Source organism: Mesorhizobium sp. BR115XR7A (genome assembly GCF_020165315.1).
Taxonomy (GTDB): domain Bacteria; phylum Pseudomonadota; class Alphaproteobacteria; order Rhizobiales; family Rhizobiaceae; genus Mesorhizobium; species Mesorhizobium australicum.
This window is the reverse complement of sequence record NZ_JAIUHW010000013.1, coordinates 1-56,437: the sequence shown is the minus strand read 5'-3', so window position 1 is coordinate 56,437 and position 56,437 is coordinate 1. Positions and strand designations below refer to the sequence as shown.

50 protein-coding genes, 1 tRNA gene and 1 pseudogene are annotated in these 56,437 nt (G+C 63.3%); 27 read left to right on the top strand and 25 right to left on the bottom strand.

Going from position 1 to position 56,437, the window contains the following annotated elements:
- Positions 1-445 precede the first annotated feature (445 nt).
- The 5 genes from LB557_RS24970 to LB557_RS24950 form a co-directional block, all read right to left on the bottom strand.
- Positions 446-1,015: a DUF1254 domain-containing protein gene (locus tag LB557_RS24970; RefSeq protein WP_224641851.1), complete on the bottom strand. Its 570-nt coding sequence runs from the start codon at positions 1,013-1,015 to the stop codon at positions 446-448.
- Positions 1,008-1,592 carry a DUF1214 domain-containing protein gene (locus tag LB557_RS24965; protein ID WP_015318639.1) on the bottom strand — a complete coding sequence of 195 codons (585 nt, stop codon included), beginning with the start codon at positions 1,590-1,592 and terminating at the stop codon, positions 1,008-1,010. Before LB557_RS24965 ends, LB557_RS24970 begins: the two co-directional genes overlap by 8 nt.
- 109 nt (positions 1,593-1,701) lie before the next feature.
- On the bottom strand, positions 1,702-3,855 hold the full coding sequence (locus LB557_RS24960; protein ID WP_015318638.1) for a transglycosylase domain-containing protein: 2,154 nt from the start codon (positions 3,853-3,855) through the stop codon (positions 1,702-1,704).
- A 223-nt stretch (positions 3,856-4,078) separates the two neighbouring features.
- Positions 4,079-5,011 (bottom strand): dimethylarginine dimethylaminohydrolase family protein, encoded by a 933-nt coding sequence (locus LB557_RS24955; RefSeq protein WP_015318637.1) that lies wholly within the window; start codon positions 5,009-5,011, stop codon positions 4,079-4,081.
- Positions 5,012-5,052: 41 nt separating this feature from the next.
- Positions 5,053-6,639 carry an amidohydrolase gene (locus LB557_RS24950; protein WP_224641853.1) on the bottom strand — a complete coding sequence of 529 codons (1,587 nt, stop codon included), beginning with the start codon at positions 6,637-6,639 and terminating at the stop codon, positions 5,053-5,055.
- A 76-nt stretch (positions 6,640-6,715) separates the two neighbouring features.
- Between LB557_RS24950 and LB557_RS24945 the strand changes: the two genes are divergently transcribed.
- From LB557_RS24945 to LB557_RS24925, 5 genes are all read left to right on the top strand, one after another.
- A complete protein-coding gene (locus tag LB557_RS24945) occupies positions 6,716-7,612 on the top strand; it encodes a LysR substrate-binding domain-containing protein (protein WP_224641856.1) in 897 nt (298 codons plus the stop codon).
- Positions 7,613-7,734: 122 nt separating this feature from the next.
- Entirely contained in the window at positions 7,735-8,829 is a 1,095-nt protein-coding gene (locus tag LB557_RS24940; protein WP_224641858.1) for an ABC transporter ATP-binding protein, read from the top strand.
- A 70-nt stretch (positions 8,830-8,899) separates the two neighbouring features.
- Positions 8,900-10,012, top strand: coding sequence for an ABC transporter substrate-binding protein (locus tag LB557_RS24935; protein ID WP_140663157.1), 1,113 nt, complete (start codon positions 8,900-8,902; stop codon positions 10,010-10,012).
- Between the two features lie 22 nt (positions 10,013-10,034).
- Complete coding sequence (locus LB557_RS24930; protein WP_224641860.1) at positions 10,035-10,868, top strand: ABC transporter permease; 834 nt, start codon at positions 10,035-10,037, stop codon at positions 10,866-10,868.
- The gene (locus LB557_RS24925; protein WP_140618554.1) at positions 10,868-11,683 is read left to right on the top strand and encodes an ABC transporter permease; all 816 of its coding nucleotides are present in this window, start codon (positions 10,868-10,870) and stop codon (positions 11,681-11,683) included. The genes LB557_RS24930 and LB557_RS24925 overlap by 1 nt, the downstream gene beginning before the upstream one ends.
- Here LB557_RS24925 and LB557_RS24920 read toward each other — a convergent pair.
- Entirely contained in the window at positions 11,680-12,468 is a 789-nt protein-coding gene (locus LB557_RS24920; RefSeq protein ID WP_140878514.1) for a 2-keto-4-pentenoate hydratase, read from the bottom strand. The genes LB557_RS24925 and LB557_RS24920 overlap by 4 nt on opposite strands.
- Before the next feature lie 322 nt (positions 12,469-12,790).
- Here LB557_RS24920 and LB557_RS24915 point away from each other — a divergent pair, with 322 nt between their 5' ends.
- The 14 genes from LB557_RS24915 to LB557_RS24850 all read left to right on the top strand — a co-directional run bounded on the left by LB557_RS24915 (position 12,791) and on the right by LB557_RS24850 (position 28,326).
- Positions 12,791-13,198, top strand: a complete 408-nt coding sequence (locus tag LB557_RS24915) for a DUF3168 domain-containing protein (protein ID WP_015318629.1) — start codon at positions 12,791-12,793, stop codon at positions 13,196-13,198.
- 170 nt (positions 13,199-13,368) lie between these two features.
- The gene (locus tag LB557_RS24910; RefSeq protein ID WP_015318628.1) at positions 13,369-13,668 is read left to right on the top strand and encodes a hypothetical protein; all 300 of its coding nucleotides are present in this window, start codon (positions 13,369-13,371) and stop codon (positions 13,666-13,668) included.
- Positions 13,669-13,746: 78 nt separating this feature from the next.
- Positions 13,747-14,412: a response regulator transcription factor gene (locus LB557_RS24905; protein ID WP_015318627.1), complete on the top strand. Its 666-nt coding sequence runs from the start codon at positions 13,747-13,749 to the stop codon at positions 14,410-14,412.
- A 28-nt stretch (positions 14,413-14,440) separates the two neighbouring features.
- Positions 14,441-15,829 (top strand): ATP-binding protein, encoded by a 1,389-nt coding sequence (locus LB557_RS24900; protein WP_224641863.1) that lies wholly within the window; start codon positions 14,441-14,443, stop codon positions 15,827-15,829.
- 185 nt (positions 15,830-16,014) lie between these two features.
- A complete protein-coding gene (locus LB557_RS24895) occupies positions 16,015-16,455 on the top strand; it encodes a hypothetical protein (RefSeq protein WP_041163489.1) in 441 nt (146 codons plus the stop codon).
- A 121-nt stretch (positions 16,456-16,576) separates the two neighbouring features.
- A complete protein-coding gene (ccmI, locus tag LB557_RS24890; RefSeq protein WP_224641865.1) occupies positions 16,577-17,713 on the top strand; it encodes a c-type cytochrome biogenesis protein CcmI in 1,137 nt (378 codons plus the stop codon).
- An 8-nt stretch (positions 17,714-17,721) separates the two neighbouring features.
- A complete protein-coding gene (gene ccmE, locus LB557_RS24885) occupies positions 17,722-18,165 on the top strand; it encodes a cytochrome c maturation protein CcmE (RefSeq protein ID WP_015318623.1) in 444 nt (147 codons plus the stop codon).
- A 32-nt stretch (positions 18,166-18,197) separates the two neighbouring features.
- On the top strand, positions 18,198-20,183 hold the full coding sequence (locus LB557_RS24880; protein WP_224641867.1) for a heme lyase CcmF/NrfE family subunit: 1,986 nt from the start codon (positions 18,198-18,200) through the stop codon (positions 20,181-20,183).
- Complete coding sequence (locus tag LB557_RS24875) at positions 20,180-20,647, top strand: cytochrome c-type biogenesis protein (protein WP_224525828.1); 468 nt, start codon at positions 20,180-20,182, stop codon at positions 20,645-20,647. The genes LB557_RS24880 and LB557_RS24875 overlap by 4 nt, the downstream gene beginning before the upstream one ends.
- A 132-nt stretch (positions 20,648-20,779) precedes the next feature.
- The gene (locus LB557_RS24870; protein WP_140618544.1) at positions 20,780-22,330 is read left to right on the top strand and encodes a Do family serine endopeptidase; all 1,551 of its coding nucleotides are present in this window, start codon (positions 20,780-20,782) and stop codon (positions 22,328-22,330) included.
- 354 nt (positions 22,331-22,684) lie between these two features.
- On the top strand, positions 22,685-23,359 hold the full coding sequence (locus tag LB557_RS24865) for a response regulator transcription factor (RefSeq protein WP_041163488.1): 675 nt from the start codon (positions 22,685-22,687) through the stop codon (positions 23,357-23,359).
- A 7-nt stretch (positions 23,360-23,366) separates the two neighbouring features.
- A complete protein-coding gene (locus LB557_RS24860; RefSeq protein WP_140718131.1) occupies positions 23,367-24,842 on the top strand; it encodes an ATP-binding protein in 1,476 nt (491 codons plus the stop codon).
- Entirely contained in the window at positions 24,842-27,802 is a 2,961-nt protein-coding gene (locus LB557_RS24855; RefSeq protein WP_224641869.1) for a bifunctional [glutamine synthetase] adenylyltransferase/[glutamine synthetase]-adenylyl-L-tyrosine phosphorylase, read from the top strand. The genes LB557_RS24860 and LB557_RS24855 overlap by 1 nt, the downstream gene beginning before the upstream one ends.
- Before the next feature lie 50 nt (positions 27,803-27,852).
- Complete coding sequence (locus tag LB557_RS24850) at positions 27,853-28,326, top strand: hypothetical protein (protein ID WP_140726696.1); 474 nt, start codon at positions 27,853-27,855, stop codon at positions 28,324-28,326.
- 45 nt (positions 28,327-28,371) lie between these two features.
- Here the strand turns inward: LB557_RS24850 and LB557_RS24845 are convergent, their stop codons facing one another.
- Positions 28,372-30,693 (bottom strand): PAS domain-containing sensor histidine kinase, encoded by a 2,322-nt coding sequence (locus tag LB557_RS24845; protein WP_224525819.1) that lies wholly within the window; start codon positions 30,691-30,693, stop codon positions 28,372-28,374.
- Positions 30,694-30,889: 196 nt separating this feature from the next.
- Positions 30,890-33,535 carry an aminopeptidase N gene (pepN, locus tag LB557_RS24840; protein WP_224641872.1) on the bottom strand — a complete coding sequence of 882 codons (2,646 nt, stop codon included), beginning with the start codon at positions 33,533-33,535 and terminating at the stop codon, positions 30,890-30,892.
- 269 nt (positions 33,536-33,804) lie between these two features.
- Here pepN and LB557_RS24835 point away from each other — a divergent pair.
- Positions 33,805-34,754, top strand: a pseudogene (locus LB557_RS24835) (DMT family transporter).
- Here LB557_RS24835 and LB557_RS24830 read toward each other — a convergent pair.
- The 3 genes from LB557_RS24830 to LB557_RS24820 all read right to left on the bottom strand — a co-directional run bounded on the left by LB557_RS24830 (position 34,755) and on the right by LB557_RS24820 (position 37,216).
- Positions 34,755-35,558, bottom strand: coding sequence for a helix-turn-helix domain-containing protein (locus tag LB557_RS24830; protein ID WP_224641874.1), 804 nt, complete (start codon positions 35,556-35,558; stop codon positions 34,755-34,757).
- 53 nt (positions 35,559-35,611) lie between these two features.
- Positions 35,612-36,481, bottom strand: coding sequence for a uracil-DNA glycosylase family protein (locus tag LB557_RS24825; RefSeq protein WP_224641876.1), 870 nt, complete (start codon positions 36,479-36,481; stop codon positions 35,612-35,614).
- 90 nt (positions 36,482-36,571) lie between these two features.
- Entirely contained in the window at positions 36,572-37,216 is a 645-nt protein-coding gene (locus tag LB557_RS24820) for a hypothetical protein (protein WP_140726705.1), read from the bottom strand.
- A gap of 220 nt (positions 37,217-37,436) precedes the next feature.
- On the opposite strand from LB557_RS24820, the gene LB557_RS24815 reads away from it, so the two are divergent.
- Positions 37,437-39,116, top strand: coding sequence for an electron transfer flavoprotein-ubiquinone oxidoreductase (locus LB557_RS24815; RefSeq protein WP_140788155.1), 1,680 nt, complete (start codon positions 37,437-37,439; stop codon positions 39,114-39,116).
- Positions 39,117-39,254: 138 nt separating this feature from the next.
- Positions 39,255-39,851 (top strand): DUF922 domain-containing Zn-dependent protease, encoded by a 597-nt coding sequence (locus LB557_RS24810; protein WP_224641878.1) that lies wholly within the window; start codon positions 39,255-39,257, stop codon positions 39,849-39,851.
- 65 nt (positions 39,852-39,916) lie between these two features.
- On the opposite strand, the gene LB557_RS24805 is transcribed toward LB557_RS24810, so the two are convergent.
- The 5 genes from LB557_RS24805 to LB557_RS24785 form a co-directional block, all read right to left on the bottom strand.
- A complete protein-coding gene (locus tag LB557_RS24805; protein ID WP_224641889.1) occupies positions 39,917-40,927 on the bottom strand; it encodes an endonuclease/exonuclease/phosphatase family protein in 1,011 nt (336 codons plus the stop codon).
- A gap of 146 nt (positions 40,928-41,073) precedes the next feature.
- On the bottom strand, positions 41,074-42,534 hold the full coding sequence (locus LB557_RS24800; protein WP_224641891.1) for an AMP nucleosidase: 1,461 nt from the start codon (positions 42,532-42,534) through the stop codon (positions 41,074-41,076).
- A gap of 117 nt (positions 42,535-42,651) precedes the next feature.
- Complete coding sequence (locus LB557_RS24795; RefSeq protein ID WP_140788148.1) at positions 42,652-42,846, bottom strand: hypothetical protein; 195 nt, start codon at positions 42,844-42,846, stop codon at positions 42,652-42,654.
- A gap of 40 nt (positions 42,847-42,886) precedes the next feature.
- On the bottom strand, positions 42,887-43,042 hold the full coding sequence (locus LB557_RS24790) for a hypothetical protein (RefSeq protein WP_181174103.1): 156 nt from the start codon (positions 43,040-43,042) through the stop codon (positions 42,887-42,889).
- 208 nt (positions 43,043-43,250) lie between these two features.
- On the bottom strand, positions 43,251-43,592 hold the full coding sequence (locus LB557_RS24785) for a DUF2147 domain-containing protein (protein ID WP_140618524.1): 342 nt from the start codon (positions 43,590-43,592) through the stop codon (positions 43,251-43,253).
- A 439-nt stretch (positions 43,593-44,031) separates the two neighbouring features.
- Between LB557_RS24785 and LB557_RS24780 the strand changes: the two genes are divergently transcribed.
- Positions 44,032-44,298 (top strand): sel1 repeat family protein, encoded by a 267-nt coding sequence (locus tag LB557_RS24780; protein ID WP_010915070.1) that lies wholly within the window; start codon positions 44,032-44,034, stop codon positions 44,296-44,298.
- 427 nt (positions 44,299-44,725) lie between these two features.
- Entirely contained in the window at positions 44,726-45,847 is a 1,122-nt protein-coding gene (locus LB557_RS24775; RefSeq protein ID WP_015318602.1) for a branched-chain amino acid ABC transporter substrate-binding protein, read from the top strand.
- A 73-nt stretch (positions 45,848-45,920) separates the two neighbouring features.
- Here LB557_RS24775 and LB557_RS24770 read toward each other — a convergent pair whose 3' ends face one another.
- From LB557_RS24770 to LB557_RS24740, 7 genes are all read right to left on the bottom strand, one after another.
- Positions 45,921-47,906 carry an acetyl/propionyl/methylcrotonyl-CoA carboxylase subunit alpha gene (locus tag LB557_RS24770; protein ID WP_224713118.1) on the bottom strand — a complete coding sequence of 662 codons (1,986 nt, stop codon included), beginning with the start codon at positions 47,904-47,906 and terminating at the stop codon, positions 45,921-45,923.
- A gap of 49 nt (positions 47,907-47,955) precedes the next feature.
- A complete protein-coding gene (locus tag LB557_RS24765) occupies positions 47,956-48,330 on the bottom strand; it encodes a hypothetical protein (protein ID WP_015318600.1) in 375 nt (124 codons plus the stop codon).
- A gap of 120 nt (positions 48,331-48,450) precedes the next feature.
- Positions 48,451-48,981, bottom strand: coding sequence for an O-acetyl-ADP-ribose deacetylase (locus LB557_RS24760; RefSeq protein WP_015318599.1), 531 nt, complete (start codon positions 48,979-48,981; stop codon positions 48,451-48,453).
- A 1-nt stretch (position 48,982) separates the two neighbouring features.
- Positions 48,983-50,590 (bottom strand): carboxyl transferase domain-containing protein, encoded by a 1,608-nt coding sequence (locus LB557_RS24755; RefSeq protein WP_224641881.1) that lies wholly within the window; start codon positions 50,588-50,590, stop codon positions 48,983-48,985.
- A gap of 1 nt (position 50,591) precedes the next feature.
- A complete protein-coding gene (locus LB557_RS24750) occupies positions 50,592-51,755 on the bottom strand; it encodes an isovaleryl-CoA dehydrogenase (RefSeq protein ID WP_140726725.1) in 1,164 nt (387 codons plus the stop codon).
- Positions 51,724-52,374, bottom strand: a complete 651-nt coding sequence (locus LB557_RS24745; protein WP_140726728.1) for a TetR/AcrR family transcriptional regulator — start codon at positions 52,372-52,374, stop codon at positions 51,724-51,726. The genes LB557_RS24750 and LB557_RS24745 overlap by 32 nt, the downstream gene beginning before the upstream one ends.
- A 66-nt stretch (positions 52,375-52,440) precedes the next feature.
- Positions 52,441-52,725, bottom strand: a complete 285-nt coding sequence (locus LB557_RS24740) for an acylphosphatase (RefSeq protein WP_140788136.1) — start codon at positions 52,723-52,725, stop codon at positions 52,441-52,443.
- Between the two features lie 68 nt (positions 52,726-52,793).
- On the opposite strand from LB557_RS24740, the gene LB557_RS24735 reads away from it, so the two are divergent.
- Positions 52,794-53,063, top strand: coding sequence for a hypothetical protein (locus LB557_RS24735; RefSeq protein WP_181171092.1), 270 nt, complete (start codon positions 52,794-52,796; stop codon positions 53,061-53,063).
- On the opposite strand, the gene LB557_RS24730 is transcribed toward LB557_RS24735, so the two are convergent.
- On the bottom strand, positions 53,060-54,172 hold the full coding sequence (locus LB557_RS24730; RefSeq protein WP_224641883.1) for a pyridoxal phosphate-dependent aminotransferase: 1,113 nt from the start codon (positions 54,170-54,172) through the stop codon (positions 53,060-53,062). The genes LB557_RS24735 and LB557_RS24730 overlap by 4 nt on opposite strands.
- Positions 54,173-54,309: 137 nt before the next feature.
- Entirely contained in the window at positions 54,310-55,413 is a 1,104-nt protein-coding gene (locus tag LB557_RS24725) for a porin (protein ID WP_224713117.1), read from the bottom strand.
- Between the two features lie 451 nt (positions 55,414-55,864).
- Between LB557_RS24725 and LB557_RS24720 the strand changes: the two genes are divergently transcribed.
- Together LB557_RS24720 and LB557_RS24715 are read left to right on the top strand one after the other, a co-directional pair.
- A tRNA-Ser gene (locus LB557_RS24720) sits at positions 55,865-55,955 on the top strand.
- A gap of 88 nt (positions 55,956-56,043) precedes the next feature.
- Positions 56,044-56,253 carry a GIY-YIG nuclease family protein gene (locus LB557_RS24715; protein WP_224641885.1) on the top strand — a complete coding sequence of 70 codons (210 nt, stop codon included), beginning with the start codon at positions 56,044-56,046 and terminating at the stop codon, positions 56,251-56,253.
- Positions 56,254-56,437 lie beyond the last annotated feature (184 nt).

Below are 56,437 nucleotides of genomic sequence, written 5' to 3'. Positions count from 1 at the left end.
TCGCGCACCGGGACTATGTCGGTTTCGCGATTGCCTCGGTCAGAACTCACTGACCCGGGAACAAAGATCAATTTAGCCGCGATCCGTTAGCGCTCCGTTAACCCTCTGCCGGCCTTAATGATATTTGGAGGCGTTGCGTTGTGCTCCGGGGAAACCGAGAGGAATGCGCGAATCATGGGCATGGTACTGTCTTTCGTGCCGCGTGCGGCACCGGCCAATCGAGCCAAGCAAACCACCGAAATACCGGCGGCTGTGATCATATTTCCCGGCATCCGTTATGAGCGGTCCAGCACCGGCGAAGCCCGGCCTGCAGGGCCGGACAAGCCGGGATCGCCACGGACGCCAGTCCCCCATCACTGAGCAGTCCCCCACCACTGAGCTTTGCTGAAGCCATGGTTTGGTCCGTCAGTCCCTCTGCTCCGGATCCGCGATCGAGGATCGCGGCTTAGAAATCCTGCAACTCGCAGGAACTCTGATCGAGAAAGCGCGACACGATCGGCTTCCAGCTCTCGTCGGGTACGAAGCTGCGGATGACGAAGATGCCTTCATCGATGGGCGCCTCGACGAAGATCGCTCCCTGAAGATCCTCGGGCAGGTCCTTGCGCACATCGATCATCTGCGCCGGCGTCAGCACGACGGCATCCAGCTTGCCGCCCGCCGCCGTGTGGTCGTTGAAGGAATAGATGTTGTGACCGCTGCGGTCATAGACCGACACCGACCAGAACGGGACGTCCCCCGGCGCCTTGATCCGGACCATTCCTTCCTCGAGGTCGAAGCGGCAGGCCGTTGCGTAGAACAGCGGGTCAACCGATTTCACCACCGGTGCGCCGCCCGCTTCGGCATCGAGCCGGTTCATCTTGTAGAGATCCGAAGCCATGGAGAGACGCGACCAGGCGTCGCGTTCCGAAAATTCCGGCACCAGAAGCAGGACGACAATGTGGACGATGCCGGCGCCGACGAGGCCGAGCAGGATGGCATGCAGAAGCCTGCGCAATGCGGCACGCAAACTATGCATCGCAGCCCGCCTTGACGATCCTGGGCAGCGAAACGTCTGACAGGCCGGTGCTGCTGGCGATCGGCGTGTCGTAGAGGGTCAGGACGAAATACATCCGTCCAGAACCGTCGGTCAGCAGCCAGTTGCCCGGCATCGGGTGATGGCCCACGGATATAATCACGGAATTGTCCGGTTGGCGTAGCACCTCGTAGGACTGAAGAGCCGCAAGCCGCGATTTACCGGTCTCGACGACGCCGAGCGACTGATCGGCGGCATAAAGCGTCCAGAACCGCGCTGTCGGAAATCCGCCCTCGATCCTGTAGGTGCATTCCCGCTTGAGCTGGTCGCCGGCGGCATCCTTTTCCGCCACGAAGGACAGGCCCTCGGCGCGACCAAGCGCCAGCACGCCCTCGCGCGCCACGCGGGCCTTGGAATAGGGGTCCGCGGCCGGTGTGCCGATGTCGGGGAAGGCAGTCCACTGGCCGATCCTGATTGCGCCGACACCGTCCTGGATCTTCAGCGCATACCAGACGCTGGCACCGCCTCCGCCAATGGCTATGGCAAGCGAAATCAGCATCAGGAAGGCGTTCTTGAGCATGAAGGGCCAGGTGCGCGCAGAATTGCCGTTCGGGGATATCGCGGCGCGGGGCCTTGTGGCAAGCAGGCGTGATGGATTTGCCAGTCGGTCTTGTCTCAGCGGGCGGATATCACAGTGCCGACAACGTTTCGGGTGAAGCGGGGGCGTCGAGTTTGGGGGCCGCCTGGAACATCTGGCTCATGTCCCGCAACGTCTGTGTGGTCCGACTGGACAGCACCGGCGGCCGCTCGGCGGCGGCATCGGCCGCTGCCTGCTCCTCGCTCTTCTTCTGTGCCTCGGCGGCTTTGGCCGCGACCTCCTCGTCGACAAAGGGCTTGTCGATCCCCGGGATCGGCTTCAGGTCGATGTTCTGGTGCGCGTAGACCATCAACCGCTGCCACACCATCGCCGGCAGCGAGCCGCCGGTCATGTTCTTGGTCGGGGTGAAATCGTCATTGCCCAGCCACACGGCGGCCGTGTAGTTGCCGGTAAAGCCGACGAACCAGGCATCGCGGTAGGATTGCGTGGTGCCGGTCTTGCCGGCGACGACAATGTTGGGAATTTGCGCCCGCCGCGCCGTGCCCATCACCGGCACGGCCGCCAGCATGGTGTTCATGGATTTCAGGGCCTGCTCGGACAGGACGCGATGCGGCGGCGGCGCGTCCTTGGTCCAGTCATACACCACGTCGCCGGTGCGGGTTACGAGCTGGGTGATGCCGTGCCGGGAACCGACGAAGCCGTTCTGGGCGAACACGCTGTAGCCCGTCGCCTGGTCCATCACCGTCATGCCCGAGGTGCCGAGCACCATCGTCTTGTGCCCTTCGAGCGGCGATTCCACCCCAAACGATTCCGCCAATGCCTTGATCGGCGCGATGCCGAGATGGTCCTTGGCCAGCCGCACCGGCACGGTGTTGATCGACTTGGCCATCGCCATGATCAGCGTGATGTTGCCCGCCGACTCGCCGCTGTAATTGTGCGGCGACCAGTTGCCCCAGCTGATCGGCCCGCCAGAAATGATCGAGTTCGGCGTGAAGCCGTGTTCCATCGCCGTGGCGTAGACATAGGGCTTGAACGATGAGCCGGTCTGGCGCAGTGCCTTGGTGGCGCGGTTGAACTGGCTGGCGCCGTAGTCGCGGCCGCCGACGATCGCCCGCACCGCGCCGTTGGTCTCGATCACCACCACGGCCCCTTCGGTGACGTTGTACTCCTTGCCGAACTGGCGCAGGTGGAACTCGACGGACTCCTCCGCCGCCTTCTGGATGTTGGCGTCGAAGGTGGTGTGGGCAACCAGCGAGTGCTGGCCGGGCTTGGCGATCTTCTTGACCTCGTCGAAGGCCCAGTCGAGGTAGTAGTCGGGGCTCTTCTGTTCGCCGCGGTCGACGACGTCGGCCGGATGCAGTCTGGCCTGCAGCACCTGGCCTTCGGTCATGAAACCGGAATCGACGAGGTTGGACAGCACCACGTTGGCCCGCGCGCGCGCCGCCGGCAGGTTGATATGCGGCGCGTATTTGGTCGGCGCCTTGAACAGGCCGGCCAGCATCGCCGCCTCGGCAAGGTTCAGGTCCTTGACGCTCTTGCCGAAATAGAAGTCCGCCGCCGCCTCGATGCCGAACGTGCCACCGCCCATATAGGCGCGGTCCAGATAGAGCTGCAGGATTTCCTTCTTCGACAGATTGGCCTCCAGCCACAGCGACAGGAACGCCTCCTTGATCTTGCGCTCGAACGTGCGCTCATTGGTCAGGAACAGGTTCTTGGCCAGCTGCTGGGTGATGCTCGAGCCACCTTGGACGACCGAATTCGCCCGCACGTTCTCGAAGATCGCGCGCGACAGGCCGAGCACATCGATACCGTAATGGTCGAAAAACCGGCGGTCCTCGGTGGCGAGGACCGCCTTGATGACATGGTCCGGCATCTCGTCGACCGGCACGGAATCGCGCTGGATGATGCCGCGCTGGCCGATCTCGTTGCCATAGCGGTCCAGGAAGGTGACGGCGAAGTCGCCCTGGGCACGCCAGTCGCCGGTGGTGTCCTGGAAAGCGGGTATCGCCAGCGCCAGCATCACCACCATGCCGCCGGCGCCGAGTGTAAAACCTTCGCTCAAAAGTTCGATGAAGCCGCGGCGCCAACCCTTGAGACGGAAGCGCCGCGAGAAGATCGTCGCGGCCTCCCAGAACTGGCGTGCCTTGAACCCGATCTCATAGAGCGAGGAATCGAGCCACGCGTCCAGCGCCAGCAACCAGGCGGCGATCGGACCTCTTCTCTTGCGTGGTTCAGGGCTGACCATTCAAAAAACCCGGCTCGGTTCTGGCGCGACCTGAAAACCGCAAGCGGGCAATTTCAGGGCGGCGCCCTGTCCGACTATTCATCCATTTACGGACACTCACAAGGGCGGCGAGGACACAGGGGCACGGTTTGTTGATGGAAGAGCCAGGTACCCGGCGGCCGGTCCCTCGCCCGCCAGGTGCTCGAGCCGGCGAGCGGGAGCTGTTTTGCCGTTTTCCCGACTATCAGGCCGCCTCGCGTTTCAGCGCCTGTGCCATGCAATGGATACCGCCGCCGGTCTTGGAGATTTCGCTCATGTCGACGGCCGCGACCTCGAAGCCGCGCGCCTTGAGTTTTTCGATCAGCGTCTTGCTGGACGTCGGCGCGATCACCCGGTCCTTGCCCAGCGACATGAAGTTGCAGCCGAGCGCCATCGTGTCCTGGAAGGGAACGTCGATGATCTCGTGCCCCTTGCCCTTCAGCCAGTCGACGATGCCAGGCTCGGTGCAGGCGAGGCAGACGGCAGTGAGCTTTTCGGCGATCGGCACCACCATCAGGTCGATATGGACGTAATATTCGTCGATGAAGGCAATGCGTGTCTCCCAGCCTTCCTTCTCGAACCAGGCCTGCACCTGCCGGGCGCCTTCCTCCTGCGTGCGGGCGCCGCCGCAGCCGATCAGCACCACGCCGTCCTCGATGACATTGAAGTCGCCGCCCTCGAAAGTGCCGGCCGTCACCATGTCGTAGATCGGGATGCCGAGCTTTTCATAGGTGCGGATGGCGGCGTAGTTCTCGCCGCGCCGCCACCAGTTGGCCATGGCGGTGATAATGGCGCCATAAGGCGTCATGACGCTGGAATCGCGGGAATAGACCTGCATCGGCAGTTCCGGCGTCGGCTCGTGCCAGTGAATGTTGACGCCGAAATGCTCGTAGGCCGCGACAAGATCCTTGTGCTGGGCCTGCGCGATCTGAACGTTGCAAGGGGCTTCGCGCAGGTGCTTGCGCGACAGCGAGCTGGTCGACAGGTGGCGCAGGAAATTCGGCGATCCGAGCAGCACGTCGGTCAACACGTCGGTTTCGTTGGCGAAGCCCCAGACGGTCAGTGGCTTGGTACCGCCGGCGGGGTTGCGGCGTTGCAGCGAAAACGGCTCGGCGATGATGCGGTCATGGACGGTCATGCGGGTTCTCCTCGTGGGCTCGTTCTAAAGGGTTGGTCAGGTCATGCGTTGCTGGGGATCCACCAGTCGCGGCCGCGCGCGGTGGTGACATATTCCGGCCAGCGGAAGTTGATCGGCGGTTCGTAGTCGCAGAGCGGCGCGATCCAGTTGGAGCCGCCGACGCCGCCGTCGGTACGGGTGGTGAACTCGTCCATTGCCGCATCGCGGGCGGTCTCGTCCTCGAGTAGGCGCAGCGCCGCCAGCGCGACCGTCTTGGCGGCGCAGATGACCATCGGGTCGATCGTCGCCGGAATGCCACCCAGCGCATTCATCACCCAGGAGGGATAGGCGCTGCCATTCGCCGAGCGGAGCGCTGGGCGGGCGACATAGAAGCGGGCGGTCGGCGCGTGCCAGCTCATGTCGGTGTAGTCGTCGGACGTCGAGTTCACCTGGGACGGCGGCAGGTCGCGGCGCAGGATCGCCTCGGCCTCTTGTGGCGAAATCAGCCGCTCAAGCTCCTCGATAAAGGGGTTTCCGGTAGCAGTGCCGCCGGTATTGACCTGGATTTCCCGCGCGATCGTTCTGGCGGCCTCGTCCCAGCGTGGCGGCCCGACTGTCGACAGGGCTTCATAGGCAATCCCGGCCATGGCGTGGTTCGCGAGCCCCGGCCGTGACTTCGACACCCAGTGCCGCTCGTAGCGGCAGCCGCTGATCGCAGCCGCGGCCGCGGCATTGCGGTCGAGCACCGCCGTTACCTGCTCGGCCATGCCGATGGTGGGCACGCGGATCATGTACTGGATCTCGGCCAGTCCCGCCGGCAGATTGTCGGCCGTGGCCTGGCCGGCCGTCAGGATCGCCTCGCTGATCGACCAGCCGCCCTGGTGTGGCAGCATGGAATCGCGCAACGCCTTGGAAGCCATGTACATGGTCATCAGTGCATCGTTGGCGCCCGGTGCCCTGACCGCCGAATGCGCCTGCGGGATCGGTGCGCCGTCGCTTGCGCGAACCCAATTTTCGGGTTCGTCGCAGACGAAGCGATAGATCATCGCGTAGGCCGCGCCGCAATGCGTGTCCCAGCGCGCGGTATTGCAGAGCGGCAGCATGTAGAAGGGATGGAAGGAGATCATGCCGGCAAGGCCGTCATAGTAGCCTTTCGCCGCATGGATCGGCTTCGAACCGCGCACTTTCTCAGCCGGCTCGCCGGTAAAGCGCAGCGTGCCTTGAATGTCGTGGCGCTGCATGGCGGCTTTGGTGGCGAGCAGGCCGCCGAGACTTGCTATGCCGAGCCCCGAATGCGGGTCGGTATGGCCGCCGGCCTCGGCGCCAAGGCCAGGTCGCGGCTGCCTCACCGTCACGGCGTCCTGGCAATTGCCGGGCACGGCATCATATTCGGCATACATGCCCACTGTCGGTCCGGCACCGTTTATCCAATGGGCGCAAAAGGCGGTCGGCATGCCGCCCGAGCCTTCCTCGACCGAAAATCCCTCGCGCTTGAGTCGATCGACATACCAGGCGGCCGACTGGTACTCGCGCCAGGCGGTCTCGCCGAAATCGAAAATGGTGCGTGTCCATGCCGACAGCAGGGGCTGGATGCCGTCGAGGCAGGCAAGCGCGGTCTCTTGCGCGGATGTCGTCACCGGTTTGTCCATGCTCTAGAAGAAAGCAGTGAAGCGGCTCGCCAAAAAGTGATATGTTTTCCTGGTTCATGCAAATTCGGTTCACCTCTTGAGAATTCCATCGACACAGGCGCTACGCGCGCTCGACAGTTTTGCCAGACATGGCAGCGTCTGGCGCGCCGCCGACGAACTGCACCTGACCCGCAGCGCGGTGAGCCACCAATTGCGGCTGCTCGAGCGCGATCTCGGCTTCGATCTGCTGGAGCGGATCGGCAAGGGGGTGGCGCTCACCCCGCGTGGGCAGCGCTATGCCAGCGACGTGCGCAAGGCGCTGACCGTGCTGGGTGACGCGGTGACGCGCGATGCCGGCACTGGCGTCGGCGGCTCGTTCGCCGTCTCCTGTACGCCGGGTTTCGCCTCGCTGTTCCTGTGCACCCATATCGGCGAGTTCCGGCAGATGTACCCTGATGTCGCGCTGCGCGTCCTGACGCCCCGGCGGCTCGACGATGTCAGCAATGCCGACGCAGACGCCTTCATCGCATTTGGCGTGGGCAACTGGCCGAACCGCATGGCCGATCTGTTGTGCGAAATCTCGTTCACGCCGCTCTGCAGCCCGACGCTGCTCAACAAGGTCGGAGGCCTTTCCAGGCCGGCGGACGTACTGCGCGCCAATCTGCTTCATCTCGACGACACCGAGGATTGGGCACGCTGGCTGGCGCTGTCCAAGGTCGAAAACCCGGACACCGAAGGCGGCATCTTCTTTTCCGACATGAACCTCGTCTTCTCGGCGGCGATTGCCGGGCAGGGGATCGCCATGGGTGACGAACTGACCAGCCGCCGTGCGCTGAGCGAAGGCCGTCTGGTCAGGCCTTTCGACATCGCGATCAAATCGCCGCGCTCCTATTTTCTGGTCTCCGAACACGCAAAGGCCTCGCACCCGGTCCTGGAAGCGTTCGCGGGATGGCTGAGGTCGACTCTCTCCGAGAATCGCATTCAGCCTTATTGAGGGGCAGGGTGGCGTCAGCCCGCCATAGATGAATGAAATTTGCCGATCAGGCGAAAACTATTCGGTTGCGGTGAGCTTCCGCCCTGCCTACGATTTGGCTCAACGGTAAGGATAGAGGCAGGATGCAGCAACCCGGCCGGGCCGCAGAGATCAAGGCAATCGGGATCGGCAAGAGCTTCGGCTCGTTCCGTGCGCTGGACAATCTGGCGCTCGACATAGGCCGCGGCGAATTCCTGACGCTGCTTGGGCCCTCCGGCTCCGGCAAGACCACCTTCCTGATGATCCTGGCCGGCTTCGTGCAGCCGAGCGAGGGCAAGCTTTTCAGCGACGGCGCCGATATCACCGACCGCCCGGCCGAGCAGCGTGCAGCCGGCATGGTGTTCCAGGGCTATGCGCTCTTTCCGCATATGAGCGTCGAGGCCAACATCGCCTTCCCGCTCAAGGTCCGCAAGAGATCGGCCGCCGAGATCAAGAAGCGTGTCGGCGAGATGATCGAGCGCGTCGGTCTGGTCGGCCACGAGAGGAAATTGCCCTCGCAGCTTTCCGGTGGCCAGCAGCAGCGCGTCGCGCTGGCCCGGGCGCTGGTGTTCGAGCCGGGCGTGCTCCTGCTCGACGAGCCGTTTTCGGCGCTGGACAAGAGCTTGCGCGGCCAGATGCAGGCAGAGATGAAGCGCCTGCACCAGGAGACCGGCACCACCTTCGTCTTCGTTACCCACGACCAGAGCGAGGCGCTGGCGCTGTCTTCGCGCGTCGCCATCTTCAATCATGGCAAACTGCTGCAGATCGGCGCGCCGGACGAGGTCTACGACCGGCCGGACAATCGCTTCGTCGCCGAGTTCCTCGGCGAGATCAACATGCTGCCGCTGAAGGGGGTTAAGGCCGTCGACAACGGCTCGACGGGCCTTTGTGAGGACCGCGCGGTCAGCATGCACTGCAAGGCTGAGAAGGTCCGTGGCGACGCCATCCTGGCGATCCGGCCCGAACACATGTCGATAGCGCGCGAGGCCGCCGCCGGAGAGAACGGCATTGCCGCGACGGCAATCGCCTCGACCTATCTGGGGGCGGCGACCAAGCTCGACCTCACCACGCGCCAAGGTGCCAAAGTCACCGTCTCGGTGCCCAACGAGGTCGCGGCGGCGGCGCTCAGCAAGGGCAATTCCGTGTGGCTGACATGGCCGGCGGAAAAGGGTTTCCTCCTTCCAGACGGAGGACAATGAGCGCCGGCGCGGCCTGATCAGCCGCACCGGCTTCCGGAATCAAAATCAACGAAAACAAAGGGGAACTGACATGAACGACACCAAGAAACAGGCCATCGAAACGCTGTCCGAAAGGACGAGACGCGGCGAGATCTCGCGTCGGCAGTTCACGCAACTCGCTGCCCTCGTGCTCGCCGGCACGCCGATGCTGCTGCGCTCGACCGGTGCCTTTGCCGCAGCGAAGGAACTTGTGCTGGTCAACTGGGGCGGCGATGCCATCACGGCCTACGACGCGGCCTATGGCCAGGCCTTCACCAAGGATACCGGCATCACCGTCAAGATGGACGGGTCGGGCCCGACCGAAGGCGCGATCGCCGCGCAGTCCAAGAGCGGCGCCCCGACCTGGGACCTGGTCGACGTGGACCCGTTCTCGGCCATTACGCTCGGCGCCCAAGGCATGCTCGAGCCGATCGACTACAACATCGTCGACAAAAAGAAGATGCGGCCGGGCTTCGGCTGGGACTATGCCGCCTCGACCTATTTCTTCTCCTATGTCATCGCCTACGATTCCGAGAAATACGGCAAGGATGCACCGACCGGCATGGCCGACTTCTTCGATGTGAAGAAATTTCCGGGCAAGCGTTCGCTCTACAAATGGGGCGTGTCGAGCTGGGAAGCGGCCCTTTTGGCCGACGGCATCGCGCCGGCTTCGCTCTACCCGCTCGACCTAAAACGTGCGCATGACAAGATATCAGCCTTCAAGGAAAACGTCGTCGCCTATTGGGGCGGCGGCGCCGAGAGCCAGAGCGTGCTGCTCAATGGCGAGGCCTCCATGGCGATCGTCTGGTCGACGCGTGCCTCGCTGATCGAGCAGGATTCCGGCGGCAAGATCAAGTTCATCTGGGACCAGGGCCTGATCTCGCCCGGCGCGCTGGCCGTGCTCAAGAACAACCCAGGCGGCAAGGATGCGGCGATGAAGTTCATCGCCAGCGCCCAGGATCCGGAAAAGCAGCTCGTCATGTTCGACAAGCTTGGCCAAGGTCCGGCCAATCCGGCGGCCGACGCGCTGATCCCCGCCGACAAGAAGCGCATCAACCCCGTCGATCCCGAGAACATGAAGAAGCAGATCCCGCTCGACATGGACTGGTACGCCAAGAACTATGGGCCGGCGCTCGACGAATACACCAAGATCATCTCCGCCTGACCGGCGGCGATGCTGATCTGACATGAGAGGCGTTCTCTCCGACAGGATGGGCGCGGCGCTGTTGATGGCGCCGCTGCTCCTTTTTCTCGGCCTTGCCTATGCCTGGCCATTTCTCGGCGTGGTGAAATGGAGTTTCACCTTGCCGACGCCCGGGCTTGGCCAGTACGAGGCGTTGCTCACCGACAATCTGGTCCAGTCGGTGTTCATCCGCACGCTGCGCATCGCCGCGATCGTCACTATAGTGTCGGTCGCCGCCGCCTATGCTATTACGGTCGTCTGGGTTCGCGGCAGCCCGGCGCAGCGCCTCATCGCCGAATTCTGCATCCTGGTGCCGTTCTGGATCTCGGTGCTGACACGCGCCTTCGGCTGGGTGGCGCTGCTGTCCAATCGCGGCCTGATCAACACCTGGCTGCAGTCGATCGGTTTTATCTCCGAACCGCTGACTTTGGTACGCAACGAATTCGGCGTCATTGTCGGCATGACGCATTTCCTCATTCCTTTCGCCGTCTTTCCGCTGGCTTCGGCCATGCGCAGCCTTGACGAGCGTGTTCTGCTCGCCGCGCGCGGCCTCGGCTCCAGCCGCATGCGCACCTTCTGGACGGTGTTCGTGCCGATGACGCGCTCCGGCATTATCGGCTCCGCGATGATCGTGTTCGTCTTCTCGCTCGGTTTCTTCGTCACGCCGGCGATTCTCGGTGGCGGGCGCAGCGTCATGATCGCCGAACTGATCTATCTCAGGATATTCCAGAGCCCGGACTGGGGGCTGGGGGCTGCGATCAGCGTCGTGCTGGTACTGTTCGTCGGCGCGCTGATGGCGCTCTTGTTCCGTTATGTCAGACCGAAGCAGCTGATCTGATGCCGACTTATCGCCCCGGTCCTGTCTCCCTGGTTATTGCCGCCCTGGTGGCGTTGTTCCTGCTGTTGCCGCTGTTGGCCGTCATCCCCGTGTCGCTGACGCCGAGCCGCATGCTGGCGATGCCGACGGGCGAATTGTCGTTGCGCCACTACCGATCGTTGATCGAGGATCCGCGCTGGCTCCAGTCGATCCTGCTTTCGATCCGCATCGGCATCGTCAGCAGCGCCATTTCAACTGTGCTGGCGCTCTGCTTCAGCCTCGGCGTCTGGATGTTCCAGCCGCGCTTCACCGCGACCCTCGTCGGCTTCGTGCTGTTGCCGATGGTGGTGCCACCGGTGGTTTCGGCGGTCACGCTCTACTTCCTGCTCACCTCCATCTCGGGCGTCAGTTCCTTCTTCGGCTACGATACCTGGCTCGGCGTTGCCATGGCGCATTCGGTGATGACGGTGCCGTTCGCGACGGTGCTGATCCTGGTCTCGCTCAGCCAGCTAGACCGACGCATCGACCTTGCCGCGCGGGGGCTTGGCGCAAGTGTCTGGGCGCGCGCCACGCGCGTCATCATGCCCAACGTCAAATTCGGCATCGTCACCGCGGCGCTGCTGTCCTTCGTGCTGTCCTGGGAAGAGATCGGCGTCACTTTGTTCATCACCTCGGTCAACGCCATCACGCTGCCGCGCCTGATGTGGATGGGACTACGTGACAACATCGACCCGGCGATCGCCGCCCTGTCGGTGATTTTGATCATCATCACCGTGCTGGTTCTGGCGGTGAGGAGCGTCGTGGTCAGGCTGAACCGGGGGAGCAAGCCGGTCTAGACGAATCGCACCGAGACTTTGCCGAACCTGCCCAAATCGCCAATGACTTCGTCACCGGCGGCGACGCTGATCGGTGTCACGCAAGTTCCGGTGATCACCACCTGTCCCGGTTGGGGCGCTATGCCAAGCCGCGACAGCTCATTGACCAGCCATGTCAGCGCGATACGCGGGTCGCCGAGGACAGCCGCGCCCGTTCCGTCGTGCCGCGACTTACCCGAAACGAGACCGGTCACCGGGTACTCCGCCAGGTTCACGTCGCGCCAATCGTCTTCGGCAGGCTGGCCGATGACAAACAGATTGGCGCAGGCATTGTCCGCGATCAGCTGCGGCGCGCCGACAGCGCAGAAATCATCATATCGTGAGTCCGGTATTTCGATCGCCGGATGCAGGGTCGCCACGGCGTCCATCACGTCAGCGATTTCATAAGGTGCGGCGCGAGGTGGGATCTGGCGGCCGAAACGGAACGCGAATTCGACCTCGGCGACCCGCATCTTGCTCGTCGCCAGCGAGACGATCCCGCCGACCTCGACCGCTTTTTCGGCGAGCAGACGCCCGGCCATCGGGCCGTCGACGTTGATATGCCTTTGACCGGCCAGGCTGGTTGCCGCGATCTTCCAGCCGAAAAGCGGGGCCGCCGAATGCTCCATGACATGCGACTGGATGGCGTAACCTTCGGTGCGCGTTTTCGGCCGCAGTTCCTCGGGTATGGCGTCGACATGGGTGCCATTGTCCCAATGGCCTACCAGCAGACGTGACGCGGCCCTGGCCTTTTCTGGATCGAGCATGGTCAGCTCCGGAAATCGGGAACATGCTCCTCTGTCCGGCCAAGCCGGCAAGGAACATTCCGTCGTATGGACCAGCCTATATGGGGCAAGATCGCGTGACCAGACAAGCAGAGGCAAGCTCATGGTCAATTTGCCAGGCCCTATCGCGCCGACTGACGAGATTGTCGGCAAGTCGTATTTTCGAGATCATCGGCGTTCATGATTCCGATGACGAATCGCCATCGTCTTCGCGTGGCGAACCGCTATATCTGAGAAGGGATGCGGACATGGGCAGGCTTTGGAAAAGCATTGTCGGTGGCGCAACGGCTTGAGGAAATGGACGATGACCGCGCCCGGCGATTTGCAGCAGGCCCTGTTTCTAAGACTGAAAAGCGATGCGTCGCTGTCGGCGCTGCTGGGCGGCGCCGGACTGCTCGAGCGGGCAACCGACAACGTCGCCTTTCCCTATGTGACTTCAGGCCAGACTTCTGCCTTTGACTGGGACACCGGCGCCGAGAACAACGACGACCAGCTGATCACGCTGCATGTCTGGTCGAAGGCGCATGGCGAGGCCGAGACCCGGGCGATCATGGATGCCATCAAGGCGCGGCTTGCCGGAGCGGTGTTGGTTATAGGCCCGCGTGGCCAGACGCGGCTGTCGCTGGAATTCAGCGAGGCGCGTTACGATGAGGAACTCCTTGTCCACCATGGCCTGCTGCGATTCCGTGCGCTGACGCAGGAAAACGCCTGACGCACTTTCAATATCACCAAAACGGAGTCTAGACTGAGCTTTCGCGGGTTTCACTGGGGGGCGGTGAAATCCAAGATGTCTGTCTCGCGTTGCAGGGGTGTGGCGAGCATGGTTTCAGGGCCGTTCACTGTTCATTTCACGTTCAGCACCGATGCGTTACAACGCGGGTCATGAAAACGCTTCGCTCCCATTTCCGAACCGCGACCCTGGCGCTTAGTGCCGCCGGGCTGTTTGCGTCGCAGGCAATGGCGATACCGGTCATCGAGCCCGACCAGGCCAGCCCAATCGTCCTGGCTGCATCCGACTGCTATGCGATCGGTCAGCAGGTGGCTCAGCAGAATGGCGGAACGCTCGCCAAGGCTTCGGCATCGACGCGTGGCGGCCAGCCGGTCTGCGTCATCGTCGTGCTCGTGCCCGGCAAGGACGGACAACGTCCGCGCCGCTCCGAAATCGTCGTTCCGCAGAACTGACCGGTCTTCCCTCCGTTTCCCAGGCCAGCGGAATCGGCCTATATCTGAAATCTTCAATCAACAGGCATTGGTCCCCGTATGCGCGTACTCGTCGTCGAGGATGACAAGGATCTCAACCGGCAGATCTCGGATGCGCTGGTCGATGCCGGCTATGTCGTCGATCGTGCCTTCGACGGCGAGGAGGGCCATTTCCTCGGCGACACAGAGCCTTACGATGCCGTTGTGCTCGACATCGGCCTGCCGCAGATGGACGGCATCAGCGTGGTCGAGCGCTGGCGTCGCGGCGGCCGCAAGATGCCGGTGCTGATCCTGACCGCGCGTGACCGCTGGAGCGACAAGGTCTCCGGCATCGACGCCGGCGCCGACGACTACGTCACCAAGCCGTTCCACATCGAGGAGGTGCTGGCGCGCGTCAGGGCCCTGATCCGCCGCGCGGCCGGCCACGCCTCGTCGGAACTGACCTGCGGGCCGCTGCGTCTCGACACCAAGGCTTCGAAGGCCGATGTCAACGGCGTGCCGCTGAAATTGACCTCGCACGAATTCCGGCTGCTTGCCTATCTGATGCACCACATGGGCGAGGTCGTTTCGCGCACCGAACTGGTTGAGCATCTCTACGACCAGGACTTCGACCGCGATTCCAACACCATCGAGGTCTTTGTCGGACGATTGCGCAAGAAGATGGGCATCGACATGATCGAAACCGTACGCGGCATGGGCTACCGCATGCGCGAGCCGGAGGCGTAAGGCGGAACCGCTCCCCACCAACCCGGCCGTGGGCAGACGGCTCTCGCTGCGCGCGTGGCCGCGCTCGCTGACGTTCCGCGTCATCGCCTTCTCCACCGTGTGGGCGATCCTGACCCTGGTCGTCATCTTCACCCTGATCACAACGCTCTACCGACAGGCCAGCGAGCGGGGCTTCGACAGCCTGTTGTCGGCGCATCTGTTCAACCTGATCGGCTCCATCGGCATCTCCGACAGCGGCGCGTTGACCGGCTCCCCCGATCTTGGCGATCTCCGTTTCTCGGAACCGAATTCGGGCTGGTACTGGTCCGTCGAGCCCGCCTCGGAAGGCGTGCATGGCGATCTTCACTCGTCGTCCATGACCCGGACCATCCCGTCGCCGGACGTGGCGGATGTTCCCTTCAACGCCAATTTCCAGCGCAGCTATGCCGCGCAAGGCATCAATGGCGAGGAGCTGGTCGTGTTCGAGAGCGAATTCGTTCTCGACGCGAAGAACCGCGCCGCGCGCTTCCGCGTCATGGGCAACAAGACCGAGTTGGAGCAGGAAATAGGAACGTTCCAGCGCCGCCTGCTGACCTATCTCAGCCTGTTCGGCATCGGCATGATCGCCATCAACGCCATCGCCATCCTGCTCGGGCTGCAGCCGTTGCGCAGGGTCCGGAACGCACTCGCCATGGTGCGCGAGGGCACCGCACAGAGGCTCGACGGCCGTTTCCCGGCCGAGATCGAACCGTTAGCCAACGAAACCAACGCCTTGATAGAAAATAACAAACGCATCGTCGAGCGCTCGCGCACCCAGGTCGGCAACCTCGCCCATTCCCTGAAGACACCGCTTGCCGTTCTGCTCAACGAGGGCCGGGCGCTTGGCGGCGCCAAGGGACAGTTGATCGCCGAGCAGGCCGCCTCCATGCAAAAGCAGATCGACCATTACCTGCAGCGTGCCCGCGTCGCGGCGCAGCGCGACAGCGTCGTCTATCGCACGCCGGTGGCACCGCTGGTGCAGCGCATGGTGCGCGTTTTGCAGAAGCTGAACCCGCGGACCAGCCTGTCGCTGTCGCTGCCGGCCACCGAGATCGTCTTTGCCGGCGAACGCGAGGACCTCGAGGAACTGCTTGGCAATCTTCTCGAAAATGCGGTGAAATGGGCAAGGAGTGCTGTCGCGATCTCGGTCGTGCCCTTCGCCGGCAAGGATGAGAGCCTGTTCGAGATCAGCATCGAGGACGACGGACCGGGTATTCCCGAGGACAAGGCCCGTGAAGCGCTGAAGCGAGGGCGGCGCCTCGATGAGACCAAGCCTGGGACAGGCCTGGGCCTTGCCATTGTCGCCGATCTCGTCAACGAGTATGGAGGCGTCCTGGCACTCGAGCGGTCCGGCATGGGCGGACTGAAGGCGACGGTGCGATTGCGGAGCCTGCAGTAATGCTACCCAGGCAATCGGCAGCAATGGAAGGCGCATATTGTGGCGGCATATCGATTGACCCCAGAGCAGCCGCCAGTGGCCAAATTTCCGACAAATATCAACACTATGGCCACGCCTACTTCTCCGATGACGCGGCCCCCGGCGCATCCATGGCAGGCTCCAACTCAAGAAAACCGGTTGTTGGCATGAAGATTCGCGTCGCGCTTGTTTCCGCATTGCTGGCCGTGTCGGGCTGCACCACCTTGAGCGGCAAGGGCCCGACCGTGGCGGCGACACCGGCCTCGACGCCTCCGGCCGGCGGCAAGGTCGTTACCAAGTCGATCATCTCCGCCATGGGCGGCGGCCTCATTGGCGGCTCGATCGGCAACGGTCTGAGCGACACGGAGAAGCGCAGCGCGCTCGAGGCCGAATACAAGGCGCTCGAATACAACACCAGCGGCCAGAAGGTGACCTGGAAGGGCGATCAGGCCTCACGCTATGGCGAGGTCGTCCCTGCCCAGCCTTACCGCGTCGGTTCGCAGGATTGCCGCCAATACACGCAGACGGTGTTCACGGGCGGCGCCAGCGTCACGGCGCACGGAACAGCCTGCCGCAATGCCGACGGCAGTTGGACGCCATTGACATAGCCAGCCGGGTCTCGTTGCGATCCGGCCGGTGGATTTCGATCGCGACATTCGGCGCGTGCCGTCAAAGCGTCGCAGGATGCCTGTGTTGGCAGGGCAGGGCTCTGCCGTTATTGGAAGAACCATGCTGTTCTGGGTCATAGCCGCAATTCTCACGCTGGGCGCCAGCCTGGCGGTGCTTTTGCCGTTGGCTGGTGCCTCGAAGGGCGCATCATCGAGCGGCGATCACGATCTGGAAGTCTATCGCGATCAACTGTCCGAACTCGACCGCGATGCCGGGCGCGGTTTGATCGGGCCCGCTGAAGCGGCCGAGGCGCGCACCGAGATCGCCCGCCGCATCCTTCGCCTGGGCAACGCGGATATGGCGGCCAAGGCGTCCGGCAGGTCATCGGGCACCGTACGGCTTGTCGCGACCGTTGCGGTGCTGGCGGTTCCGTTGGTCAGTTGGGGGCTCTACAGTCAGATCGGCTCGCCTGACCTGCCGTCGCAGCCGCTCAGTGAGCGGTTGGCCAAGAACCCCGCCGACAGTACGGTCGATGAGCTGGTGGCGCGCGCCGAGGCCCATCTTGCCGCCAATCCTTCCGACGGCAGGGGCTGGGACGTGCTGGCGCCGGTCTATCTGCGTATGCAGCGCTTTGCCGACGCCGCGGCGGCCTACCGCAACGCCATTCGCCTGGACGGCGACAGCGCTGTCCGTCAGGCCGGTCTCGGCGAGGCGATCGCCGGTGCGGCGGGCGGCATTGTTTCGGCCGATGCCCAGGATGCCTTCGAGGCGGCCGTGAAGCTTGACCCGGCCAATGCGAAAGCCGGCTTCTATCTGGCCATGGCACTGGCGCAGGAGGGCCGTGGCAAGGAAGCGGCCGCGGCCTGGCGGGTAATGCTTGGTACGCTGCCGCCGGATTCGCCATGGCGGGGCGCTGTCGAACAGGCGCTGGCCAAATCCGGCGGCCCGGAAGTCGCCTCCGGCACGACCGCGAAAGGCCCCGATGCCGCCGATGTCGACGCGGCGTCCTCCATGTCGCAGCAGGACAGGGAAGTCATGATCAACACCATGGTCGCCGGCCTGGACGACAAACTTCGTCAAAATCCGCGCGACCCGGAAGGATGGATGCGGCTGGTTCGTTCCTATGTCGTGCTGGGCAAGGCCGATCAGGCGCGCGATGCGCTGGGCCGCGCCATCGCGGTCTTTGGCGCGGATAGTGACGAAGCCAAGAAATTCACCGCCTTTGCCGCCTCGCTCGGCTTGACGGCGACGGAGTAGAATTGGGTATGACGCGCAAGCAGAAACGATTGTCGGTGATCGCGGGCGGATTGGTTTTTCTGGGCGCCGCCACCGGGCTGACCTTCTATGCGCTTGGCCAGAAGGCGTCCTATTTCTACATGCCGGCCGATCTGACCACCGCCAGCGTTCAGCCGGGCCAGCGCATCAGGCTCGGCGGTTTGGTCGAAAAAGGCACCATCCAGCGCGGCCAGGGCGCAACGGTTGCCTTTTCGGTCACCGACACCCACAAATCGGTCAAGGTGACTTATACCGGCATCTTGCCCGACCTTTTCCGCGAAGAGCAGGGTGTCATCACCGAGGGTACCTTCGGCCCTGACGGCGTCTTTGTCGCCGACAGCGTTCTGGCCAAGCATGACGAGCGCTACATGCCCAAGGAAGTAGCCGACGGCCTGAAGGCCAAGGGCGTCTGGCAGGAGAGCAAGAGTGAATAACTCTGGCGGAAGAGCAAGCGTGAGTCGCGGAAATGGTTGAAACCGGACATTTCGCCCTGGTTCTGGCGTTCGCGCTTTCACTGGTGCAGACGATCGTGCCGCTGTTTGGCGCGCGGCTGAACAACCAGCGCCTGATGGCGGTCGGCGGTCCGGTCGCGGTGACCGGTTTCGCGTTGACGGCGCTGTCCTTCGCGGCCCTTGCGAGCGCCTATGCAAGCTCTGATTTTTCCCTGGCGAACGTCTGGGAGAACTCGCATTCGCTGCAGCCGCTGATCTACAAGATCACTGGAACCTGGGGCAATCACGAAGGTTCGATGCTGCTCTGGGTGCTGATCCTGACCTTCTTCGGCGCGCTTGTCGCCGCTTTCGGCCCCAACTTGCCGGCGACGCTGCGCGCCAATGTGCTCGCCGTGCAGGGCGCTATTGGCGCTGCCTTCTTCCTGTTCATCCTGGTGACCTCCAATCCCTTCATCCGGCTCAATCCGGCGCCCATCGAAGGCCGCGATCTCAACCCGATCCTGCAGGATCTTGGCCTCGCCATTCACCCGCCGATGCTCTATCTCGGTTATGTCGGCTTCTCGATCTGCTTTTCCTTCTCGGTCGCCGCCCTCATCGAGGGTCGCATCGATGCCTCCTGGGCGCGCTGGGTGCGGCCATGGACGCTGGTCGCCTGGATGTTCCTGACCGGCGGCATCGCCATGGGATCGTACTGGGCCTATTACGAACTCGGCTGGGGCGGTTTCTGGTTCTGGGATCCGGTCGAGAACGCTTCCTTCATGCCGTGGCTGGCGGGCACCGCGCTGCTGCATTCGGCCATCGTCATGGAAAAGCGCTCGGCGTTGAAGATCTGGACGCTGTTGCTCGCCATCCTCACCTTCTCGCTGTCGCTGCTCGGCACCTTCCTGGTGCGTTCGGGCGTCCTGACTTCCGTCCATGCCTTTGCCACCGATCCGACGCGCGGCGTCTTTATCCTGTGCATCCTGACGCTGTTCATCGGTGGCTCGCTGGCGCTGTTTGCGCTGCGCGCCTCGAAGCTGACGGCAGGCGGTCTGTTTCACCCGGTTTCGCGCGAAGGCGCGCTCGTCCTCAACAATCTGTTCCTGACCACGGCGACCGCCACGGTGCTCGTCGGCACGCTCTATCCGCTGGCGGTCGAGGCTTTTTCGGCCGACAAGATTTCGGTCGGAGCGCCGTTCTTCAACCTTACCTTCGCGCCGCTGATGGTGCCGCTGCTCGTGATGGTTCCCTTTGGGCCGCTGCTGGCCTGGAAGCGCGGCGATGTCTTCGGCGTTGCGCAGCGGCTGATGGCCGCGTTCGCGGCCGCACTTCTTGCGACACTGGTTACGGTCCTGTTCATCGACGGCGCTTCGGTGCTTGCCGCGCTTGGCGTCGGCCTCGGCGTCTGGCTGATCCTTGGCGCGCTGACCGACCTCGCCACCAAGGCGGGGGTCGGCAATGTCGCCGCGCCGACAATGGTCAGGCGTCTGGTTGGTTTGCCACGCTCGGTCTTCGGGACTGCTTTCGCGCATCTTGGCCTCGGCCTGACCGTGCTCGGCATTGTTGGCACGCTCTGCTTCGGGACGGAGAAGATCCTGTCCATGCATGCTGGTGAAACCGTCGAAATCTCCGGCCGCACGGTGCGGTTCGTCGGGCTCTATCCTGCGCAGGGACCGAACTACAGCGAGGATCGCGGGCGTTTCGAGCTGATCGGCGTCAGCGGCAGCCCTGTTGGCGAAGTCAGCTCCGCCAAGCGTTTCTATCCTGTGCGGCAGATGACGACGACGGAGTCTGGCATCAAGACTCTTGGCCTTTCCCAGCTCTACATTTCGCTCGGCGACGAGGGCAAGGATGGCTCGGTCGTGGTGCGTCTGTGGTGGAAGCCGCTGGTGACGCTGATCTGGGGCGGCGGCTTGGTGATGATGGCGGGTGCGGCGATGTCGCTGATGGACAGGCGCCTGCGGGTCGGCGCGCCTTCGCGCCGTCGCAAGCAGGCGGTGGCGCCGGCGGGCCTGCCATGAGGGCAAGGCTTTCGTTGACGTCGATGGTCTTGTTGCTGGCGTTGTTCTTCGCCGGAACGGCAATGGCGGTGAAGCCCGACGAGATGCTGGCCGACCCGGCACTCGAGGCGCGGGCGCGGGCGCTGTCGGAAGGCCTGCGCTGCATGGTCTGCCAGAACCAGTCGATCGACGAATCCGATGCGGACCTTGCCAGGGACCTGCGTATCCTGGTGCGACAACGCCTTGTCGCGGGCGATACCGACCGGCAGGTGATGGATTATGTGGTTTCGCGTTACGGCGAGTTCGTGCTGCTGAAGCCACGCTTCGATCTGCGCAACGCGCTGCTGTGGGGCACGCCGGTTCTCCTGCTTCTGGCCGGCGGCGTGTTTATAGTGCTCAGTGCGCGGTCGCGCCGGCTTCCGGCAACGGCAGCGCTTTCGGTCGAAGAGCAGGCCGCATTGGACGCGATCCTCCGCCGCGACTGACGGCTGCCGTCGCCCGCCAACATTACCAAAGTTTCATGTGCCGGAAATGGCGTCGTAATGTGCGCTTCCCTAATTCTCGTTCCTTGAGGATGCCGATCAAGGCGCGTCCGCTTGAAAGAGGATAAGAGATCCATGAATATTGCCCCCGATTCATATTTTCGCACCCGCAAGCGTCTTCTGGCTGCTGCCGCGTCTATCGCGGTCGCCGGTGCGATCGGCGTTGGCGCGCTGACCAGCGGAACCAGCCCCGTTCTCGCTGACGCCGTGCGCGTCGAGGCCCCGCAGGTTCCGAGCTTCGCCGATGTCGTGGAGCGTGTGTCGCCAGCCGTGGTCAGCGTCAAGGTCAAGGCCAAGATCCAGCCGACCGCCGATGATGGCTCCGACGATCAGGACGGCCTCGACAATCTTCCCAACAATCCGCAGCTGCGTCGTTTCTTTAAGGAATTCCGCGGCTTTGGTGACCAGGGCGGCCAGAACGACGAAGGTCATCGTCGCTTCGGACATCGCGACCGCAACAACGGCGAGCCGCGCCCGGTAGCGCAGGGCTCCGGCTTCTTCATCTCCGAAGACGGTTACCTCGTCACCAACAACCATGTCGTCGAAGAGGGCACCGCCTTCACCGTTGTGACCAATGACGGCAAGGAACTCGACGCCAAGCTGGTCGGCACCGATCCGCGCACCGATCTCGCCGTGCTCAAGGTCGATGGTGGCGGCAAGTTCACCTATGTCGACTTCGCCGACGATTCCAAGGTTCGTGTCGGTGACTGGGTCGTGGCTGTCGGCAATCCGTTCGGTCTCGGCGGCACCGTGACCGCGGGCATCGTCTCGGCGCGCGGCCGCGATATCGGCGCCGGCCCCTATGACGATTTCCTCCAGATCGACGCCTCGGTCAACCGCGGCAATTCAGGCGGCCCGACCTTCAACCTCAACGGCCAGGTGGTCGGCATCAACACCGCCATCTTCTCGCCTTCCGGCGGCAGCGTCGGCATCGCCTTCGACATTCCGGCCTCGACCGCCAAGCAGGTCGTCGGGGACCTGATGAAGAGCGGTGCGGTGCAGCGTGGCTGGCTCGGCGTCGAAATCCAGCCGGTCACCTCCGACATCGCCGAATCGCTCGGCCTGAAGTCCAACAACGGCGCGTTGGTTTCGAGCGCCCAGGACGACGGCCCCGGCAAGAAGGCCGGCATATCAGCCGGCGACGTGATCACCCAGGTCGACGGCAAGGACGTTGCGTCGCCGAAGGAGCTCGCCCGCCTGATCGGCGCCTATTCGCCCGGCAAGTCTGTTGATGTCACGGTCTGGCGCGACGGCAAGAGCCAGACGGTCAAGGTCGATCTCGGCAAACTGCCGGCGAGCGACAAGCAGGCCTCGAACGACCAGCAACAGCAGCCTGCCGCTCCGGCAAAGCCTGACACGCTGGCCGATCTCGGTCTCACCGTCACCAAGTCTGAAAACGGCAAGGGTCTGGTGGTGACAGACGTCGACCCCGACAGCGCCGCCGCCGATCGCGGCATCCAGCCGGGCGACGTCATCACCGCAGTCAACTCGGCGGAGGTCAATGGCACCGAAGACGTCACCAAGGCCATGGCCGATGCGGTCAAATCCGGACGCAAGGCGGTGCTGATGCAGATCACCCGTGACGACAACAACCGCTTCGTCGCGGTGCCGGTGGCCAAGGGCTGAGACGGCTTTTCCAATGCGGCGGTTTCAACACCCCCGAGTCGCCGCATGGGGAAAGTAAGAAGGAGAGCCCGTTAGTCAGTCATCGCGCTCTCCTTCAGCGGCAGCGGGCTTCCCATCGCCCGCTGCCGCGCCCGTATGTGGCTGCCCACTCAGGCCCTCGTGCCCGATGCCGGTTGGTCCCAGGTTGCAGGTAACGACATGACCGGGAACTGGCATGTTCGGCCTAACGACGCCACGGAACAAAGATTTTATCGCGTACGCTCTCGATCGTCTTGATCGCGATGCGCTTTGGCAAAGGCTAAAATGCAGATGCCGGCTACTCAACCTTCAAGCGAAATCGCGTATAACGGCCCTATGAAGATTCTCGTCATAGAAGACGATCGCGAGGCTGCGGATTATCTGCAGAAAGCCTTCACCGAAGCCGGTCATACCGCGCATGTTGCGGGTGACGGCGAGACCGGCTTCGCGCTTGCCGATGCGGGTGACTACGATGTGATGGTCATCGATCGGATGATGCCGCGCCGCGACGGCCTGTCGGTTATTGCCGCCCTCCGCTCCAGGGGCAACACGACGCCGGTGCTCATCCTTTCGGCGCTGGGCGAAGTCGATGACCGGGTCACCGGCCTGCGCGCCGGCGGTGACGATTACCTGACCAAGCCCTATGCCTTTTCCGAACTTCTGGCTCGTGTCGAGGTGCTCAACCGACGCGCCAGCGCCAAGGAGGCCGAGACCGTCTACCGGGTTGGCGATCTTGAACTCGACAGGCTATCGCATTCTGTCCGCCGGGCGGGCCGTGAGATCACGCTCCAGCCACGCGAATTCCGCCTGCTCGAATATCTCATGCGCCATGCCGGCCAGGTTGTGACGCGCACGATGCTGCTCGAAAATGTCTGGGACTATCATTTCGATCCGCAGACCAATGTCATCGACGTCCACGTCTCTCGGCTGCGCGGCAAGATCGAAAAGGGCTTCGACAAGCCGATCCTGCATACCGTTCGCGGCGCCGGCTACATGCTGAAGGGCGGCTAGCGGCGGCATGGCGCTTTCCGTGCCCGCCATCATGAAGACGACGGCCGCGCGGCTTTCGGCGCTCTATCTCTTGCTCTTCGCGCTCTGCGCGGTGCTGCTCGTCCTCTATATGACTTCGCTCTCGGCGCGCATGCTGACCGGGCAGACGCAGGAGACCATCAACGACGAGGTGCTCGGCCTTGCCCGCGCCTATCAGCGCGGTGGCCTTCCCGTATTGGTCCGCGTGGTCGAGGCCCGCTCGCGGCAGCCCGGCGCCAATCTCTATCTGATCGCCGATGCCAACGGCCAGATCCTGACCGGTAACGTGCAGAGCCTCGAGCCGGGCGTTCTCGAAAACGAAGGCTGGACCACCAGCCCTTTTTCCTATCAGCGCTTTGGCGAGGGAGAACTCGACCGTCTACGCAACTTGCCTGCCGACAAGGGGACCGCACAGCCCGACCAGAGCGACACGCAAGCGCAGGGCGAGAAGGGCCACAACGCCATTGCCCTGGTGCTGCGGCTGCCGAACCAGATGATCATGCTGGTCGGCCGCGATCTCGGGGAACCAGAGCGGTTCCGTGCCGTCATCCGCCGTTCGCTGATGCTGGCGCTCGGCATGATGGCCCTGGGTGGCATCCTGATCTGGTTCTTTGTCGGCCGCGCGGCGCTGAAGCGTATCGATGGCGTATCGGAGGCAAGCCGGCGCATCATGGGCGGGGATCTCTCCGGCCGGCTGCCGGTAACCGGCGCCGGCGACGAGTTCGATCGGCTTTCGGAAAACCTCAACGCCATGCTGGCCAGGATCGCCACGCTCAACGAAGGCCTCAAGCAGGTTTCCGACAACATCGCGCATGACCTCAAGACGCCGCTGACCCGGCTGCGCAACCGGGCCGAAGCGACGCTTTCCGGCAAGCAGAAGACATCGGACTATCGACAGGCGCTGGAAGGCACCATCGCCGAGTCCGACCAGCTGATAAAGACCTTCAACGCCATCCTGATGATCTCCCGCCTGGAGGCCGGATACTCTTCCGAGCACACCAGCCGCGTCGATCTGGCGGCGGCCGTCCGTGATGTCGTCGAACTCTATGAGCCGGTGGCCGAGGAGGCTGGCGTTTCGCTGGACGCCGAGGTGAATGGTGCTTTTGTCGTCGACGGCAACCGCGAGCTGATCGGCCAGGCGCTCTCCAACATCGTCGACAATGCGATCAAGTACTCGACCGATTCGACGTCCAAGCCGGCGGTCCGTGTAAAGCTCGAACGCACGCATGGCGAGATCAGGCTTTCAGTCACGGACAATGGCCAGGGCATTCCCGACGACGCCGATCGCGCCCGGGCGACGGAGCGCTTCGTGCGGCTGGAGAAGAGCCGTTCGCAGCCTGGTTCCGGCCTTGGCCTCAGTCTCGCCAAGGCGGTCATGACATTCCATTACGGCCGGCTTGACCTGCTGCCTGGCAATCCAGGACTATCCGTGGTCATGAGTTTCCCGGCACGCGAGGATCACTGATGGCGGCCGTTGCCAAGCGGAGCAAGACAGATTGGCTGCTCAGCCTGGAAACCCCGCTTGCCCCGCTCGACGCAGCCCGGGCACGACAGGAGCTGGCCGAAATCGCGAACGCAGCGCGCGAAGAGGGGCTGACACGGGTGGCCAAATTCCTGGCCGGCAAAGGCAAGGCGCAGGATCTCCTCGCCGCTGTCTTCGACCTTTCGCCATTCCTGCGCGACACGGCGCGCCGCCGGCCGCAAATCCTGGACGGGCTGTTCGACCTGCCGATAGAGGCCCGTCTGAAGGCGATCACCGCCGCGATCGACCAGGCGCCGCTGGCCGAAACGGCCTCGGAATCCGGCCTGATGATGGCGCTGCGCCGGCATAAGGCAGAGGCGCATTTCCTGATCGCGCTCGCCGATCTTTCGGGCGAAGCCGAAACCTCGCTGACCGTAAGGCGGTTGAGCGATCTCGCCGACGCCTGCACCCGCGCGGCAGTCGATTTCCTGCTGCGTGACGCGCATGGCCAGGGCAAGCTCAAGCTGCCCGACCTCGACAACCCCTCGCATCGATCGGGCTGGATCCTGCTCGGCATGGGCAAGCTCGGCGCGCATGAGCTGAATTTCTCCTCCGACATCGACCTCGTCGTGTTCTTCGATCCGGAGGCACCCGCCGTGGTCGATCCTCTCGACGCCACCGACCTGTTCTCACGCCTGACGCGCCGGCTGGTTCGCATCCTGCAGGACCGCACCGAGCACGGCTATGTCTTCCGCACCGATCTGAGGTTGCGTCCCGATCCCGGCTCCACCCCGCTGGCTATCCCGGTTGAAGCCGCGCTTCGCTACTACGAAGCGCGTGGCCAGAACTGGGAGCGTGCCGCGATGATCAAGGCCCGCGCGGTGGCCGGCGATCTCGCCGCGGGCGATGCCTTCCTCAAGGAGCTCCAGCCCTATATCTGGCGCAAATACATGGATTACGCGGCGATTGCCGACGTCCATTCGATCAAGCGCCAGATTCATGCCCATAAGGGCCATGGCGAGATCGCGGTGAAGGGGCACAACGTCAAGCTCGGGCGCGGCGGCATCCGCGAGATCGAGTTCTTCGTCCAGACCCAGCAGCTCATCGCCGGCGGCCGCTTTCCGGAGCTGCGCGGCCGCGAAACCGTGCCGATGCTCGGTCAGCTCGCGGCCCGAGGCTGGATCACATCAGACGCAAGAGACGCACTCGCCCTCCAGTACTGGTTCCTGCGCCGGGTCGAACACGCCATCCAGATGGTGGCCGACGAGCAGATGCACACGCTGCCGGAAGACGATGAAGGGCTGGAGCGCATCGCCCGCATGCTGGGCTTCGCCGACGCCGCCGCGTTCGCCGGGGCCTTCCGTGCCTCGCTGCAGCAGGTCGAGCGCCACTATGCGGCGCTGTTCGAAACCGCGCCCGAGCTTTCGGCCGGCATCGGCAACCTGGTCTTCACCGGTGACGTCGACGACCCGGACACGCTGCAGACCCTGAACGGCCTCGGCTTTCAGCGGCCGAGCGATATCTGCCGTGTCATCCGCGGCTGGCATTTCGGCCGCTATCGCGTCACCCAGTCGGCGGAGGCGCGCGAGCGGCTGACGGAACTGACGCCGGCACTGCTCAAGGCCTTTGGCCAGACGCGCCGGGCCGACGAGGCGCTGGTCCGTTTCGACGAGTTCCTCGCCGGCCTGCCGGCCGGCATCCAGCTATTTTCGCTGCTGCAGTCGAATCCCGCACTGCTCAAGCTGATGGCGACGATCATGGGCGCGGCACCAAGGCTGGCGGCCATCATCACTCGCCGGCCGCATGTCTTCGACGGCTTGCTCGACCCGGCATTGCTGACCGAGCTGCCAGACCGCGCCTATCTCTCGGGGCGGCTTTCCGCCTTTCTCGAGGGCGACAGGGCCTATGAGGACGTGCTCGACCGCTTACGCATATTTGCTTCCGAACAGAAATTCCTCATCGGTGTGCGGCTGCTCGCGGGCTCGATCGACCCGGCCCGCGCCGGCCGCGCTTTCTCCGATCTGGCGGACCTGACCATTGCGGCGGCGTTGCAAGCGGTGATCGCCGAATTCGCGGTGCGCCACGGCACGATCGCCGGTGCCGTGGTTTCGCTGCTCGGCATGGGCAAGCTCGGCAGCCGCGAATTGACGGCCGGATCGGATGTCGATCTCATCCTGCTTTACGATCACGACGCGGACGCCGAGGACTCTGATGGTGAAAAGCCGCTGGCGCCGTCGCATTACTACACCCGCATGACGCAGCGGCTGATATCCGCGGTATCGGCGCCGACGGCGGAAGGGGTGCTTTACGAGCTCGACCTGCGTTTGCGGCCGTCCGGCAACAAGGGACCGGTCGCCACCCATATCGATGCCTTCAAGAAATACCAGCGCCAGGAAGCCTGGACCTGGGAACACATGGCGCTGTCGCGGGCGCGGCCGATTGCTGGCGACGCCGACCTCTGCGCCGAGGTTGAAGCGGAAGTCGCCGCGCTGCTCGGTCAGCCACGCGACGCGGCGAAGGTGAAAACCGAAGCTTCCGACATGCGCGCCATGATCGAGCAGGAAAAACCGCCCCGCGACCTGTGGGACATCAAGCTAATACCGGGCGGTCTGATCGATCTCGAATTCATCGCCCAGGTGGCTGTCATCACTGGGCAGGTCGAGGCCGGGCCACGCGCCACCGGTACGGCCGAGATCCTGTCTCGTCTGACGCCCCGTTTCGCCAATGCCGTGATCCGGCAGGACCTTGGCGAGGCTTACTCCCTTTATCTGGCACTGACCCAGATGACGCGGCTGTGCCTCACCGGACCATTCGAACGTGACGACGTTCCGCCGGGGCTTTCAGATCTGCTTCTGGCGGTCACCGACCTGCCGGATTTCGGTGTGCTGGAAGCACATCTCAAGGAGACGTCGCAAAAGGTCAGGAAGGATTTCGACCTTCTGCTTCGTGCCGGAGGGTCGTGACCAACGACCGTTCGGCCGCATCGGGGGTGACGATGCAACAGGAGAAAACCATGAGAAAGACAACCAAGCTCGCACTTGCATACATCGCCCTGGCCGGAGCCGTCGGCGGCGCGGCCTATGCCGAGAACCTCGACAGCGCCAACGTGCGTGAGCGCACCATGATGCGGCTCGACAAGGCGATGAAGGACAATGACGGCAAAATCACCTTCGACCAGTTCTCCGATGTCATGGACGCGCGGCTCAAGAAGCTTGTCGCTGACAATGGCGGCAAGCTGACTGTCGCTCAACTCGCCGACGCGCTGGAGAAGGCGCGCTTCGAACGCATGGCCAGGCGCATCATCGCCCGTTACGACAGCAAGGGCGACGGCACGCTGACATCGGATGACATCATCGGCCGCGAAAAGAAGCTTTTCGCAATGCTCGACAAGAACAATGACGGCAAGATCGAGAAGGGCGAACTGCCGAAGGACGGGCGCGATGACCGTCAATGGGATGGCGAAGGCAACGAAGGCGGCGTGCAGTAAGATTGGTTGATGCGGGCTCCGACATCGCCAACCGGAGCCTGTCGCTCAGGCCGCGGCCTTTACCGCCGTTGGCGCCTTCTTCACGGGAATGCGCACCGATACGATCGTGCCGACACTTTCGGTCGAGCGGATCTTCAGTGCACCGCCTTGCAACTCGGCAAGCGAGCGCGAAATGGCAAGGCCAAGGCCGGAGCCGGCATGGTTCTTGGAAAACTGGTTCTGCACCTGCTCGAAGGGGCGCCCCAGCTTGCCGAGGGCTTCCTTCGGGATACCGCAGCCATTGTCCTCGATCGTCAGCACCAGCGCGCCTGACGTGTTGCGGGCCCTGACCGATATGTGGCCGCCCTGGCCGGTGAATTTCACCGCGTTGGACAGAAGATTGATGACGATCTGCTTGATCGCCCGGCGATCGGCAAACAAAGTCAAGGCGTCGGCAATGCGCGTTTCCACGGTGATCGCCTTCTGCGCCGCCTGCAGAGAGACGACACGCACCGTCTCGCTGATCAGCGGACCGAGGTCGATCTGTTCCTGGTCCAACGAGAACTGGCCGGCTTCGATCTTGGACATGTCGAGAATGTCGTTGATGACGCCGAGCAGATATTTGCCGCTGCTGTTGATGTCGGTGGCGTACTCCTCGTAGCGCTCCGAGCCCAACGGACCGAACAGCCTCTGTTCCATCAGTTCGGAGAAGCCGATGATGGCGTTGAGCGGTGTGCGCAGTTCATGCGACATGTTGGCCAGGAATTCGGATTTGGCCCGGTTCGCCGCTTCGGCGCGCTCGGTTTCCTTCATGTATTTGCGGTTGAGGTCGACCAGTTCGCGCGCCCGTTCCTCTTCGGCCCGGCGGGCGAGGCTGAGATCATGGATCGTCGCCATCAGCCGGCGTTCGCTGTCGACGAGTTTCTCCTGGTGCAATTTGATCTGGGTGATATCGGACCCGACCGAGACGATGCCACCGTCCCTGGTCCTGAGCTCGTTGACCTGCAGCCAGCGGCCGTCGGACAGCTGCCGCTCGAACGTGGCGCCGCCCTGCGGACCGTTGGTATTGGCGAGCCGGCGCTCCGAAGCGAAGGCCAGCATACGTTCTTCCAGGGAAGCCCGCGTCACACCTGGCATCACGTCGCGATCCGAGAGCCCGTTGTCCTGCTGATATTTGGAATTGCACATGATCAAGTTCTGAGCCGAATCCCACAGCACGAAGGATTCATTGATGTTCTCGATCGCGGTCCTGAGGCGAAGATCGGCCGCTTCGGAGCGCAGCGCCAGATGGCGCTGCTCGGTGACGTCGACGGCGATGCCGATGAGCTGGATCTCCGGCGCTTCCGGGTCCATGACCTGGGCGCGGGCGCGCATCCACACCCACTGGCCATCGGCATGCCGCATCCGGAACACCTGGTCGATGTGGTCGATCTCGCGCGCGACGATCCTGTTGGCGAGTTCGAACAGGTCGCCATCCTCGGGATGGATGATCTCGTCGACCTCGCCGAAGGACAGCATCGTCTCGCAGGGCTCATAGCCGAGCATGTCGTACATCGAGCGTGACCAGTACATCTTGCCGCGCACCATGTCCCAGTCCCACAGGCCGCAGCGGCCGCGGACCAGCGCCATGTCGATACGCTGATGCGCTTCGACATAGATGCGGTCGGCTGCCTGCGCGCGCGCCGCCTGTCCGAAATAGGCATAGAGGATGATGATCAGCACGCCGGCCGTCAGCACAAACAGGGTGACGTTGAGCGAGACGGTCTTGCGCCACGTGTCGAAGACCGCCTCTTGGGGGACGAGCGCCGCCGCGGCTCCCTTCCTGTCCTTGCTCAGGCTGACCGCCGCGTACCAGTCCTGCCCGCCGATGTTGACCTCCATGACGCCAGCCCGGTCGCCGAACATGAACAGAGGTTGGCCGCCCTGGACGAGGCCGTCGAGCGAATGGCCTTGCCAGGGCACCGAACGCGGCGTCACCGCGGTGATCCTGAAGGCGCTGTCGGTGATGACCAGCACATGGCTGCGGCCCATGGCGCCCTGGCGGCTGGTGGTCTCCAGCAGGTCCTGGGTGGCGCCCGGCAGCGTGTCCGATGTGGTGGCGAGCGAACTGGCGAGCTGCGCGGCGGCCAGCGTCAGGATAGCCTTGGCATCGCGCTCCACGTCGTCGCGCTCGTTCATCAGCGAGATTACACGCAGCGCCGCGATGACGAGCAGGAAGATGACGATGAGGGCCGGTATCGACCGGCGCAGCAGCGGTTCGGCCGCCAGAAGCCGCTTGTAGGCCGGTTCGGCAATGAGCCGCGTATTCCCGGCAAGGCCGTCGCCGCGCGTCTCGCGACGCGCAAAAACCATCCCACCGGGCGCGCCCCACGCGTCCGCCTTTGCCATAAATGGCACTCCCCGATTTCAGTATGCCGCATTTCTATGTGCTGGTGATCCGGCAACACCGCACTTCCGAATCGCCATTAAAGAATCAAAGGTGATTCGCCTTGTCCAGTGGTCGGGCGAAAAAAGATTAAAAATCGACTAAAATAATGGGCTTTTAGAACCCTGCCTTCTCCCGCAGGGAAGAAGGCAGGAGCGCCTAAGCCAACGTGCGCTCGACGATGTCGCGCAGATCCGCCGACAGGTTTTCGGCATTGGCGATCGAAACCAGCACTTCCCGGGCCTGGGCTTGCCTGCCCGGTTCGAGCGAGCGCCATGACCTGAGCGCCGTCGCCAGTCTTGCCGCCACTTGCGGATTGCGCTTTTCAACCTCGAGCACCGTTCGTGCGAAGAAGCGGTAGCCTTCGCCGTCGGCGCGGTGAAAGCCGGTCTGGTTGGCGCTGGAGAATGTGCCGATCAACGAGCGCACCCGGTTCGGATTGCCCATCGAGAAGCCGGCATGAGCGGTCAGGGCGCGAACCGTCTCCACCGCCTGCGGCCCAGGCACGCTGGCCTGTATCTGGAACCATTTGTCCATCACCAGCGGGTCCGACGCATATGTCTGTTCGAAAGCCGCCAGCGCCTTGCTTGCCTCCGGCGATCCGTGGTGGCGATGCGCGAGCACGGCCAATGCGGCCGCCCGGTCGGTCATGTTGCTCGCGGACTGGAAATGCCCGGCCGCCAACGCCGCTCCATCTGGCAGCAGCGAGAGATAATCCAGCAGAATGTTGCGCAAGGCGCGCCGTCCGGCACTCGCCGCGTCGGGGCTGAAAGCGCTCTTGTCGGCAAGGCTGTCGTAGAGGCCGGAAAATGCCTCGCCATTGGCCATGCCGATCGCCAGCGCAAGCGCCTGTCGGGCCGCATGGATGGCGTCGGGATCGATGTTCTTGCCGATGTCGCGGGCGATATCGGCGTCTCCAGGCAGCGCCAGGGCCAGGGCCCGATAGGCTGGCTCCAGCGTCTCGTCGCTGGCGATGCTGCCGGCAAGCTCGGTCAGCCGTGGGGCGAAGTCCGGCTGTTTGCCGCCAAGGATCTGGCGGAAGGCAGCGATCAGAGCATCGGTCAACAGCGTGTTGAAGGCCTGCCAGCGCGAGAAGGCGTCGCTGTCATGGCGGGCGAGGAAGTACTGGTCGGCCGCCTTCTGCTCGGCCGAGAGCGTCACCGGCGCCGAAAAGCCACGGTTGAGCGACACCGCCGGGCGCTCGGCCACGCCCGAGAAACGCACCACATGGCGACGCTTGCGGACATGGATGACGCCGTCCTCGACGCTGGCGCCCTCGACGCCGCTATACGCGACAGGTTTGCCGCCGGCGCCGATCAGGCCGAAGGCGAGCGGGATGTGCATCAGCCGCTTGCGGCTTTCGGAGGGGGTCGGCGGCACCGACTGCTCGATCTCGAGCGTGAATTCCTGTGCGGCCGGATTGTGCGTCGAACTCACCGTCAGGTTGGGTGTGCCCGCCTGGTGATACCATAGCGCGAATTGCGACAGGTCGCGGCCGGACGCGTCCTCGAACACCTTTATGAAATCCTCGATGGTCGCGGCCTCGCCGTCGTGGCGTTCGAAATAGAGGTCCATGCCGGCGCGAAAGACCTCGGCCCCGAGAATGGTGCGGATCATGCGCACCACTTCGGAGCCTTTCTCGTAGACCGTCGCCGTATAGAAATTGTTGATCTCGCGGTAGCGGCGCGGCCGCACGGGATGCGCCAGCGGGCCCTGGTCCTCGGGAAACTGGTGGGCCCGCAGCGTGCGCACCTCGGCTATGCGCTTGACCGCGCGCGAGCGCTGGTCGGCGGAGAATTCATGATCGCGGAAGACCGTCAGCCCTTCCTTCAGGCAAAGCTGGAACCAGTCGCGGCAAGTGATTCTGTTGCCTGTCCAATTGTGGAAATATTCATGCGCGATGATCGCCTCGATATTGGCGAAATCGGCGTCCGTCGCCGTCTCCTGGTCCGCCAGCACGTATTTGTCGTTGAAGATGTTGAGACCCTTATTCTCCATCGCGCCCATGTTGAAGTCCGACACGGCGACGATGTTGAAGACGTCGAGGTCGTACTCGCGGCCAAACGCCTCCTCGTCCCATTGCATCGACCGCTTCAGCGCGTCCATGGCGTAGCCGGCGAGCGCCTCCTTGCCGGGCTCGACATAGATGCCGAGCTCGACCTTGCGGCCGGACATGGTGACGAAATTGTCGGCGACCTGGCCGAGATTGCCGGCCACCAGCGCGAACAAATAGGATGGTTTGGGGAAGGGGTCGTGCCATGTGGCGTAGTGCCAGCCTTCGGCGAGATCGCCGCTCTCGACCGGATTGCCGTTCGACAGGAGCAGCGGCGCTTCGTCGCGTCGCGCATCGATGCGCACCGTGTAGACGGACAGGATATCGGGGCGGTCGAGGAAATAGGTGATGCGGCGAAAACCCTCCGCCTCGCATTGCGTGCAGTACACGTTGTTCGAGCGGTAAAGGCCCATCAAGGCCTCGTTGCCGGCTGGGGCCAGTTCGGTTTCGATCAGCAGCTGGAAACGAGGTGCCGCCGGCGGTTTGAGCAGGGTCAGTTGGTCGGGGCTCGCCAGCAGATCCGCCGGTCTCACCACCTTGCCGTCGACTTCGACGCGTTTGAGCGTCAACCCATCGCCGTCGAGCACCAGCGGAGCCGACGTGGATATGTCCTCGCGGCGTTCGACGGTCAGTATCGCGGTGACGACCGTTGCCTGCGGCGAAAGACGGAATTCAAGGCTGGTTTTCGGAATGAGGTAGTCGCTGGGGCGATAGTCCTCGAGTTTGAAGACCTGGCCTGTATCGGTGCGCATTCCCTGGCTTTTCCTGTCTTTTCCGGGACCGGACATGATCTGACCGGTCCAAAAATTCGAAGTCCGCGCTCTTTACACGAAACACTCCCTCGACAAAACTGCGGCAGGGCCTAATTCAGGTCATCCTTTCCTTGTCGCGAGGCAGTCATGACGGCCGTCACACCGAAATTCGGGATGGGCGCTTTCGTTCGGCGCGCCGACAATTTCCCGTTCTGCCATTTCGAGAACCGTAGCGTGCCCTCGACCACGGGCAGAGACGCATTGCCAAAGTGACATCAGGAGCGGGGGCGCAACCAGAGACGACGGGCGGCCACGGCACCCTGAGAGGCATCGTGCTGAAGATCGTCTCCGTGGCGGTTTTTGTCGGCATGCAAACCTGTATCAAGGCGGCAGGCGATGTGCCTGCCGGGCAGATCGTCTTCTTTCGTTCCTTCTTCGCCATCTTCCCGATCATTGTCTTCCTGACGCCACGGCATTTGTGACGAAACGCCCCTTCAACCACGTCGCGCGTGGCGTCGTCGGCGTCGGTGCCATGGGGCTCGGCTTTTTCGCGCTCACCAGGCTGCCTCTTCCCGAGGCGATCACCCTGAACTATGCACAGCCGCTGCTGGTCGTGGTGTTCTCCTCGGTCTTCCTTGGCGAGACGATCCGCGTCTATCGCTGGAGCGCTGTCGCGATCGGCCTCATTGGCGTGCTCGTCATTTCCTGGCCGGAGCTGACGCTGCTCAATTCGGATGAAGGTCTCGACGACCAGGAGGTCCTGGGCGTCATGGCCGCGCTGGCGGCCGCGGCAATCTCCGCTGTCGCCATGCTGTTGGTGCGCAATCTCGTGCAGACGGAGAAGACGGCGACCATCGTGCTATGGTTCTCGTCGACGGCGAGCGTGCTCTCGCTGTTGACGCTGCCCTTCGGCTGGCAGTCGCTGACGCCAATACAAGCCACGTTGCTCATCCTCGCCGGCTTTTGTGGCGGGCTCGGCCAGATTTTGATGACCGCGGCCTACCGTCATGCCGAAGCCTCGGTCGTGGCGCCTTTCGAATACACCTCGATGATCCTGGGCGTCGTCGTCGGCTACTTCGTTTTCGGCGACGTGACCTCGCCCGGCACGCTGGTCGGTGGCGTGATCGTGGTCGCCGCCGGCATCTTCATCATCTGGCGCGAACGGCAGCTGGGTCTGGAACGGACGCGCACCCGCAAAGCTGCGCTGCCGCAAGGGTGATCAGGACCGTTCCTTCGCCAAGCGTACCAGCATCGCCCGTGTCTGCTCATCGGCCGGGAAAAAGGATTCGATCGCCAGTTCCGAAAGGGTGACATCCAGTGGCGTGCCAAACACGGTGATGGTGCTGATGAAGGAAAGCACCGTGTCGCCATGGGCAAGCCGCAGCGGATGCACGATCGCATTCGGCTCGACCGGCGCCGGCCGTCTGCTCTGCAGGCCAGAAGGGTAGCCGCGAAGCTCTTGCTCCAATGCCACCAGCACCGGGTCACCGGCGGCATCGTTCTGATGCCTCAGCCGTTCGAGCAGGTGGGTGCGCCATTCCTGGAGGTTCACGATCCGTGGCGCGACACCACCTGGGTGCAGGCTGAGCCGCAGCACATTGACGGGTGGCTGGAGCAGAGAGGGCTCGGAAACATCGGCCAGGAATGGCCCGATCGCCGTGTTCGCCGCAACCAGGTTCCAGTGCCGGTCCACCGCCAATGCCGGAAACGGCTCATGCCCCTTGAGCACCATCTCGACCGCCGCCATTGCCGGTGCCAGCGTCGTGTCGGTGAGCGGCCGTTCGCTGAAGCTCGGCGCGAAGCCCGCGGCCAGCAGCAATTGATTGCGCTGCCGCAGCGGGATCGCAAGCTGCTCGGCCAGATGCAGCACCATGTCGCGCGAGGGCGCGGCACGCCCGCTTTCGACGAAGGAGAGATGCCGTTGCGAGATTTCGGCCTCCATGGCGAGGTCGAGCTGGCTCATGCGACGTCGCGTGCGCCATTCGCGGATCAGGCTACCGGCGGAGGTTTGGGGCGTTGTCATGCAGGACGACTAGGCTGACGCTGAATGTGTTTCAATTACCTGCAAGGTCATCGTTAGCTCACTTCCCGCAGCTTCGCCTTCACTTCGAGAAAATCCCGCCATGCGAGCTTCTTGTGCGCGGGGGTGCGCAAGAGATAGGCCGGGTGCAGTGTCGGCATGGCCGGAATGGCAATGCCGGAACCCGTTGTGTGGACGCGCCAGTTGCCGCGCAGCCGCAGGATTCCTTCCGAGGTGTTGAGCAAGGTCTTGGCCGACGGGCCGCCGAGATTGATCAGCACCTTGGGATTGACCAGCTCGATCTGACGCTCGATGAACGGCCGGCAGATCTCGGTCTCGTGCGGCGTCGGCGTGCGGTTGCCGGGTGGGCGCCAGGGAATGACGTTGGCGATGTAGACCGAGCTACGGTCGAGGCCGATCGCAGCCAGCATCCGGTCGAGCAGGCGGCCCGAGCGGCCGACGAAGGGCAGTCCTTCAATGTCCTCGTCACGGCCTGGGGCTTCACCGACCAGCATGACAGCCGCTTGCGGGTTGCCGTCGGCGAATACCAGGTTCTTGGCGGTCGCCTTGAGATTGCAGCCCTCGAAAGCGGCCATGTGCTGGCGTAATTCGTCCAGCGACATTGCCGCGGTCGCCAGCTGGCGCGCCAGCGCCGCCTGCGCTTCGTCGGGCACGGCCGAGGTGGGCGGGCGCGGGGCCGGAGCATCCGGCACGGCGCGCCCATCGAGGCGCGGCGGAGCCGTGGGCGGCTCCGGTGCCTTGCTTTCGCGTGGCGCCGCCGCCGGCGTGCGCTCCGCCGGCTTCGGCACGGCCTCCGCGAACCGATTGACCGGCGCATCCTCCAAAGCCTCGTCAACACCCGCGCTGGCATAGAAGGCGAGCAGATCGGCCAAATCGACCGGATTGTTGGGAGAGGCGGCAGTCATGGCCGCACCATCGTCCGGGCGGGATCAATTTGCAACCTCGGCGAGGTCGGTGGCGGCAGCCAATCCCGCCTGCCAAGGTGAGGTCGCGGTCTAGCCAGTGGGTATGCGTGGATCCTGCACCAAATAGAAGGTCCAGCGCGGCGTGTAGTCGGTCATCAGGAATTCGAAGCTGGCGGTCTTCAGCGGGTCCACCTTGCCGTTTTTGAACAGCAGTCGGTCATAGGGCTCGAAATCGCGGTCGAAATCGGCGAAATTGCTCGACCAGATATTGTCGGGCGTCTTGTTGCGCTGGTCGAACGAAAGCCCGTCTCCGAACACGCTTGGCTGGTCCAGTATTTCCTGAAGCTCGAACTGGAACTCGATCCAGGCCTGGCCGCTGTTGTTGAGCGCGTCGATGCGCATATACATGATGCCATTGGCGAACTCGCCTGCTCTGCCGAATGCCTGGATCGGCTTTGTGGTACGGATGGTCAGCGTCACGGGTGTCGCCGAATTCAGCTCTTCGGTGATGATCAGCGGATCGTCCTTGGTTCCGATGCCGGAGGCTCCGGTGATGCGGAAACCGCCAAGCTCGTCGGAGAACGAGTACGCGCCTGTCGCCCAGACCTTCACTTCATCCGCGACGGCATGACCCGGGCTCGACGCCAGAAGGGCCAAAATAAGCGCCCGGCAGGCCCGGCCGGGCGTTGATGGAAAGCGCGTCGAAGAGAAGCCGCCTGGCCCGGGAATGCGCATGGCGGGAAGTATGGCCGATAAGCAAGCCGTCGAACAATAGAAAACGCAAGCCTGGCGGGTCGCGCCGCGCGGAAATGGCCTCTCTGCCGCGCAAAGCGCGACTTTTTGGCCAAATCGGCATTGTCACGTATGCGCCGGTTTCCTGTCGCCAATTGATGCGCTATGCAGCGCAGGAGCCAGCAAGATACGCCAACGGCGGCAAGCCAGTGCGGAGGGGTTGATGAGCGATATCGAACGCGAAAGCATGGAATTCGACGTGGTCATCGTCGGTGCCGGACCGGCCGGCCTTGCCGCGGCCATCCGCCTCAAGCAGGTCAATCCCGAGCTCTCCGTCGTCGTGCTGGAAAAGGGCGGCGAAGTCGGCGCCCACATCCTGTCGGGGGCCGTCGTCGATCCGATCGGCATCGACCGGTTGCTGCCTGGCTGGCGCGAGGAGGATGGTCATCCCTTCAAGACGCCGGTCACTGCGGACCATTTCCTGGTGCTCGGCCCCGCCGGTTCGTTCCGCCTGCCCAACATCTTCATGCCGCCGCTGATGAACAACCACGGCAACTATATCGTCTCGCTCGGCAATGTCTGCCGCTGGCTGGCTGGCAAGGCCGAGGCGCTCGGCGTCGAGATCTACCCAGGCTTTGCCGCGGCCGGCCTGCTCTACAATGAAGAAGGTGCCGTCACCGGCGTCGTCACCGGAGACATGGGCGTCGAGAAGGACGGCACGCATGGTCCAGGCTTCGCGCCGGGCATGGCGTTGATGGGCAAATATGTGCTGATCGGCGAAGGCGCGCGCGGTTCGCTGGCCAAGCAGTTGATCGCTAGATATAAACTCTCCGATGGCCGCGAGCCCGGCAAATACGGCATCGGCCTCAAGGAACTCTGGCAGGTCAAGCCGGAGAACCATCGGCCGGGTCTGGTGCAGCATTCCTTCGGCTGGCCGCTGGACATGAAGACTGGCGGCGGTTCGTTCCTCTATCATCTGGAGGACAACCAGGTGGCGGTCGGCTTCGTCCTCCACCTCAATTACAAGAATCCCTATCTGTCGCCTTTCGAGGAATTCCAGCGCTTCAAGACCCATCCGGCGATCGCGGGCACGTTCGACGGCGCCAAGCGCCTGGGCTACGGCGCGCGCGCCATAACCGAGGGCGGCTGGCAGTCGGTGCCGAAATTGTCGTTCCCGGGCGGTGCGCTGATGGGATGCGCGGCGGGCTTCGTCAACGTGCCGCGCATCAAGGGCTCCCACAATGCGGTGCTGTCGGGGATGCTGGCGGCCGAGCATGTCGCCGAGGCGATCGGCGCCGGCCGTGCCAATGACGAGCTTTCCGCCTATGAGGATGCCTGGCGGGCGACCGACATCGGCAAGGACCTGAAGAAGGTGCGCAACGTCAAGCCGCTGTGGTCGCGCTTCGGCACCATCATCGGCGTCAGCCTCGGCGGCCTCGACATGTGGCTGAACACGCTGTTCGGCGTCTCGCCCTTCGGCACGCTGAAGCACGGCAAGGCCGACTATGCCACGCTCGAGCCGGCCGCCAAGCACAAGAAGATCGTCTATCCGAAGCCGGATGGCGTGCTGACCTTCGACCGCCTCTCCTCGGTGTTCCTGTCCAACACCAATCACGAGGAAAACGAGCCGGTCCATCTGCTGGTCGGCGACATGGACCTGCAGAAACGCTCGGAACATGATGTCTTTGCCGGACCTTCCACACGCTATTGCCCGGCCGGCGTCTACGAATGGGTCGACAAGGACGGCAACGCCGCCGCCGATCCGCAGGCTAAGGATGTGCGCTTCGTCATCAACGCGCAGAACTGCGTCCACTGCAAGACCTGCGACATCAAGGACCCGAACCAGAACATCAACTGGGTGCCCCCGCAAGGCGGTGAAGGACCGGTCTACCAGGGCATGTGACCCCTGCGCCGCCGGGCCGTCCAGGGCGCGGCAGCAAAATTGCAGCGGAGTTCTGGCTGCGAGAGCATGCAGCGTAGCAGAACCGTTGAAACTATCACCGGCTTATGGTTCCCTTCTCCGGGGACAAGGAGAAGGCCGATGCGCCGGACAGTTCTGACATGCCTCGCCGTCATCGGGACACTGTGCGCGCCTGAGGCCTTGGCCGGCACCAGGGCAATCGTTCAGACGCGGACTTACGACATCACGGGAAACTCGGGTACGGCCTTCATCGACGCGATGGACAGCAAGGGGCCCAAGCACGGCTTCATGACGCATGCCATAGCCACAACCGCCTATACGGTCGACTGGGATCTCGGCGGAGGCCAGGACAACGGCGTCTGCCGGCTGCGGCGGGTCAACGGCACGCTCAATCTGTTCTACACCTTCCCTCGCGTCGGCTCGCCCATGGCGCCGACGTTGAAGAGGCGTTGGAACAGGTTTTTCGCCGGTGTTCGCGCCCATGAGGAAACACATGGGCGCATCGCCAGGGAGATGATGCGCGTGACAGAAAGGTCGATAACTGGCCTGCGGGTCGCCAACGACCCGTCATGCGACAAGGCGCGCCGCGAGGCTCGGCTTCGCATCAAGGCCGTTTATGCAGAATATGAGGCGAGGCAAAACGCCTTCGATCGGCGCGAGCATCGCGATGGCGGCCATGTCGAACATCTGATCGCTGCCTTGATCGGGAAACCTTGAACGAGCAATCCGTTCGCCATCTCAACGCTTCGCCGTGGCGCGGGTGCTCCATTCGCTTTGACGCGTCAGCCGTGCGGCTCAGCAGGCAAATCGTGCGCCGCGAGCGCGGTGGCGTGCCCATCCTCAGGCCGTTTCTCATCGGATCGGACCGAGAATTCGACCAGCACCGGCAGGTGGTCGGAGCCGGTATCTTCCAGCCGCGTCGAAGACAGGATCGTCACGCCGCCTTTGCTGAACACCTGGTCGATCGACAGGCCGGCATAGCGGCGCAGGAAGTCGGGCAGTGTCCGGTGGATCCACGTCGGGCCGGCGGAAGGCATGAGTGTCAGCCCGCCGAGAGCCGCGACCCGCCGCACCGCGGCACTCCACGGCACGGCGTTGCAATCGCCTGCCATGATCGCGGTCTCGCCGAGCGCGGCCAGTGGCTGCGCCAGTTCGCCGATCTGCCAGTATTGCTCCTTCGGCCAGGGCCAGCTCAAATGAATAGCGGCGACATCGACATCGGTGCCGCCGAAGTCGACCGTGGCGATGGCCATCGCGCCGCGCGGCTCGCAGCGCGGCGCGGCGTCGGCGGCAAAGGGCCGGCGCGACAGCAGCGCCACGCCGAACATGCCGTTTGGGTAGGGGCAGAGGATTCGGTAGGGGTAGGCGCTGGCGATGTAGCCAAGCTCGGTCGTCCACATCTGCGACACCTCGTCGAGCGTGATCACGTCCGGATTGGTGCGGCCGATCAGTGAGAGCACTTTCTTAGGTGTTGGGTTGTTGAAGCGCAGATTCATCTGCAGCAGGCTGTAGACGATCTGGCCGGTCGGCTTGGCGGCCGCCTGTTGTGGCCACCATTTGGGCAGCGCACCCGTCGTTGTGGCCAGGCAGAAAATGGCAAAAAGCAGCCCAGCCGCGGCTTGCAGCCGAAACGAGCTGGCGAGCAGCGGCAGCGCCAGAAGTGCCATCAGCACGCTGAGATGAATGCGGAAATGCGAGAAGGAATCGAACGCCGGGTGCAGTGCGCCGAAAAATCCGGCCAACAAAGCGGCCGACAATGCCGTCATCGCCAGGAATGCCAGCCCAGCCGTCATGTTCAAGCGCGCGCCTGTTGCCATTGAGGTCGTGTCTGCGAGGTTGTATCCGCTGAATGCCGCCTGTCGGTCCGTTCGATTTGCTTATTGGCCAAATTGCGGCCTGAGCAAGACGACGAATTGCCTCGCCGAGGCTTCGCGGTCGCCTACTGGAATGCCGTTTCCGAAAAGCTCCGGAGCTTGCGCGAATGCAGCCGCTCCATCGGCATCTCCGCCAGCTTCTCCATCGCCCTGATGCCGATAGTCAGGTGCTGCGCCACCTGCCGCTTGTAGAATTCGGTTGCCATGCCAGGCAGCTTCAACTCGCCATGCAGCGGCTTGTCGGAAACGCACAGCAGCGTGCCGTAGGGGACGCGGAAGCGGAAGCCATTGGCGGCGATGGTCGCCGATTCCATGTCGAGCGCAATGGCGCGCGACTGCGACAGGCGCTGAACCGGTCCGCGCTGGTCGCGCAGTTCCCAGTTGCGGTTGTCGATGGTGGCGACGGTGCCGGTACGCATGATGCGCTTCAAATCATAGCCCGACAGGCCGGTGACCTCGGCGACGGCTTCCTGCAGCGCGACCTGGATCTCGGCCAGCGGCGGGATCGGCACCCAGACCGGAAGATCGTCGTCCAGCACGTGGTCCTCGCGCACATAGGCATGCGCGAGCACATAGTCGCCGAGCGCCTGGGTGTTGCGCAGCCCGGCGCAGTGACCAAGCATCACCCAGGCATGTGGCCGAAGCACCGCGACATGGTCGGTGATGGTCTTGGCGTTGGAAGGACCCACGCCGATATTGACCATGGTGATGCCGCCATGGTTCGGCTTCTTCAGATGGTAGGCCGGCATCTGCGGCAGGCGCTGTGGCGCTACGCCTTCGCTGGGCGCGCTCTGCCCGGCCCGGGTGATAACGTTGCCAGGTTCGACAAATTCCGTGTAGCCGTCACCGCCCTTTTCCATCAGGTCGCGGGCGCGGGCGACGAACTCGTCGATATAGAATTGATAGTTGGTGAACAGCACGAAGTTCTGGAAATGCTGCGGGCTGGTTGCGGTGTAGTGCGTCATGCGGTGCAGCGAATAGTCGATGCGCTGCGCCGTGAACGGCGCCAGCGGCCGGGGCTCGCCGAAGGCCACTTCGAACGTGCCATTGGCGATCTGATCGTCGGTGCCGTCGAGATCCGGCACGTCGAACAGGTCGCGGATCGGCCGCTTGATGCGTTCGGCAGCGGCGCCGTCGACATAGGTGCCTTCCAGAAAAGCGAAATGCAGCGGAATCGGCGTGGTCGATTCCGAGACGGCTACCGACACGCCGTGATTGCGCATGATCAGCCGAAGCTGCTCGATGAGGTAGGTCTCGAACAGGTCCGGCTGGGTAACCGTGGTGGCGAAATGCCCTGGTGTTGGCATGTGGCCATAGGCCTGGCGCGAATCGACCTGGGTGAACGAACTCGTGGTGACGCCGATCTCGGGGTAGAAGGCCCGGTAGCGCTTGCTGCTGTCGCCGCCGGCGGCTAGGGCCGCGAAGGAATCGCGCAGAAACTTGGTATTGCGGTCGTAGAGCACCTGCAGCGCGGCAACGGCCTTTTCGGCGTTATCGAAGCTTTGCCGGCCAAAGGGCTCGGGCATGACGACAGATTCGATGGCTTGGGGATAGATTCGCTTTTCCATGGCTCAATATAGAGACTTGGACGGGCGGTTGGGAGGGGGCTCGCCGCCGAAGGCGCTCAAAGCGACCTTTTTTCTTCAACCCCGCTGCAGGCTGACCAGCAGTACGAACCCGACGCCTGACTTTCTGAGCGCCGGCGCCTCGATCGTCGAGCCGCTATCGGCACGCATCATCGGCACCGCCAGGACCGGAGCGGCCAGCAGCATCAGGATGAGCGCCGCCCGCGGCAGGAGCCGGAGGGTCTTGGAGAGGTTGGCGGCGATGCGGTTCATGATCTCTGGGCTTTTCTTTTCGAGGTCCGGGTTCTCTGTTTCAGTGACGAAAATCGGTCGGGCAGGCGAGGTGGCACATTCTAGTGGCGTCGTCCCAGGAGCGCGGGGAACGGCCCGCTTCGGCGACGAGGATGGCGAAGAACATTCCAAACAGGCTCATCAGCAGGCAGACGATGGTGAAGCGGCGAGCAAGCATTGGGTCCGTGTCTCCTTCAACACGCATGACAATGCCCTTACGCCTCTGAACCGGCTCTGATGCCGGCGTTCATCTGCCGTTCAAATTGATTGAAGGGATGTTGACTGGGTTGCGGCAACCAGAATGCCGACCGAGCGCTGCCTGCTCATCGACAGAACGGAAACGGGGCCCGCCAGGCCCCGTTTAGAGATCACACGGAAATGGTCGCTTAGAGTTTATGCCAGGTCTGGCTCTTGCAGATCAGTCCGCCGAGCACGCAACCGCTCATCTTGAGCGAGGCGCCCGACAAGGTTGCCTTGCCCGAATAGGTCTTGTCATTTGCCGGATCGGTGATGTTGCCGGTGTATTTGTTGTCGCCGGCCGCCTTGAGCGAGCCGATGGTCTTGCCGGCATATTTGCCTGATTTGAGCGTGATGGAGAACGAGCTGCTGCCTGAAATGGCAGCGGTGTCGCCGGCTTGCGTTTTCCAGTTGCCCTCGATCGGATCGGCCCACGCCGCGCCGCTCAGGATCAAAGTGGCCGCCAGGGCCAGGCTCACTTTTCGAGACATGTCTTCCTCCCTTTGGATAGCCGGCCGGATGCTCCGCCTCGCCGGTCTGCCGCTTACGCAAACGTAAGCTAATCCAGCTTCCGTCAAAACGAAAGCGGTGCCGCAACGGAAGGCTTTGGCATTTCGAAAGCGCCTGAATCCGCCCTGTCGGCCCGGAAATGAAAACGACCGGCGCCTCGTGTTTGTTTTCTAGGGTTAGCAGAGTGTTGACCGCGCGCTCGAAAATTTTCGTCAAATTTGGCGAAAACCGGCTGAATTGCTGACTTCGTATCCTTAACGAATTTTCGCGTTTACCTCTTGTTTTAGCTTTGTTTTCCTCAAATTAAGCACGCCATTTAACGACGGATTCAAGCCTGCGCGGCATTCTCGAAAGCATCGAAAGAGCGGCCCGGACAAGACGAACGGAGGCAGCTCTCGGGAGCCAGACAGGGGACTAAAAATGGCACGTTTTGAAATGCTTGAAGCAGGCTTCGGCGCCATGGGGGCAACTGCCCAGGCCGACATTCTTTTCGAACTGGGCATGATGTATGCGACCGGCCGCGATTGCGAAACCGACGTCGTTGCCGCCCACAAATGGTTCAACATCGCCGCCATCAAGGGATCGGCCCGCGCCGCCGAGTTGCGCTCGGAACTCTCGGCGGCCATGTCGAAGGTCGAGATCGCCAAGGCGCTGCGCGAAGCCCGCGAATGGATGACCATGCACTGAGTTCCGCCAGACGGGGACGCTCCGGCCAAGACCGCAGAAAGACGGTCGGGCCAACAGGGAAAAGGCTGCGCAGACAGCCAGGCCACGGCCATCGACAACGAGAATGCGGCACGCCGACAGGTCCAAGCCGCGCAACGGACCATGATCCCGAAGACTCCGGTTTTCGGAAGGATCATGGCCAACATGAAGACAGGGAAGGTGGGTTGGGTTCACAGCGCGGGGGCGCCGGGGAAACAGCCTGACCGGCAAAAAAAGCCACGACCGGCCGGAACAAGGCTGGCGTGGCTTTTTGCGTGGATGAGGCCGCGCAGGCCTAATCGAGTGGCGCCAATGCGCCTAGACAGGTCCGATGAAGGATGAAATTGTCCCGCCTCTCTGGAAGAAGCGCGGCCGGGCGGCCGCGCGTGAGTGGAGGAGTTCTATTGTCATGAAAAAAATGAGTGTTTTGAGCGCGGCCATTTTCGGCCTGATGATGAGCGCGCCGGTCGCGTTCGCCGATGACATCACCATCTCGGTGGTCGGCCCGATGACCGGACAGCTCGCCACCATCGGCGATCAGTTCAAGCAAGGCGCACAGGCCGCCGCCGATGCCATCAACGCGGCTGGCGGCGTCAACGGCTCCCAGATCAAGCTCGACATCGAAGACGACCAGTGCGATCCCAAGCAGGCGGTGTCGGTCGCCAATCGCATCGTCGCCAACAGCGTCAAGTTCATCGACGGGCATGCCTGCTCGGGTTCCAGCATTCCGGCCTCGGCGGTCTATGCCGAAGCCGGCGCCCTGATGATGAGCCCGGCTTCCTCGAACCCGGTGCTGACCGATGCGGCCGCCAAGGCCGGCTGGTCGACAATCATGCGTCTCTACACGCGTGACGACGCGCAGGGCGCCTTCATCGGCCCGTGGATCGCCAAGAAATACGCCGGCAAGAACGTCGTCATCCTGCACGACAAGAGCGCTTACGGCCAGGGCGTGGCTGATGCCGTCAAGGCGACCATGAATGCCGGTGGCCTCAAGGAGGTCTATTATGACGCCATCAACCCCGGCGAGAAGGACTATTCGGCGCTTGTCACCAAGCTGAAGGATCTCAAGGCTGATGTCGTCTATTTCGGCGGTTATCATCCTGAAGCTGGCCTGATCCTGCGTCAGTCGGCGGAACAGAATTTCAAGTTCCAGCTGATCATGCCGGACTCGATCGCTTCGCCGGAATTCTGGCAGGTTGCCGGCCCGGCCGGCGAGGGCACGATGTTCGTGTTCCCATCGGATCCGCAGGCAAAGCCGGAAGCCAAGGCAGCCGTCGAGAAGATCAAGGCCGGCGGCTTCGTGCCGGAAGGCTTCACGCTGTTCTCCTATGCCGTGGTCCAGGCATTCGCCGAAGGCATCAAGCGTGCCGGCAGCGACGATCCGGCCAAGGTTGCCGAGGCGCTGAAGAATGGCACGGCGATCAGCACCGTTGTCGGCGACGTCACCTTCGACGAGAAGGGCGACCTCAAGAATGCCAGCTACGACATCAACCAGTGGCATGACGGCAAGTACGCGCCGATCGCGCAGTAATCGCCCTGGCACTCGGGTAATCCAAGGGAATGGCCGGGTTCGTCCCGGCCATTTCAGTTTGCGGTCGCTCCTTCTATCCGCCGGCGGCCGCGGTGCATGCGTTCTGGTCCTCGGCGAACCGCACCAGCACCGCGCCGTCGGTGACCTGTGCGCCTTCCCCGGCGATCTCGGCGATCACCCCGTCATGCGGGGCGGCGATGGTGTGCTCCATCTTCATCGCCTCGAGGATCAGCAGAGGTTGCCCTTTGATCACAGCGTCGCCTTTCGCCACGCGCACAAGCTTGACCAGGCCCGGCATCGGCGCGCGCAGGCTGCCGGTGGCGGCGGCCGCTTCATCGCTCCTGGCCAAGGGGTCCGGCACCGCGAAAGTATAGCCGACGGCGCCTTCGAACACCGTGATGTGGCCAGGCCAGCGGGCGAGGCGGGGAACGGCGCGAATATCATGCGAACTGGTGCTGTCATAAGGCGCATCGAGCGCCACCTGGAAGCGCCCGTCCGATCGCACTGAAATCTTTGCCTGAATGGCTTCGTCGCCGAACGTCAGCCGCATGCGCCGCGCCACGCCGTGGAAATGCGCATAGCCGGCGAGTGCCGACCATGGGTCGTTCGACGGCGGCAATGCTCCGGCACCCGAGGCCGCCATGGCGGCAGCCGAGATGATCTCGCCGGTCGGCGGTGCGACCGCCGTCAACGCCTCCTGGTGTCTGCCAATCAGGCCGGTATCGATGTCTTCAGCCGCAAAATCCGGATCGGCGGCAAGAGCGGCAAGAAAAGCGGTGTTGACGGTGGAGCCGGCAATCTCGGTTTGCGCGAGCGCGGTGCGGAGCGCTTCCAGCGCCTGCCGTCTGTCTCCGGCATGGACGACCAGCTTCGCGATCATCGGGTCGTAGTAGGGCGAGATGGCATCGCCAGCCCGCACGCCGGTCTCGATGCGCATTGTTGCCCCGTCGGGCGCCGCGTCGGGAAACTTCAGGTGGTGCAGCGTGCCTGTGGCCGGCAGAAACCCCTTGGCCGCATCCTCGGCATAGATGCGCGCCTCGAAAGCATGGCCACAAAGCGTGATCTCGCTCTGCGTCTTCGGCAGTTTTTCGCCGCCGGCGACCCGTAACTGCCACTCGACGAGATCGGTGCCGGTGACCATCTCGGTGACCGGATGCTCGACCTGCAGCCGGGTGTTCATTTCCATGAACCAGAAGCGATCGGCCTCGAGGCCTTGCGAGGCGTCGACGATGAATTCGATGGTGCCGGCGCCGGAATAGTTGATTGCTCTGGCGGCTTTTACCGCCGCCTCGCTCATTGCCTTGCGCAAAGCCGGCGTCATGCCGGGGGCGGGGGCCTCCTCGATTACCTTCTGGTGGCGGCGTTGCGCCGAACAGTCGCGCTCGTAGAGATGCACCGCATTGCCGAAATTATCGCCGAACACCTGCACTTCGATATGGCGCGGCTTGTCGACATATTTCTCGACCAGCACGCGGTCGTCGCCGAAAGCGGCCTTTGCTTCGCGCCGGGCGCTGGAGAGTGCCTCGGAAAAGTCATCGGGATGCTCGACGCGGCGCATGCCCTTGCCGCCGCCGCCAGCGCGCGCCTTGATCAGCACGGGATAGCCGATCTCGCGGGCCTTTGACGCAAGCAGCACGATTTCCTGCGCCTCGCCATGATAGCCCGGAACGACCGGAACGCCGGCTTTTTCCATCAGCCGCTTGGCGGCGTCCTTCAGCCCCATGGCGCGGATCGAGGTCGCCGACGGGCCGATGAAAACGAGGCCGGCGGCTACCACCTGGTCGACGAAATCGGGGTTTTCCGACAGGAAGCCGTAACCGGGATGGATGGCCTGCGCACCCGTGGCCAGGGCCGCGGCGACAATCCTGTCACCGCGCAGATAGCTCTCGCCGACGGGCGAAGGACCGATATGGACCGCCTCGTCGGCCATCTCGACATGCAGGGATCTCGCGTCGGCATCCGAATAGACGGCGACAGTGTGCACGCCCAGCTTGCGAGCCGTGCGGATGACGCGGCAAGCGATCTCGCCCCGATTGGCGATCAGGATTTTGCTGAACATGGAGCCTCCCGGGTCAGTATCGGGCGGCGCCATTTTGGTAGGCACCGGCCTATTTCGAAGCGGCGATCTCGCAGGCGCCGCCGGTGGTTACCTTGTAGTGCGCGCGCGTGGCCAGACAGGATTTCATAGCCAGTTCTTCCGCTGCCTTTTGTGACGGCGCGTTCAGATGCCCGCCGCAGATTATGTATGATGACATGATCCGGGCATAAGGCGTGGTGGCGTAGGCCGAATGGCCGCCGGCCGCCACATAGGCCTTGTAGGTCTTGGTACATGGATCTTTCAAATTTCGTGGCAAATAGGGCGGGAAACGCTTGTCTCCCTCGCTTCCCGCCAGCGATCCGGCCACGCCCGCGCCATGCGCGGCGGTTAGCAGCAATGCCGAAAGTATTAAAGTAGACGCATTCCGTGAATATTTCCGTTCCATTCTCACCCCATCCCCATTGCAAAGTGCAGGACGAGCGATAGCGAATATTCTCCGGCGCCGCCAGAGCTGCGGGATGAGCTCGCGATTTCGTGAGCGAACGAAAGGCCTGGCCTATAAAATTCAATCTCCACCCAATGTTGCAAGATGTTGTCGGTATAGTTCCGCCATCGCTTCGTCGAAGCAGCAGAAAACAACGATTTCGGGAAGCGCGTTGTGCTTGATGAAGTCATTGACCTCATAGACGGCGATTTCGGTCGCGTCATCTTTCGGATAGCGGTATACACCGGTCGAGATGGCTGGGAACGCCACTGAGCGGCAATCATTGGCGACGGCTATGTCAAGCGAACGCCGGTAACAGGACGCCAGCAGCTCGGCTTCGCCCTTACCGCCGCCCTGCCAGACCGGCCCGACAGTATGGATGACATGTCGAGCCGGCAGCTTGTAACCGCTGGTTATCTTGGCATCGCCGACCTTGCAGCCATTGAGCATCCGGCACTCGAATTCGAGCTCACGACCCGCCGCGCGGTGGATGGCGCCATCGACTCCACCGCCGCCGAGAAGCGAGGTGTTGGCAGCATTGACGATGGCGTCGACATCCAGCTTCGTGATGTCGCCGGTGTGGATGCGGATCCTGTCTTGGGCCTTGCTCATCTCACATCCTGAACACGCCGAAGCGTGTCTCCTCGATCTCGGCGTTGAGCGACGCGGAAAGGCTGAGCGCCAGCACCTCGCGTGTCTTCGCCGGATCGATGATGCCGTCGTCCCAGAGGCGGGCGGACGAGTAGAGCGGATGGCCCTCATGCTCGTATTTCATCAGGATCGGCTTCTTGAATTTCGCTTCCTCCTCGGCGCTCCACTCGCCGCCCTTTCGCTCGATGCCTTCGCGCTTGACCATGGCGAGCACGGTTGCCGCCTGTTCGCCGCCCATTACCGAGATGCGCGCGTTCGGCCACATCCACAGGAAGCGCGGTGAGTAGGCGCGGCCGCACATGCCGTAGTTGCCGGCGCCGAACGAACCGCCGATGATGACGGTCACCTTCGGCACCCTGGCGGTCGCCACCGCCATCACCAGCTTGGCGCCGTCCTTGGCGATGCCGCCCGCCTCGTATTTGCGGCCGACCATAAAGCCGGTGATATTCTGAAGGAAAACCAGCGGAATCTTGCGCTGACAGCACAACTCGATGAAGTGCGCGCCCTTCAGCGCGCTTTCGGAAAACAGCACGCCATTGTTGGCGATGACGCCGACCGGCATGCCATGGAGGTGGGCGAAACCGGTGATCAGCGTGGTGCCGTAGTTCTGCTTGAACTCATCGAATTCGGAGCCGTCGACGATGCGCGCGATCACCTCGCGCACGTCATAGGGCTGGCGCAGGTCGGTCGGGACGATGCCATAGAGCTCATCCGCGGGATGAAGCGGCTGATGAGCTTTCTGTAAGCTCAGGCTTACAGCCTTGTTCCGATTCAGGTTCTTGATGATGCGCCGGCAAATGGCGAGCGCGTGTTCGTCGTCCAGCGCATAGTGATCGGCGACGCCGGAAAGCCTGGTGTGTACATCCGCGCCGCCCAATTCCTCGGCGCTGACGTCTTCGCCGGTGGCCGCCTTCACCAGCGGCGGTCCGCCGAGGAAGATGGTCGCCTGGTTGCGCACCATGATCGTCTCGTCCGACATCGCCGGCACATAGGCGCCGCCAGCGGTGCAGGAGCCCATGACGCAGGCGATCTGCGGAATGCCGGCCGCCGACATGTTGGCCTGGTTGTAGAAGATGCGGCCGAAATGCTCGCGGTCGGGAAAGACCTCGTCCTGGTTGGGCAGGTTGGCGCCGCCGCTGTCGACCAGATAGACGCATGGCAAATTGTTCTGCAGCGCGATCTCCTGCGCGCGCAGATGCTTCTTCACCGTCAGCGGATAGTAGGTGCCGCCCTTCACCGTGGCGTCGTTGACAACGACCATCACCTCGGTGCTCTCGACGCGGCCGATGCCGGCGATCAGGCCGGCCGACGCAATCTCCTCGCCATACATGGACCATGCCGCGAACTGGCCGATCTCGAGGAAGGGCGAACCGGTGTCCAGCAATTGCGCCAGGCGTTCGCGCGGCAGCAGCTTGCCACGACCGACATGGCGATCGCGGGCCTCATCCGAGCCGCCGCGCTCGACTGTCCTGGCCTTTTCAGCGATGTCGGCAACCAGCGCGCGCATGCGCTCGGCATTGGCACGGAAGGTTTCGGAGGAGGGCGAGATCTGGGTTTGGAGGATAGCCATGCTACACCCCCTCCGCCATGATCTCGCGGCCGATCAGCCAGCGACGGATCTCGCTGGTGCCGGCGCCGATCTCGTAGAGCTTCGCGTCGCGCAAAAGCCGGCCGGTCGGATAGTCGTTGATATAGCCGTTGCCGCCAAGCAGCTGGATCGCGTCGAGTGCCATCTGCGTCGCTTTCTCGGCGGCGAACAGCACGCATCCGGCTGCATCCTTGCGGCTGGTCTGGCCGCGGTCGCAGGCGGCGGCGACGGCGTACACGTAGGCACGCGCGGCGTTCATCGCCGTATACATGTCGGCAAGCTTGCCTTGCACCAGCTGGAATTCCCCGATCGGCTGGCCGAACTGCTTGCGCTCGTGAACATAGGGGATCGCTACGTCGAGGCAGGCCGCCATCAGGCCGATCGGGCCGCCGGCAAGCACGGTGCGCTCATAGTCGAGGCCGGACATCAGCACCTCGACGCCGCGTCCTTCCTCGTGCAGCACATTGTCGAACGGCACCTCGACGTCCGAAAAGACCAGTTCGCCGGTGTTGGACCCCCGCATGCCGAGCTTGTCGAGTTTCTGCGCCACCGAAAACCCCGGCATCGCCTTTTCGACGATGAAGGCGGTAATGCCGCGCGATTTCCGGTCCGGGTCGGTTTTGGCGTAGACGACCAGCGTTTCGGCATCCGGGCCGTTGGTGATCCACATCTTGGTGCCGTTGAGCACATAGCGGTCATTGCGCTTTTCGGCGCGCAACTTGAGCGACACCACGTCGGAGCCGGCGCCGGGCTCCGACATGGCAAGCGCGCCGACGTGCTCGCCCGAACATAGCGGCGGCAGGTATTTTTCCTTCTGTGCCGGCGTTGCCCAGCGGTTGATCTGGTTGACGCAGAGATTGGAGTGGGCGCCGTAGGAAAGGCCGACCGATGCCGAGGCCCGCGAAATCTCCTCGACCGCGATCACGTGGGCGAGATAGCCCATGCCGCTGCCGCCGAAATCGGGATCGGCGGTTATGCCGAGCAGGCCAAGAGTGCCGAGTTCTCCCCATAGATGCGCCGGGAATTCGTTCTCGCGATCGATGTCAGCGGCTATTGGCGCGATTCTGTCCTGGGCGAAGCGGCGCACCAGGTCGCGTAACGCCTCGATGTCCTCATCATGCCCGAAGCTGAGCGTGTTCGTGTACATGCCGTTCCTCCCCGGTACCAACGCCGATGTTCACGCCGACCAGGCGCATTGTCATCGAAAGGTATGTCTGCGTGACCTCGGCGATCGACAATCGCTCGCCCGGCCGGAACCAGACGATGACGCCGGTCATCATCTGGATCAGAGCCATGGCCGTCAGGCCGGTGTCCTCGATGCGGAAAATACCCGCCTCGGCGCCATCGCGCAGGATCGAACGCAGTTCCTTTTCGTAGGCCGTGCGCATGCGCAGGATCTGTGTCAGCCTGTCGGGCGACAGGCTGCGCAATTCCATGTTCGACACATGCGTGGCGTGGCGGCGCCCGATATGAAAGGCGATGTGGTTGCGCACAAAGGCGGCAAGCTGCCGCACCGGATCCGCGTCGGCCGGCCTGGAACGCTCCCAGGCCTCGCGAAGCGCTTGCATATGGTCGCGCATCAGCGTGAACAGCAGGTCTTCCTTGGTCGGAAAATAGCGATAGAGCGCGGCCGCCTGCACGCCGACCTCGGCGGCCAGCTGGCGCATCGACATTGCTTCATAACCGTAACGCGCAATCAGGGTGGCCGCCGCTTCACGGACTGCCGCTTCGGTTCGCTCGCCGTGTGATCCTGTGGTGCGCGCCATCGTCGCCTCGTTGACGGCAGAATAATAAAACAAACGTTCAATTAATTCAAGCAGGCGGAAATCCGTCTATCCGATGATCCTGAAATCTCCAGGCGTGGCCCAGGTTTCCAGCTCTTCCACATCGATGCGAGAGACAGCCGCGCCAGGCGGGCCTTGCCGAAGCCGTTCAATCATGGCCGCAATCGCCGCGTCGGCGCCGGTAAGCCATGCCGTCACCGAGCGGTCTCTTTCGTTGCGCACCCAGCCCAACAGCCCGAGCCTTGTCGCTTCATCGCGCGTCCACGCCCTGTAGCCGACCCCTTGGACCGTGCCGTATATGTGCGCCTGCACTGCCCTTTTCCGCTCATTCATGGCTCGCTCCCATTCCATAGAGTCTGGCGCAGCATCGAACGAAGGCAACGGTTGAAACGGTGACCCCGATGAAAATCGAGGGCCTCCGTTCCAAATTTTCTGCCGCCGGCCTGACCGAGATGTGTACCGATCCCGCGCTACTCCGGCCGCGCGTTCTTTCGCTCACCGCGCGCGGCCAGGCCGCGCTTGCGGCACTTCATGCGGCCACGGATCGTGATCTGGCCCGCCTGACCGCGGGCTTGAATGACAGGGAAGCCGCGGAATTGTCGGATGTGCTGGCGCGTGCCGGACATCTGCTCGGCGCCGCGATGGCTCCCGAGCGCCGCGAAGTGCCCTAGTTTCCGCGCGCCGCTGCCAAGGCGCCAGGCAATTCCTCGGCGAAGATGTCCAGTTCGTGGGCGAGACCGACGCTGACGCGGATGCAGTGGTCGAGCCGTGGCGCCATCGGCTTGCGGATGAAGACGTCGCGCGACAACAGCCCCTGCAGCACGTTCAGGGCAAAAGCACCGTCATGGCCGCAGTCGATGGTGACGAAATTGGTCGCCGAGGCGAGCGGCTTCAACCCGTTCTGTTCGGCGATATCGGCAATGCGCCGACGTCCGGCTGCGACCCGGGCCACCACCGTCTCGAGATAGGCCTGGTCGGCGAGCGCCTCGACGCCGGCGATCTGCGCCATGCGGCTGACGCCATAGTGGTTGCGGATCTTCTCGAAGTCGCTGATCACTTGCGTCTCGGCCAACGCATAGCCGCAGCGTATGCCGGCAAGTCCATAGGCCTTCGAAAAGGTTCGCATGCGGATGACGTTCGGCCGCGAGATGTCGATCGGCGGCAGGGCCGAGGCTGGTCCCAATTCGCCATAGGCCTCGTCGAGCACCAGCATGGTGGTTTCCGGCAAGGCTTCGATGAAGCGGATGACCTCGTCGGCTTCCCACCAACTGCCCATCGGATTGTCCGGGTTGGACAGATAGACCAGCGGCGCCTTCTCCCTGACGACCGCATCCAGCAGACCGTCAAGGCTTTCGCGATCATTCTCGTAAGGGACGGTCACCAGCCGGCCGCCGACACCGGCAATATGGAAGTTGAAGGTCGGATAGGCGCCGAGCGAGGTGACCACGGCATCGCCAGGCGCCACGTACATGCGCGCCACCAGGCTGAGCAGACCGTCGATGCCTTCGCCGACCACGATATTTTCGACCGCCACATGGTGATGCGCCGCAGCCGCGACCTTCAGATCGTAATTGTCCGGGTCGCAATACATCCACTGGTCGCGCGCGACACTCTCCATGCGGGCGATGACGCGCGGCGAAGGACCAAAACTGCTCTCATTGGCGCCGATACGGGCACGGAAAGCGCGCCCGCGCTCACGCTCCTGCGCTTCGGGGCCGACAAACGGCACGGTCGACGGAAGCGCGGCGATGAGGGGTGAGAGGGCAGGGCGCACAGGCATGTCGGAAGCTCGCTTCGAAGGGGCCTTCTTGCTAACGTGCGCCACCGGCCGGTGCAAGCTGCGCGATAGAGCATCGGTGCAAATACAAAAAACCCGGCGGTTGCCCGCCGGGTTTCGGTTTCAATAGCCGAAATGTCTTAGAACGAGCGCTGGAAGCGGAGAATGCCGCCGATATTGCTCTTCTTCTCGGCGCCGTCCCAGGCCCGCGTCAGATCATCGCTACCGACGTTCTGATAGTCGACTTCGGCTGTGACCGTAAAGCCGGGAACAACGTCATAGGCGATATTCGCCGCGATGCCGAGGTTCTTCCAGTCGTCATACGAAACCTGAGCGTTGAACGAGGTCTTCTCGTTGAACTTGTAGGTGCCGCCACCCCAAACTGCCCAGTTGCCGCCCCACTGCTTGTAGAAGCCGCGACCGCCAGCCGGAATTGCGTATGTCGGATCGTTGAGATTGTCGTCCGAACCGTAGCCGCCCATGACCCAGAGCGACAGTTCGTTGGAAACGTTGACATCCAAGCGAACCTTGCCGGCCACTTCTTCGTAGTTGCTGTCATAGGCAACGACGCCGGTGATCGCGCCCCAGCCCTGCGTGTACTTCACGCCGCCGACGACATGCGGGACATAGCTGTCGATTGTTCCAACCGTACCTGCACCTTCTTCGAGCGAGACGACGGCCGAGAAGCCATTGCCCGCGTCGAAGTAGTACTGAACGACGTTTGTGTCGAAGCCGCCGTAGGGAACCAGCGTATCGTTGATGACGTTGCCGGCGTAGCCGGTGAACGTATCGAAGGCCGATTCGTCAGCACCGACGCGCAGACCGCCGAGTTGAATCCAGGCGAAGTTCAGCGAAGAGCTCTGGCTCCCGTCGGAGTAGTTGAAACGGGTCTCGGTATAGGTCTTCAACGTGCCGAGTTCGGTTTCCTGGCCAGTCCAGGTCTTCAGGGTGAAGCGGGCCTGCTTGTGCCAGGTGTCGTTCTCGCTGCCATCCTCATGATCGGTGGCGCGACGACCAGTGAAAGCACCCTGATCTCCAGCGGAAGCATCATAACGGACATAGCCGCCGATGCGCAGGCAGGTTTCGGTTCCGGGGATGTAGAAGTAGCCAGCGCCGTAGACGTCGCAAATCTTGACGTATTCAGCGGGCTCCGGCTCGGCGACGACGACGGCGTCGGCGGCGCGCGCACCGGAAACTGCGATCAGGGCCGCAGCGGAGCCGAGAAGAAGGCTCTTGATGTTCATTTTCTGACCTCCAGTCAAAAGTTAAAAAACGGGTCTGGGTATTCTTTGCTGAAGGACAGCGTTCCCTGCCCCATCCCCACTACCGAAAAAGATGCGCACCGCGCCGCTCCTTCGAACTCGACATTACCCATGAGCCGGCGGCGTTCAACAACGATCGTACCGATGAAAGGGCTGTTCGGCTGCTATCCCCCGGCGTTGTTGCACAAATGACACGATTTGGCCTCACTCAGAAAGCTCTCGTTAACCATCAGGCCCGCCGCAGCCGGCTATTTCCGGCCGAATCCGGCATTCGGCCGACGGAATCGTGGCGAGGCCGCGAGTCACCGGCCAGGGATTTGCCGCATAACCGCCCCATCGCGGAAATCCGCGGCGACAGCGCGCCGTTATTTTCCATATTAATGACACGGGCTTGTTGATTGTGCCGGCGCTTTTCTTTATCCAGCGGCTCAACGGAGAGGTGGCCGAGTGGTCGAAGGCGCTCCCCTGCTAAGGGAGTAGAGGTCAAAAGCTTCTCGTGGGTTCGAATCCCATCCTCTCCGCCATCCTGCTTCGCCCTCCGGGCTTCGCAGGACAAGCCCAGACCTTCCAGCGAAGCAGGACGCTCTCCGAAGCCTCGGCGAAGGAGGGCCTGTGGATAGCGAGCGATATGTCGGCATCACATCCGACCTGAAGCGCCGGATCGCCGAGCACAATGCCGGAAAATCCACCCACACGTCTAAGTTTCTGCCCTGGCGGATCGTCACCTATGTAGCTTTCTCCGACCAAGCCAAGGCGGCTTCATTCAAGCGCTATCTGAAATCCGGCTCCGGGCACGCCTTCGCCAACAAACGTCTTTGGTGACTATTCGCACGACAGCGCGAAATCCACATGGTCTCCGAAAAAACTTAATTATCTCAGGCAGTTGATGCCTAAACTGGCGTTGATAGGGCCGTCATTCGGTTCGATTCTGACTGGAGGTCAGAAAATGAACATCAAGAGCCTTCTTCTCGGCTCCGCTGCGGCCCTGATCGCAGTTTCCGGTGCG

Excerpts from the sequence above, each read along its gene's own strand:
- LB557_RS24970 (WP_224641851.1), bottom strand. The coding sequence starts at position 1,015 with ATGCATAGTTTGCGTGCCGCATTGCGCAGGCTTCTGCATGCCATCCTG.
- LB557_RS24965 (WP_015318639.1), bottom strand. The coding sequence starts at position 1,592 with ATGCTCAAGAACGCCTTCCTGATGCTGATTTCGCTTGCCATAGCCATT.
- LB557_RS24960 (WP_015318638.1), bottom strand. The coding sequence starts at position 3,855 with ATGGTCAGCCCTGAACCACGCAAGAGAAGAGGTCCGATCGCCGCCTGG.
- LB557_RS24955 (WP_015318637.1), bottom strand. The coding sequence starts at position 5,011 with ATGACCGTCCATGACCGCATCATCGCCGAGCCGTTTTCGCTGCAACGC.
- LB557_RS24950 (WP_224641853.1), bottom strand. The coding sequence starts at position 6,639 with ATGGACAAACCGGTGACGACATCCGCGCAAGAGACCGCGCTTGCCTGC.
- LB557_RS24940 (WP_224641858.1), top strand. The coding sequence starts at position 7,735 with ATGCAGCAACCCGGCCGGGCCGCAGAGATCAAGGCAATCGGGATCGGC.
- LB557_RS24935 (WP_140663157.1), top strand. The coding sequence starts at position 8,900 with ATGAACGACACCAAGAAACAGGCCATCGAAACGCTGTCCGAAAGGACG.
- LB557_RS24930 (WP_224641860.1), top strand. The coding sequence starts at position 10,035 with ATGAGAGGCGTTCTCTCCGACAGGATGGGCGCGGCGCTGTTGATGGCG.
- LB557_RS24925 (WP_140618554.1), top strand. The coding sequence starts at position 10,868 with ATGCCGACTTATCGCCCCGGTCCTGTCTCCCTGGTTATTGCCGCCCTG.
- LB557_RS24920 (WP_140878514.1), bottom strand. The coding sequence starts at position 12,468 with ATGCTCGATCCAGAAAAGGCCAGGGCCGCGTCACGTCTGCTGGTAGGC.
- LB557_RS24915 (WP_015318629.1), top strand. The coding sequence starts at position 12,791 with ATGACCGCGCCCGGCGATTTGCAGCAGGCCCTGTTTCTAAGACTGAAA.
- LB557_RS24910 (WP_015318628.1), top strand. The coding sequence starts at position 13,369 with ATGAAAACGCTTCGCTCCCATTTCCGAACCGCGACCCTGGCGCTTAGT.
- LB557_RS24905 (WP_015318627.1), top strand. The coding sequence starts at position 13,747 with ATGCGCGTACTCGTCGTCGAGGATGACAAGGATCTCAACCGGCAGATC.
- LB557_RS24895 (WP_041163489.1), top strand. The coding sequence starts at position 16,015 with ATGAAGATTCGCGTCGCGCTTGTTTCCGCATTGCTGGCCGTGTCGGGC.
- ccmI (WP_224641865.1), top strand. The coding sequence starts at position 16,577 with ATGCTGTTCTGGGTCATAGCCGCAATTCTCACGCTGGGCGCCAGCCTG.
- ccmE (WP_015318623.1), top strand. The coding sequence starts at position 17,722 with ATGACGCGCAAGCAGAAACGATTGTCGGTGATCGCGGGCGGATTGGTT.
- LB557_RS24880 (WP_224641867.1), top strand. The coding sequence starts at position 18,198 with ATGGTTGAAACCGGACATTTCGCCCTGGTTCTGGCGTTCGCGCTTTCA.
- LB557_RS24875 (WP_224525828.1), top strand. The coding sequence starts at position 20,180 with ATGAGGGCAAGGCTTTCGTTGACGTCGATGGTCTTGTTGCTGGCGTTG.
- LB557_RS24870 (WP_140618544.1), top strand. The coding sequence starts at position 20,780 with ATGAATATTGCCCCCGATTCATATTTTCGCACCCGCAAGCGTCTTCTG.
- LB557_RS24865 (WP_041163488.1), top strand. The coding sequence starts at position 22,685 with ATGAAGATTCTCGTCATAGAAGACGATCGCGAGGCTGCGGATTATCTG.
- LB557_RS24860 (WP_140718131.1), top strand. The coding sequence starts at position 23,367 with ATGGCGCTTTCCGTGCCCGCCATCATGAAGACGACGGCCGCGCGGCTT.
- LB557_RS24855 (WP_224641869.1), top strand. The coding sequence starts at position 24,842 with ATGGCGGCCGTTGCCAAGCGGAGCAAGACAGATTGGCTGCTCAGCCTG.
- LB557_RS24850 (WP_140726696.1), top strand. The coding sequence starts at position 27,853 with ATGAGAAAGACAACCAAGCTCGCACTTGCATACATCGCCCTGGCCGGA.
- LB557_RS24845 (WP_224525819.1), bottom strand. The coding sequence starts at position 30,693 with ATGGCAAAGGCGGACGCGTGGGGCGCGCCCGGTGGGATGGTTTTTGCG.
- pepN (WP_224641872.1), bottom strand. The coding sequence starts at position 33,535 with ATGCGCACCGATACAGGCCAGGTCTTCAAACTCGAGGACTATCGCCCC.
- LB557_RS24830 (WP_224641874.1), bottom strand. The coding sequence starts at position 35,558 with ATGACAACGCCCCAAACCTCCGCCGGTAGCCTGATCCGCGAATGGCGC.
- LB557_RS24825 (WP_224641876.1), bottom strand. The coding sequence starts at position 36,481 with ATGACTGCCGCCTCTCCCAACAATCCGGTCGATTTGGCCGATCTGCTC.
- LB557_RS24820 (WP_140726705.1), bottom strand. The coding sequence starts at position 37,216 with ATGCGCATTCCCGGGCCAGGCGGCTTCTCTTCGACGCGCTTTCCATCA.
- LB557_RS24815 (WP_140788155.1), top strand. The coding sequence starts at position 37,437 with ATGAGCGATATCGAACGCGAAAGCATGGAATTCGACGTGGTCATCGTC.
- LB557_RS24810 (WP_224641878.1), top strand. The coding sequence starts at position 39,255 with ATGCGCCGGACAGTTCTGACATGCCTCGCCGTCATCGGGACACTGTGC.
- LB557_RS24805 (WP_224641889.1), bottom strand. The coding sequence starts at position 40,927 with ATGACGGCTGGGCTGGCATTCCTGGCGATGACGGCATTGTCGGCCGCT.
- LB557_RS24800 (WP_224641891.1), bottom strand. The coding sequence starts at position 42,534 with ATGCCCGAGCCCTTTGGCCGGCAAAGCTTCGATAACGCCGAAAAGGCC.
- LB557_RS24795 (WP_140788148.1), bottom strand. The coding sequence starts at position 42,846 with ATGAACCGCATCGCCGCCAACCTCTCCAAGACCCTCCGGCTCCTGCCG.
- LB557_RS24790 (WP_181174103.1), bottom strand. The coding sequence starts at position 43,042 with ATGCTTGCTCGCCGCTTCACCATCGTCTGCCTGCTGATGAGCCTGTTT.
- LB557_RS24785 (WP_140618524.1), bottom strand. The coding sequence starts at position 43,592 with ATGTCTCGAAAAGTGAGCCTGGCCCTGGCGGCCACTTTGATCCTGAGC.
- LB557_RS24780 (WP_010915070.1), top strand. The coding sequence starts at position 44,032 with ATGGCACGTTTTGAAATGCTTGAAGCAGGCTTCGGCGCCATGGGGGCA.
- LB557_RS24775 (WP_015318602.1), top strand. The coding sequence starts at position 44,726 with ATGAAAAAAATGAGTGTTTTGAGCGCGGCCATTTTCGGCCTGATGATG.
- LB557_RS24770 (WP_224713118.1), bottom strand. The coding sequence starts at position 47,906 with ATGTTCAGCAAAATCCTGATCGCCAATCGGGGCGAGATCGCTTGCCGC.
- LB557_RS24765 (WP_015318600.1), bottom strand. The coding sequence starts at position 48,330 with ATGGAACGGAAATATTCACGGAATGCGTCTACTTTAATACTTTCGGCA.
- LB557_RS24760 (WP_015318599.1), bottom strand. The coding sequence starts at position 48,981 with ATGAGCAAGGCCCAAGACAGGATCCGCATCCACACCGGCGACATCACG.
- LB557_RS24755 (WP_224641881.1), bottom strand. The coding sequence starts at position 50,590 with ATGGCTATCCTCCAAACCCAGATCTCGCCCTCCTCCGAAACCTTCCGT.
- LB557_RS24750 (WP_140726725.1), bottom strand. The coding sequence starts at position 51,755 with ATGTACACGAACACGCTCAGCTTCGGGCATGATGAGGACATCGAGGCG.
- LB557_RS24745 (WP_140726728.1), bottom strand. The coding sequence starts at position 52,374 with ATGGCGCGCACCACAGGATCACACGGCGAGCGAACCGAAGCGGCAGTC.
- LB557_RS24740 (WP_140788136.1), bottom strand. The coding sequence starts at position 52,725 with ATGAATGAGCGGAAAAGGGCAGTGCAGGCGCACATATACGGCACGGTC.
- LB557_RS24735 (WP_181171092.1), top strand. The coding sequence starts at position 52,794 with ATGAAAATCGAGGGCCTCCGTTCCAAATTTTCTGCCGCCGGCCTGACC.
- LB557_RS24730 (WP_224641883.1), bottom strand. The coding sequence starts at position 54,172 with ATGCCTGTGCGCCCTGCCCTCTCACCCCTCATCGCCGCGCTTCCGTCG.
- LB557_RS24725 (WP_224713117.1), bottom strand. The coding sequence starts at position 55,413 with ATGAACATCAAGAGCCTTCTTCTCGGCTCCGCTGCGGCCCTGATCGCA.